Origin of the sequence: Streptococcus pneumoniae (assembly GCA_040719455.1) — a bacterium.
Taxonomy (GTDB): Bacteria; Bacillota; Bacilli; order Lactobacillales; family Streptococcaceae; genus Streptococcus; species Streptococcus pneumoniae_G.
In genome coordinates, this window is record JBFDTN010000001.1 from 2,146,240 (window position 1) to 2,203,910 (window position 57,671).

At 42.4% G+C, this 57,671-nt stretch carries 46 protein-coding genes, 10 tRNA genes, 3 rRNA genes, 1 other RNA gene and 3 pseudogenes (2 of these 63 only partly in view); 52 read left to right on the forward strand and 11 right to left on the reverse strand.

All coding sequences use genetic code 11. The annotated features are described in order from the left end of the window. The 5 genes from AB1I63_10385 to AB1I63_10405 all read left to right on the forward strand — a co-directional run. Positions 1 to 282, forward strand: partial view of a peptide ABC transporter substrate-binding protein gene (locus AB1I63_10385; protein ID MEW4355232.1) — the 3' end only. It extends 1,701 nt beyond the left edge of the window; 282 of the gene's 1,983 nt are visible here — the last part of the coding sequence; its start codon lies off the left edge, out of view; its stop codon occupies positions 280 to 282. Positions 283 to 344: 62 nt separating this feature from the next. Then, positions 345 to 1,838, forward strand: a complete 1,494-nt coding sequence (locus tag AB1I63_10390; protein MEW4355233.1) for an ABC transporter permease — start codon at positions 345 to 347, stop codon at positions 1,836 to 1,838. Continuing rightward, positions 1,838 to 2,764: an oligopeptide ABC transporter permease OppC gene (oppC, locus tag AB1I63_10395; protein MEW4355234.1), complete on the forward strand. Its 927-nt coding sequence runs from the start codon at positions 1,838 to 1,840 to the stop codon at positions 2,762 to 2,764. Before AB1I63_10390 ends, oppC begins: the two co-directional genes overlap by 1 nt. A gap of 8 nt (positions 2,765 to 2,772) precedes the next feature. Further along, the gene (locus AB1I63_10400) at positions 2,773 to 3,840 is read left to right on the forward strand and encodes an ABC transporter ATP-binding protein (protein MEW4355235.1); all 1,068 of its coding nucleotides are present in this window, start codon (positions 2,773 to 2,775) and stop codon (positions 3,838 to 3,840) included. A 10-nt stretch (positions 3,841 to 3,850) separates the two neighbouring features. Continuing rightward, complete coding sequence (locus AB1I63_10405; protein MEW4355236.1) at positions 3,851 to 4,774, forward strand: ATP-binding cassette domain-containing protein; 924 nt, start codon at positions 3,851 to 3,853, stop codon at positions 4,772 to 4,774. Between the two features lie 424 nt (positions 4,775 to 5,198). On the opposite strand, the gene AB1I63_10410 is transcribed toward AB1I63_10405, so the two are convergent. Together AB1I63_10410 and AB1I63_10415 are read right to left on the reverse strand one after the other, a co-directional pair. Further along, entirely contained in the window at positions 5,199 to 6,164 is a 966-nt protein-coding gene (locus AB1I63_10410) for a LacI family DNA-binding transcriptional regulator (protein MEW4355237.1), read from the reverse strand. Next, positions 6,145 to 7,599 (reverse strand): sucrose-6-phosphate hydrolase, encoded by a 1,455-nt coding sequence (locus AB1I63_10415; GenBank protein ID MEW4355238.1) that lies wholly within the window; start codon positions 7,597 to 7,599, stop codon positions 6,145 to 6,147. Before AB1I63_10415 ends, AB1I63_10410 begins: the two co-directional genes overlap by 20 nt. A 198-nt stretch (positions 7,600 to 7,797) precedes the next feature. Between AB1I63_10415 and AB1I63_10420 the strand changes: the two genes are divergently transcribed. From AB1I63_10420 to AB1I63_10445, 6 genes and pseudogenes are all read left to right on the forward strand, one after another. Beyond that, positions 7,798 to 9,681, forward strand: coding sequence for a sucrose-specific PTS transporter subunit IIBC (locus tag AB1I63_10420; protein ID MEW4355239.1), 1,884 nt, complete (start codon positions 7,798 to 7,800; stop codon positions 9,679 to 9,681). Positions 9,682 to 9,805: 124 nt separating this feature from the next. Beyond that, positions 9,806 to 10,711: a fructokinase ScrK gene (gene scrK / locus AB1I63_10425; GenBank protein ID MEW4355240.1), complete on the forward strand. Its 906-nt coding sequence runs from the start codon at positions 9,806 to 9,808 to the stop codon at positions 10,709 to 10,711. A gap of 63 nt (positions 10,712 to 10,774) precedes the next feature. Beyond that, positions 10,775 to 11,163 (forward strand): annotated as a pseudogene (locus AB1I63_10430) (peptide deformylase). 377 nt (positions 11,164 to 11,540) lie between these two features. Beyond that, entirely contained in the window at positions 11,541 to 11,993 is a 453-nt protein-coding gene (locus AB1I63_10435) for a MarR family winged helix-turn-helix transcriptional regulator (protein MEW4355241.1), read from the forward strand. After that, the gene (locus tag AB1I63_10440; GenBank protein ID MEW4355242.1) at positions 11,990 to 13,756 is read left to right on the forward strand and encodes an ABC transporter ATP-binding protein; all 1,767 of its coding nucleotides are present in this window, start codon (positions 11,990 to 11,992) and stop codon (positions 13,754 to 13,756) included. The genes AB1I63_10435 and AB1I63_10440 overlap by 4 nt, the downstream gene beginning before the upstream one ends. Then, positions 13,746 to 15,491 carry an ABC transporter ATP-binding protein gene (locus AB1I63_10445; protein MEW4355243.1) on the forward strand — a complete coding sequence of 582 codons (1,746 nt, stop codon included), beginning with the start codon at positions 13,746 to 13,748 and terminating at the stop codon, positions 15,489 to 15,491. The genes AB1I63_10440 and AB1I63_10445 overlap by 11 nt, the downstream gene beginning before the upstream one ends. Before the next feature lie 53 nt (positions 15,492 to 15,544). Here the strand turns inward: AB1I63_10445 and AB1I63_10450 are convergent. The 3 genes from AB1I63_10450 to recU all read right to left on the reverse strand — a co-directional run bounded on the left by AB1I63_10450 (position 15,545) and on the right by recU (position 19,585). Further along, positions 15,545 to 16,677 (reverse strand): IS3 family transposase gene (locus AB1I63_10450; protein MEW4355244.1). Its coding sequence is split into 2 segments (ribosomal slippage): positions 15,545 to 16,407 and positions 16,407 to 16,677, totalling 1,134 coding nucleotides; the frame shifts between segments, so codons are not numbered across the junction. Positions 16,678 to 16,776: 99 nt separating this feature from the next. Then, positions 16,777 to 18,990 carry a penicillin-binding protein PBP1A gene (gene pbp1a, locus AB1I63_10455; protein MEW4355245.1) on the reverse strand — a complete coding sequence of 738 codons (2,214 nt, stop codon included), beginning with the start codon at positions 18,988 to 18,990 and terminating at the stop codon, positions 16,777 to 16,779. Then, positions 18,983 to 19,585 (reverse strand): Holliday junction resolvase RecU, encoded by a 603-nt coding sequence (recU, locus tag AB1I63_10460; GenBank protein MEW4355246.1) that lies wholly within the window; start codon positions 19,583 to 19,585, stop codon positions 18,983 to 18,985. Before recU ends, pbp1a begins: the two co-directional genes overlap by 8 nt. A 67-nt stretch (positions 19,586 to 19,652) precedes the next feature. Between recU and AB1I63_10465 the strand changes: the two genes are divergently transcribed. The 7 genes from AB1I63_10465 (at position 19,653) to AB1I63_10495 (ending at position 25,621) form a co-directional block, all read left to right on the forward strand. Beyond that, on the forward strand, positions 19,653 to 20,180 hold the full coding sequence (locus AB1I63_10465; GenBank protein MEW4355247.1) for a DUF1273 domain-containing protein: 528 nt from the start codon (positions 19,653 to 19,655) through the stop codon (positions 20,178 to 20,180). 69 nt (positions 20,181 to 20,249) lie between these two features. Next, positions 20,250 to 20,585, forward strand: coding sequence for a cell division regulator GpsB (gene gpsB, locus AB1I63_10470; GenBank protein MEW4355248.1), 336 nt, complete (start codon positions 20,250 to 20,252; stop codon positions 20,583 to 20,585). A 22-nt stretch (positions 20,586 to 20,607) separates the two neighbouring features. Further along, positions 20,608 to 20,973, forward strand: an RNA gene (rnpB, locus tag AB1I63_10475) — RNase P RNA component class B. 117 nt (positions 20,974 to 21,090) lie between these two features. Next, a complete protein-coding gene (locus AB1I63_10480) occupies positions 21,091 to 22,257 on the forward strand; it encodes a class I SAM-dependent RNA methyltransferase (protein ID MEW4355249.1) in 1,167 nt (388 codons plus the stop codon). Positions 22,258 to 22,262: 5 nt separating this feature from the next. Further along, the gene (locus AB1I63_10485) at positions 22,263 to 23,567 is read left to right on the forward strand and encodes a cell division site-positioning protein MapZ family protein (protein MEW4355250.1); all 1,305 of its coding nucleotides are present in this window, start codon (positions 22,263 to 22,265) and stop codon (positions 23,565 to 23,567) included. 302 nt (positions 23,568 to 23,869) lie between these two features. Next, complete coding sequence (locus AB1I63_10490; GenBank protein ID MEW4355251.1) at positions 23,870 to 24,943, forward strand: ABC transporter permease; 1,074 nt, start codon at positions 23,870 to 23,872, stop codon at positions 24,941 to 24,943. 9 nt (positions 24,944 to 24,952) lie between these two features. Further along, entirely contained in the window at positions 24,953 to 25,621 is a 669-nt protein-coding gene (locus tag AB1I63_10495; GenBank protein ID MEW4355252.1) for an ABC transporter ATP-binding protein, read from the forward strand. 227 nt (positions 25,622 to 25,848) lie between these two features. On the opposite strand, the gene AB1I63_10500 is transcribed toward AB1I63_10495, so the two are convergent. Next, entirely contained in the window at positions 25,849 to 26,331 is a 483-nt protein-coding gene (locus tag AB1I63_10500; GenBank protein MEW4355253.1) for an S-ribosylhomocysteine lyase, read from the reverse strand. Between the two features lie 184 nt (positions 26,332 to 26,515). On the opposite strand from AB1I63_10500, the gene AB1I63_10505 reads away from it, so the two are divergent. The 13 genes from AB1I63_10505 (at position 26,516) to AB1I63_10565 (ending at position 41,253) form a co-directional block, all read left to right on the forward strand. Next, entirely contained in the window at positions 26,516 to 28,123 is a 1,608-nt protein-coding gene (locus AB1I63_10505) for a ribonuclease Y (protein MEW4355254.1), read from the forward strand. A gap of 528 nt (positions 28,124 to 28,651) precedes the next feature. Further along, positions 28,652 to 29,275, forward strand: a complete 624-nt coding sequence (gmk, locus tag AB1I63_10510; protein MEW4355255.1) for a guanylate kinase — start codon at positions 28,652 to 28,654, stop codon at positions 29,273 to 29,275. A gap of 16 nt (positions 29,276 to 29,291) precedes the next feature. Then, on the forward strand, positions 29,292 to 29,606 hold the full coding sequence (rpoZ, locus tag AB1I63_10515) for a DNA-directed RNA polymerase subunit omega (protein MEW4355256.1): 315 nt from the start codon (positions 29,292 to 29,294) through the stop codon (positions 29,604 to 29,606). Between the two features lie 116 nt (positions 29,607 to 29,722). Beyond that, the gene (locus AB1I63_10520; GenBank protein ID MEW4355257.1) at positions 29,723 to 32,104 is read left to right on the forward strand and encodes a primosomal protein N'; all 2,382 of its coding nucleotides are present in this window, start codon (positions 29,723 to 29,725) and stop codon (positions 32,102 to 32,104) included. A gap of 16 nt (positions 32,105 to 32,120) precedes the next feature. Then, positions 32,121 to 33,056, forward strand: coding sequence for a methionyl-tRNA formyltransferase (fmt, locus tag AB1I63_10525; protein MEW4355258.1), 936 nt, complete (start codon positions 32,121 to 32,123; stop codon positions 33,054 to 33,056). Further along, positions 33,046 to 34,356 carry a 16S rRNA (cytosine(967)-C(5))-methyltransferase RsmB gene (rsmB, locus tag AB1I63_10530; GenBank protein MEW4355259.1) on the forward strand — a complete coding sequence of 437 codons (1,311 nt, stop codon included), beginning with the start codon at positions 33,046 to 33,048 and terminating at the stop codon, positions 34,354 to 34,356. Before fmt ends, rsmB begins: the two co-directional genes overlap by 11 nt. A gap of 18 nt (positions 34,357 to 34,374) precedes the next feature. After that, complete coding sequence (locus AB1I63_10535; protein ID MEW4355260.1) at positions 34,375 to 35,115, forward strand: Stp1/IreP family PP2C-type Ser/Thr phosphatase; 741 nt, start codon at positions 34,375 to 34,377, stop codon at positions 35,113 to 35,115. After that, a complete protein-coding gene (gene pknB, locus AB1I63_10540) occupies positions 35,112 to 37,013 on the forward strand; it encodes a Stk1 family PASTA domain-containing Ser/Thr kinase (GenBank protein ID MEW4355261.1) in 1,902 nt (633 codons plus the stop codon). The genes AB1I63_10535 and pknB overlap by 4 nt, the downstream gene beginning before the upstream one ends. A gap of 108 nt (positions 37,014 to 37,121) precedes the next feature. Continuing rightward, positions 37,122 to 37,820, forward strand: coding sequence for a cell wall-active antibiotics response protein LiaF (gene liaF, locus AB1I63_10545; protein ID MEW4355262.1), 699 nt, complete (start codon positions 37,122 to 37,124; stop codon positions 37,818 to 37,820). After that, entirely contained in the window at positions 37,817 to 38,842 is a 1,026-nt protein-coding gene (locus tag AB1I63_10550; GenBank protein ID MEW4355263.1) for a sensor histidine kinase, read from the forward strand. The genes liaF and AB1I63_10550 overlap by 4 nt, the downstream gene beginning before the upstream one ends. Continuing rightward, a complete protein-coding gene (locus AB1I63_10555; GenBank protein ID MEW4355264.1) occupies positions 38,814 to 39,446 on the forward strand; it encodes a response regulator transcription factor in 633 nt (210 codons plus the stop codon). Before AB1I63_10550 ends, AB1I63_10555 begins: the two co-directional genes overlap by 29 nt. A 47-nt stretch (positions 39,447 to 39,493) precedes the next feature. Beyond that, positions 39,494 to 40,897 carry a Cof-type HAD-IIB family hydrolase gene (locus AB1I63_10560; protein ID MEW4355265.1) on the forward strand — a complete coding sequence of 468 codons (1,404 nt, stop codon included), beginning with the start codon at positions 39,494 to 39,496 and terminating at the stop codon, positions 40,895 to 40,897. Beyond that, the gene (locus AB1I63_10565; protein MEW4355266.1) at positions 40,894 to 41,253 is read left to right on the forward strand and encodes a S1 RNA-binding domain-containing protein; all 360 of its coding nucleotides are present in this window, start codon (positions 40,894 to 40,896) and stop codon (positions 41,251 to 41,253) included. Before AB1I63_10560 ends, AB1I63_10565 begins: the two co-directional genes overlap by 4 nt. Positions 41,254 to 41,335: 82 nt before the next feature. Here AB1I63_10565 and cysK read toward each other — a convergent pair whose 3' ends face one another. Next, the gene (gene cysK, locus AB1I63_10570; GenBank protein ID MEW4355267.1) at positions 41,336 to 42,268 is read right to left on the reverse strand and encodes a cysteine synthase A; all 933 of its coding nucleotides are present in this window, start codon (positions 42,266 to 42,268) and stop codon (positions 41,336 to 41,338) included. A 106-nt stretch (positions 42,269 to 42,374) separates the two neighbouring features. Beyond that, positions 42,375 to 43,007 (reverse strand): YigZ family protein, encoded by a 633-nt coding sequence (locus AB1I63_10575; GenBank protein MEW4355268.1) that lies wholly within the window; start codon positions 43,005 to 43,007, stop codon positions 42,375 to 42,377. 54 nt (positions 43,008 to 43,061) lie between these two features. On the opposite strand from AB1I63_10575, the gene AB1I63_10580 reads away from it, so the two are divergent. The 4 genes from AB1I63_10580 to AB1I63_10595 all read left to right on the forward strand — a co-directional run bounded on the left by AB1I63_10580 (position 43,062) and on the right by AB1I63_10595 (position 46,641). Continuing rightward, positions 43,062 to 44,363: a DEAD/DEAH box helicase gene (locus tag AB1I63_10580; protein ID MEW4355269.1), complete on the forward strand. Its 1,302-nt coding sequence runs from the start codon at positions 43,062 to 43,064 to the stop codon at positions 44,361 to 44,363. Next, positions 44,360 to 45,028 (forward strand): ComF family protein, encoded by a 669-nt coding sequence (locus AB1I63_10585; protein MEW4355270.1) that lies wholly within the window; start codon positions 44,360 to 44,362, stop codon positions 45,026 to 45,028. Before AB1I63_10580 ends, AB1I63_10585 begins: the two co-directional genes overlap by 4 nt. 78 nt (positions 45,029 to 45,106) lie before the next feature. Then, positions 45,107 to 45,649, forward strand: coding sequence for a ribosome-associated translation inhibitor RaiA (gene raiA / locus AB1I63_10590; protein ID MEW4355271.1), 543 nt, complete (start codon positions 45,107 to 45,109; stop codon positions 45,647 to 45,649). 65 nt (positions 45,650 to 45,714) lie between these two features. Beyond that, positions 45,715 to 46,641: an aldo/keto reductase gene (locus tag AB1I63_10595; protein MEW4355272.1), complete on the forward strand. Its 927-nt coding sequence runs from the start codon at positions 45,715 to 45,717 to the stop codon at positions 46,639 to 46,641. Between the two features lie 372 nt (positions 46,642 to 47,013). Here the strand turns inward: AB1I63_10595 and AB1I63_10600 are convergent. Then, positions 47,014 to 48,146 (reverse strand): IS3 family transposase gene (locus tag AB1I63_10600; protein MEW4355273.1). Its coding sequence is split into 2 segments (ribosomal slippage): positions 47,014 to 47,876 and positions 47,876 to 48,146, totalling 1,134 coding nucleotides; the frame shifts between segments, so codons are not numbered across the junction. A 247-nt stretch (positions 48,147 to 48,393) separates the two neighbouring features. On the opposite strand from AB1I63_10600, the gene AB1I63_10605 reads away from it, so the two are divergent. From AB1I63_10605 to AB1I63_10675, 15 genes are all read left to right on the forward strand, one after another. After that, entirely contained in the window at positions 48,394 to 48,861 is a 468-nt protein-coding gene (locus tag AB1I63_10605) for a sigma-70 family RNA polymerase sigma factor (protein ID MEW4355274.1), read from the forward strand. Positions 48,862 to 48,936: 75 nt separating this feature from the next. Continuing rightward, complete coding sequence (locus tag AB1I63_10610; protein ID MEW4355275.1) at positions 48,937 to 49,086, forward strand: hypothetical protein; 150 nt, start codon at positions 48,937 to 48,939, stop codon at positions 49,084 to 49,086. 264 nt (positions 49,087 to 49,350) lie between these two features. Beyond that, a 16S ribosomal RNA gene (locus AB1I63_10615) occupies positions 49,351 to 50,898 on the forward strand. A gap of 56 nt (positions 50,899 to 50,954) precedes the next feature. Beyond that, a tRNA-Ala gene (locus AB1I63_10620) sits at positions 50,955 to 51,027 on the forward strand. A gap of 130 nt (positions 51,028 to 51,157) precedes the next feature. After that, positions 51,158 to 54,061: ribosomal RNA gene (locus AB1I63_10625) — 23S ribosomal RNA — on the forward strand. Positions 54,062 to 54,154: 93 nt separating this feature from the next. Beyond that, positions 54,155 to 54,270 (forward strand): 5S ribosomal RNA (gene rrf, locus AB1I63_10630). Together the 16S, 23S and 5S rRNA genes with 10 tRNA genes alongside form the textbook arrangement of a ribosomal RNA operon. 5 nt (positions 54,271 to 54,275) lie before the next feature. Continuing rightward, positions 54,276 to 54,348 (forward strand) — tRNA-Val (locus AB1I63_10635). Between the two features lie 2 nt (positions 54,349 to 54,350). Further along, a tRNA-Asp gene (locus AB1I63_10640) sits at positions 54,351 to 54,423 on the forward strand. Between the two features lie 40 nt (positions 54,424 to 54,463). Next, a tRNA-Lys gene (locus AB1I63_10645) sits at positions 54,464 to 54,536 on the forward strand. A gap of 3 nt (positions 54,537 to 54,539) precedes the next feature. After that, a tRNA-Leu gene (locus AB1I63_10650) sits at positions 54,540 to 54,621 on the forward strand. A gap of 12 nt (positions 54,622 to 54,633) precedes the next feature. Next, positions 54,634 to 54,706 (forward strand) — tRNA-Thr (locus AB1I63_10655). Positions 54,707 to 54,726: 20 nt separating this feature from the next. After that, positions 54,727 to 54,798 (forward strand) — tRNA-Gly (locus AB1I63_10660). 6 nt (positions 54,799 to 54,804) lie between these two features. Further along, a tRNA-Leu gene (locus AB1I63_10665) sits at positions 54,805 to 54,890 on the forward strand. Between the two features lie 18 nt (positions 54,891 to 54,908). Next, positions 54,909 to 54,982: transfer RNA gene (locus AB1I63_10670), tRNA-Arg, on the forward strand. A 51-nt stretch (positions 54,983 to 55,033) separates the two neighbouring features. After that, positions 55,034 to 55,107 (forward strand) — tRNA-Pro (locus tag AB1I63_10675). Between the two features lie 74 nt (positions 55,108 to 55,181). Here AB1I63_10675 and AB1I63_10680 read toward each other — a convergent pair. Next, positions 55,182 to 55,514, reverse strand: a pseudogene (locus AB1I63_10680) (transposase). A gap of 70 nt (positions 55,515 to 55,584) precedes the next feature. Between AB1I63_10680 and AB1I63_10685 the strand changes: the two are divergent. Then, a protein-coding gene (locus tag AB1I63_10685; protein ID MEW4355276.1) for an IS3 family transposase occupies positions 55,585 to 56,690 on the forward strand; the annotation gives its coding sequence in 2 pieces (ribosomal slippage) (positions 55,585 to 55,861 and positions 55,861 to 56,690; 1,107 coding nt in all). Positions 56,691 to 56,740: 50 nt separating this feature from the next. Here the strand turns inward: AB1I63_10685 and AB1I63_10690 are convergent. Next, positions 56,741 to 57,295: pseudogene (locus tag AB1I63_10690) on the reverse strand (transposase). Between the two features lie 196 nt (positions 57,296 to 57,491). On the opposite strand from AB1I63_10690, the gene AB1I63_10695 reads away from it, so the two are divergent. Continuing rightward, positions 57,492 to 57,671: the start of an IS30 family transposase gene (locus AB1I63_10695; protein MEW4355277.1), read on the forward strand. The gene runs 780 nt beyond the window's last position; only the first 180 of its 960 coding nucleotides appear in the window; its start codon is at positions 57,492 to 57,494; its stop codon lies off the right edge, out of view.

Genomic DNA, 57,671 nt, shown 5'->3' on the forward strand with positions numbered 1-57,671 from the left:
AAATATGCAGCAGCTCAAGCGTGGTTGACAGATAGCTCACTTGTCATTCCATATCAAGGTGCGCCAGGTGGAGCTCCACAACTATCTCGATTGAAACCATTCTCTGGTGCTTATGGTGAGACTGGTAACAAAGCGAACTCAACTGATTACTTCAAGTACAGACAGCCAAATGGCGGTGTCGTTACGAAGAAAGAATACGACGAAGCGCGTGAGAAATGGCTCAAAGAAAAAGCTGAGTCAAATGCTAAAGCACAAAAAGACCTTGAAAGTCACGTAGAATAAAGCGTTCACTGGAACTTTCTCCTAACCCGAGGAAGTTCTTTTGAAATTGAAGGAAATGATCTATGAAAAAATATATTTTTATGCGTATTTTACGCTCGATCGTGTCGATTGTCTTAGTCACGGCACTGACCTATACCATTATTTATACATTGGTTCCTAGGAAGTTAATTTTTAAGCAAGACCCGAATTATAATAAAATAGCGACAACCGATGATAAACGGGATAACTATGAAAATACCATTTATGAGCGGATGGGCTATATTGATTATTATGATACCAAGGAATTGCAAGAAAAAGCTAGCAAGGATTTCCCATCTGTAACAGTGGATGGAACCGATGAAAACAAAAAAATGTATGAAGATTACATCAAAAAAATCGGTAACGGTTGGAAATTGGGGCAATTCAAAGAAAGCAAGCAATTTTATGCGACGCGTGAAGTACCACCGCTTGAGCGTGTGTTAGATTTCTATGCAAACTTGGTACAAATTGATCATCCAAATGTTATTCAAGATGCTTCAAATCCTGATCTTAAACGGTATATACGTTTGGAAAATGACCCAGCGATTGGCTGGTCTGTGGTTGGCTCTGGAACTCGTCATAAATATTTGCTCTATGTGAATAACAAATTCCCATACATTCATCAAAATTTTGTGACGCTCAATCTTGGAAATTCTTATCCAACCTATGCAAATATCCCTGTCTTGCAAGTCATTACACAAGGGCAAGGGCAAACAAAGGCGTCAGAAGTTCAATTCCCAACAGGGAAGAAAACCTCTTCTGTTAATATCTACTCACGGACCTATAAATCCCCAAGTCAAGCAGACTCTCGTGAGGTAGCTAACTACGGAGATGATCCTTATACAGCAACGGAGAGCAACTACCAATATCCTTCTATGATTGTCAGCTCTGCTATTGCAGGATTGATTGGTCTTACTTTATCCTATATTGTTGCGATTCCACTTGGATCTTACATGGCTCGTTTCAAAAATACATGGTTTGACAGTATGTCAACTGGATTTTTGACCTTCTTAATGGCACTTCCAACCATTGCTTTGGTTTATATTGTTCGCTTGATTGGTTCAAAAGTAGGTATGCCAGACTCCTTCCCTATCTTGGGAGCAGGAAATTGGAAGTCATACGCCTTGCCATCTTTGATTTTAGGTTTGCTCTATGTTCCTGGTACAACCATCTGGATTCGTCGTTACATGATTGACCTTCAATCGCAAGACTTTGTCCGCTTTGCACGGGCAAAAGGCTTGTCTGAGCGTGAAATTTCTAATAAACATATCTTTAAAAATGCGATGGTTCCTGTCGTGAATGGTATCCCAGGAGCTATCATCGGTGTCATCGGAGGAGCGACTCTGACAGAGACTGTCTTTGCCTATCCTGGTATGGGTAAAATGCTTATTGACTCCGTTAAAGCTGCCAACAACTCAATGGTCGTTGGATTGGTGTTTATCTTTACAACAATAGCTATCTTCTCCTTGTTGTTGGGTGATTTGCTCATGGTTGTGATTGACCCACGTATTAAATTAACATCTAAAGGAGGTAAATAATGGCTACGATTGATAAAAGTAAGTTTGCGTTCGTCAAACGAGATGATTTTGCCTCTGAAACCATTGATGCACCAGCCTATTCTTACTGGAAATCGGTGATGCGTCAATTTATGAAGAAAAAATCAACCATTCTGATGTTGGGAATTTTGCTGACCATTGTGGTGATTAGCTTTGTCTATCCGATTTTCTCAGACTTTGATTACAATGATGTCAGCAAGGTCAATGACTTTAGTGCCCGCTATATCAAACCAAATGGACAATATTGGTTTGGAACAGACAGCAACGGTAAATCCTTGTTTGATGGGGTTTGGTTTGGAGCGAGAAATTCGATTTTGATTTCCATTATCGCAACGGTCATCAACATGGTAGTTGGAGTTATTGTTGGTGGTATTTGGGGAGTTTCAAAATCAATCGACCGTATCATGCTTGAGGTTTATAATGTCCTCTCTAATATTCCATCTCTCTTGATTATCATCGTCTTGACCTACTCTATCGGAGCAGGATTCTGGAACTTGATTTTTGCGATGACAGTGACGAGCTGGATTGGGATTGCTTACTCGATTCGGGTGCAAATCCTTCGTTACCGTGACTTGGAGTACAACCTTGCCAGTCAAACCTTGGGAACTCCGACCACAAAAATTGTCATGAAAAATATCTTGCCACAGTTGATTTCTGTCATTGTGACAGTGACTTCTCAAATGTTGCCAAGTTTCATCTCTTATGAGGCTTTCCTATCCTTCTTTGGATTGGGCTTGCCAGTAACAGTGCCAAGTCTTGGACGTTTGATTTCAGACTACTCACAAAACGTGACAACCAATGCGTATTTGTTCTGGATTCCATTGACGACCTTGATTTTGGTTTCCCTTTCCCTTTTCATCGTTGGGCAAAACTTAGCGGATGCTAGTGATCCACGTACACATAGATAGGAGTAAATATGACAAATTCAAAAAATGTAATATTGACTGCTCGCGATATTGTCGTGGAATTTGACGTTCGTGACAGAGTGTTGACCGCTATTCGCGGTGTCTCCCTTGACTTGATTGAGGGCGAAGTCTTAGCCCTTGTAGGTGAGTCAGGGTCTGGGAAGTCTGTATTGACAAAAACCTTTACAGGAATGCTCGAAGACAATGGTCGTGTGGCAAGTGGTAGCATTGACTACCGTGGGCAAGACTTAACAGCTCTTAAAACGCATAAGGACTGGGGACATATTCGTGGAAGCAAGATTGCGACGATTTTCCAAGATCCAATGACGAGTTTGGATCCTATCAAAACCATTGGTAGCCAGATTGTTGAAGTCATTGTCAAGCACCAAGGTAAAAATCCGAAAGAAGCTAAGGAATTGGCGATTGACTATATGGAAAAAGTTGGGATTCCTGAAGCTGCAAAACGTTTTGAAGAATATCCTTTCCAATATTCAGGTGGGATGCGTCAACGGATTGTTATCGCGATTGCCCTTGCCTGCCGTCCAGATATTTTGATCTGTGATGAGCCGACAACGGCTCTTGATGTGACCATTCAAGCGCAGATTATTGACCTTTTGAAATCCTTGCAGCAGGAATATCATTTCACAACTATCTTTATCACGCATGACCTTGGTGTGGTAGCTAGTATTGCAGATAAGGTAGCCGTGATGTATGCAGGTGAAGTTGTAGAATATGGTACGGTAGAAGAAATCTTCTACGATCCTCGTCATCCGTACACTTGGAGTCTGCTTTCTAGTCTTCCACAGTTGGCAGATGAAAAAGGGGAGCTATACTCTATCCCTGGAACACCACCATCGCTTTACACCCCTGTAAAAGGTGATGCTTTTGCCCTTCGTTCAGACTATGCGATGCAGATTGATTTTGAAGAACATCCGCCAGCATTTCAAGTGTCAGATACACACTGGGCGAAGACTTGGTTGCTCCATGAGGATGCACCAAAAGTTCACAAACCATCTGTAATCGAAGATTTGCATGATAAGATTCGCTCAAAAGTTGGCTTTGCCCATATTGAGTCCTAGGAGGAAGGAAATGACTGAAAAATTAGTAGAAGTTAAAGATTTAGAAATTTCCTTCGGTGAAGGAAGTAAGAAGTTTGTAGCGGTTAAAAATGCAAATTTCTTCATCAATAAAGGAGAAACTTTCTCGCTTGTAGGAGAGTCTGGTTCTGGTAAGACAACGATTGGTCGTGCGATTATCGGATTGAATGATACCAGCGGTGGAGATATTCTCTACGAAGGTAAGAAAATCAACGGCAAGAAGTCCAAGGAAGAAGCAGCAGAGTTGATTCGGAAAATCCAAATGATTTTCCAAGACCCAGCAGCGAGTTTGAATGAACGGGCGACGATTGATTACATCATCTCAGAAGGTTTATATAACTTTAACCTCTTTAAAGATGAGGAAGACCGCCAAGCGAAAGTTAAGGAAATCATCACGGAAGTTGGGTTGTTGGCAGAGCATTTGACACGTTATCCACATGAATTTTCAGGTGGTCAACGTCAACGGATCGGGATTGCTCGTGCCTTGGTGATGAAGCCTGACTTTGTCATTGCGGATGAGCCGATTTCGGCTCTGGATGTGTCTGTGCGTGCCCAAGTTCTGAATTTGCTAAAGAAATTCCAAAAAGAACTAGGCTTGACTTATCTCTTTATTGCCCATGATTTGTCTGTGGTCCGCTTTATTTCTGACCGTATTGCGGTTATCTATAAAGGGGTGATTGTAGAAGTAGCTGAAACAGAAGAGCTCTTTAACAATCCAATCCACCCATATACACAATCTCTTCTCTCAGCAGTGCCGATTCCGGATCCTATCTTGGAACGCAAGAAAGTGCTTAAGGTCTATGACCCTAATCAGCATGATTACACGACAGATAAGCCTGAAATGGTAGAAATCCGTCCAGGGCACTTTGTCTGGGGAAACAAGGCAGAAATTGCCAAATACAAACAAGAACTATAAAAATAATCACCCATCAAGGGTGGTTATTTTTATAGTTGTTTTCATGTATGACGTCGTTAATACTATACAAAAATTAAAATTAGCATTTTTGTTACTTTCTTAAGTGAGGATGCAAGTAACCTCCTTCGGAGTTTCATTGCTAAATTTTGAGCTAAAAATCTCAAAATTTCCGTTATTTGTAACAGCGTAACTGTTGCGAATAATTTCACGACTGTGAAAGTAATCTTATACTCATCCATCAAAAATACCTCTTGTTTGAAAGAGTCGGAGAATCTGCTATTTTTGAAATTCAATGTAAAGTTCTGATTGACTTCTACTTAACCTAAATTCTGCCTGCGATTCTAAAACAAAATGAAAGGATTCTATCAATGAAGCAAATAGAAAAGATCTGAACTTAGTCGTTCAGACCTCTTAGAGTATAGAGCTAAATGCTTTTTCCAGGCAAGAGACTGACGGGGAGGAAGTATCCTCGAGTTGCGACTTCTTTGCCTTCGATTTTTTGCAAGAGCAAATCAACGAGTAGGCAAGCGATATCTTTTAGAGGTTGCTTGATGGTTGCCAGCTGCGGATAGTAGGTTTCGATGAAATAAGTTCCATCGTAGCCGATGACTTTTAGATCTTTGGGAATCGCAATATCCAGCTCTTGAGCGACTTTCATGACGAGAATGGCTGTCAAGTCGTCTGATGCAAAAATGGCATCAGGTTTTTCCTGCGTCAAGATAGTCTTGATTTCCATTTCTTTGCGAATAGGGGAGAAATCGCTTGAGATGTTGATGATGGGAGCATTTGGCAAGACAGAGGCAAAGCCGGCATGGCGAAGCCCTGTTGGCGAGTTAGAATTATCATTTCCAGTAATCATGGCGATTTTTTTTGCGCCAGACTTGGCGAGAGTCTCGGCTGCTAGTACACCGCCTAAATAGTTATCTGAGGATACGACAGGGATTGTGGGCGATAGATTTCTATCAAAAGAAATAATCGGTGCTGTGACCCTGTCATAATCGGAAATTCCTAGATTGTGACTACCAGAGATGATGCCATCGACTTGATTGGCTTCTAACATCTCAATATACTCGCGCTCTTTCGTGGAATCATGTTCACTATTGCAGATAATGGTTTTGTAGCCATGCTTGAAGAGTTCATGCTCCAGCTTGTCGATCAATTCTGCATAAAAGACGTGGCGAATATTGGGAAAGATAAGCCCGATGAGCTTGGCAGATTTTCCCTGTAAGCCACGAGCGAGATTGTTGGGTTTGTAGCCCAATTCTCGCATGGCTTCCTTGACTTTTTGGATTGTTTTTTCGGACAAATAGCCCTTTTTATTGATGACACGAGAAACAGTTGTCGGGCTGACCCCTGCTAGCTCTGCAACATCAGTTAGTTTTGCTACCATACTCTAATTCGTAGTAATATCCAGTCGGATTGCCCTCTTTTAGCAGGATTCCTGTTTGTGTCTTATGTGGGAAGATGCGACCAGAAAATACTTTTTCTCCTTTATTGATGAATAATTCAAAGATAGACTTATCAATAAATATATTAACATTTACAGGCTGTTTGTCAATAGGGCAGGAGCGTTTTGTGCCAAAGTCTAGGGCATAGGGCTCTCCAGCTTCACTACGATCAACCGTTACTACCCCATTTTCTGTGTCAAATAGGAGTTTTAAGCCTTTTCCGTCTTGATCTGCAAATAGAACAATTTCTGTCTGACTCATGGCAGGGATGTTGAGCTCTAGCTCGTAGGTGTTATTGGTCTCAGCTTTGTTTGTAAATACCTCTTTCCTACTGCGCAAGTTAGTAATCGCTGCGATAGGGTACTGGTAGAGTTTTCCATCTTTTAAGGTTAATTCCTTAACGAGGGAGAAAGTTCCTTGATGGTCAAAGCGATCGGACGGGTATGTAACATCTGGAAGTCCCAACCAGCTGACTGCTAGAGCTCTGCCATCGGGTGCGTTAAAGGCTTGTGTCGCATAGCATTCAAATCCGTAGTCAAGATTAAGAAGCGGACTTGGGTTGACCATGGTGGCAGATTGTGTGTCAAACGCTTGACCTATCTTATACATGTTTGGATAAATATTGTCATAATCGCAGACTTCTTTGGACAGTCCTTGAGGGCAATATAGGAGAATTGGCTGGTCATTGATAAAGACGAGATTTGGACATTCCATCATATAGGCGGTATTGTCATTGTCAAAGTCTAAATCTCCTACGACTTCCCAGTTGGTATAGTCGTTGTTCACTGCTTTGTAGAGCTTGATGTAGCCTTTTTTCTCTTGATTTTGTCCACCTACGATGGCGTAGTATTGTCCTTTAAATTGAAAGATTTGTGGGTCTCGGAAATGATCAGTCGCTTCTTGGGGTTGCTCAATTAAGACTTTATCAATCTTTTTCAGATTGCCTGCTTTGTCAAGCAAAGCTCCGATTTGGTAAGGATGGCGAGTCCAGTTTTCATCGCGTACATTTCCCGTGTAGAAGAGAAAGAGCTCGTCTCCAAATGCCATAGCAGAGCCTGAGTAGGCTCCGTGGCTGTCAAGAGCGGTATCCGGTAGAACCTTGACGCCCGTTGGGGTGAAGTGGACAAGGTCATCACTTTCTAACTGTACCCATGATTTTAAGCCGTGAGCGGCTCCGAAAGGAAAGTTTTGGTAGAAGACGACCCATTTACCATTAAAGTAAGAAAAGCCATTTGGATCGTTTAAGAGCCCTGTCTCAGGCTCCACATGGTAGCTAGCTCTCCATGGAGATTGGGCAATGTTTTCTTTGATTTGCTGGCATTCTTCTTCTGACCAGTATTCGTAGCGACGATAGCGTTTTTCAGTCGTCCAAGTCACAGTAGTGTCTCCTTTTGATTGTTATTCTCTCTTATATAGTAAACGTTTCACCCTAAAAAATCAACTTTTTTATCGAAAAAAATAAAATTTCTGCAAAACGCTTGACATATTTTAAAATCCTGTTAAAATAATACTTGTAGAAGCGATAAAATCGCTTTCATAAAATTTTCAAAAAATATAGAAAAAGGAGATTTCCAAATGGAAAACAAGGACATTGCAAAAGCCGTCATTGAAGCCTTAGGTGGACGTGAAAATGTCAACAGTGTTGCTCACTGTGCGACTCGTCTACGTGTGATGGTCAAAGACGAGCAAAAAATCGACAAAGAAGCTGTCGAAAACATTGAAAAAGTACAAGGTGCTTTCTTCAACTCAGGTCAGTACCAAATCATTTTTGGTACAGGGACTGTTAACCGTATCTATGATGAAGTAGTAGCGCTTGGTTTGCCAACCTCATCAAAAGATGAAATGAAAGCTGAAGCAGCAAAACAAGGAAATGCCTTCCAACGTGCGATTCGTACCTTTGGTGACGTCTTTGTGCCAATCATTCCAGCGATTGTTGCGACTGGTTTGTTTATGGGCTTCCGTGGCTTGCTTGGAGCTTTAGGGATTACGCTTCCTGAAGATTTGAATGTTTATTCTCAAATCTTGACAGACACAGCCTTCATCGTGCTTCCAGCTCTTGTCGTTTGGTCAACCTTCCGCGTATTTGGTGGAAACCAAACCATTGGTATCGTTCTTGGAATGATGCTCATCTCAGGCTCACTTCCAAATGCTTGGGCAGTAGCTTCAGGTGGCGATGTAACTCCAACAACCTTCTTTGGCTTTATTCCAGTCGTTGGTTTGCAAGGTTCAGTTCTTCCAGCCTTCATCATCGGTATTGTTGGTGCGAAGTTTGAGAAACTTGTTCGTAAGTATGTGCCAGAAGTGCTTGACCTCTTGGTAACGCCATTTGTGACACTCTTTGTCATGTCTATTCTTGGCTTGTTTGTGATTGGTCCAGTCTTCCACGTGGTTGAAAATTACATTCTTGCAGCAACAAATGCTCTTCTTGCTTTGCCATTTGGTCTTCCAGGTCTCTTGATTGGTGGAGTTCACCAAGTTATCGTGGTATCTGGTGTTCACCATATCTTCAACTTGTTGGAATCTCAATTGATTGCACAAACACATGCAAATCCATTTAACGCTATCATCACTGCAGCCATGACAGCACAAGGTGCTGCAACAGTGGCAGTTGGTGTGAAAACTAAAAATGCAAAATTGAAAGCTCTTGCTTTCCCAGCAGCTCTTGCAGCTTTCTTGGGAATTACAGAGCCGGCTATCTTTGGGGTTAACCTACGTTTCCGTAAACCATTCTTCCTTTCATTGATTGCAGGTGCTATCGGTGGTGCAGTAGCCTCTATCCTTGGTCTTGCAGGTACTGGATTTGGAATTACTATTATCCCAGGTACTCTTCTTTACTTGAACGGACAACTCCTTTCTTATATCTTGATGGTTGCCGTATCATTTGTAGCAGGATTCACACTTACATACATGTTTGGATTTGAAGATGAGGAGCCATCTCCTGTAAAAAAGTCTGAAGAAAAAGAAACTGCAAGCTTGGTTGAAGAAGCAACAACAGGTATTCTTGCAGATGAAATGATTCAAACACCAATTATTGGTGAAACAGTAGCACTTGAAAATGTGAATGATCCAGTCTTCTCAAGTGGTGCTATGGGGAAAGGGATTGCTGTAAAACCAACTGAAGGTGTTGTCTATGCACCAGCAGATGCAGAAGTGACTATCGCTTTCCAAACAGGTCATGCTTATGGTTTGAAAACAGCTAACGGTGCTGAAATCTTGATCCACGTCGGAATCGATACTGTTTCTATGAATGGTGAAGGATTTGATCAAAAAGTAGCACAAGGTGCTAAAGTCAAAGCTGGTGATGTGCTTGGAACTTTTGATTCTGCGAAAATCGCTGCAGCAGGTCTTGACGATACAACGATGGTTATTGTAACCAACACAGCAGACTATGCTTCTGTAACACCAGTTGCAAACGGCACTGTCGCTAAGGGTGATGCGATCATCGAAGTGAAAAAATAATAGATGAAAGAAGTGAGATGGGCTATGCCCACTCCTTTCTTTATTATAGTAGGATATGCCAGAAGGCTTGTAGCCTACTTCTCATCTATGCTATAATAGAAAAAAAGAACTAAAGAGGAAAATCATGACAAAATTATATGGAAGTTTAGAAGCTGGGGGGACAAAGTTTGTTTGTGCCGTTGGTGATGAAAATTTTGAATTGGTCGAGAAAACGCAATTTCCAACCACAACACCCTACGAAACCTTGGATAAGACGATTGAGTTTTTCTCACGTTTTGACAATTTAGCAGGGCTTGCGGTAGGTTCATTTGGACCGATTGATATTGATCCCAATTCTAAAACCTATGGTTATATTACAACAACGCCAAAGCCACATTGGTCGAATGTGGATATTGTAGGAGCTTTGCGTAAGGCTTTGAATGTGCCGATTTATTTTACAACAGATGTGAATAGCTCTGCTTATGGCGAAGTCATTGCAAGAAAGCGCAAAGGTTCTCGTGTGGAAAATCTGGTCTATTACACGATTGGAACAGGAATTGGAGCGGGTGCTATTCAGCGTGGTACATTTGTCGGTGGAGTTGGGCATCCAGAAATGGGGCATTATTATGTCGCTAAGCATCCAATGGATGTGGAAAAAGAGTTTAATGGTGTTTGTCCGTTCCACAACGGTTGTTTGGAAGGGCTAGCAGCAGGTCCTAGCTTAGAGGCCAGAACCGGTGTTCGTGGAGAAAATATTGAGTTAAATAGCTCTGTTTGGGATATTCAGGCCTATTATATTGCACAAGCTGCTATTCAGGCAACAGTGACTTTCCGTCCTGATGTGATTGTCTTTGGTGGAGGTGTCATGGCACAGGAGCACATGCTAAATCGTGTTCGTGAGAAATTTACATCTCTCTTAAAAGGCTATCTGCCAGTGCCAGATGTGCAAGAATATATCGTAACTCCAGCCGTTGCAGGAAATGGTTCTGCGACACTTGGAAACTTTGTCCTTGCTAAAGAAGTAGCAGACAAGGTAGTAGCTAAAAAATAGGGAAACTCTCGTGTGAAGGTCTGACTTTCATGCGAGTTTTCTCTAATGGAGAAAGGAGTTAGGATGATTCAAACCATTGTAAAAGATCCCTTCTTTTTGCAGCAAGTCTCAAGAGAAGCTGGATTAGAGGATTTGCCTTTAGCGAAGGATTTAATAGATACTTTAGAAGCCCATAAGGAAACTTGCTTAGGGCTAGCAGCCAATATGATTGGTGCTCAAAAACGAGCGATTATCATTCGTTTAGGGATGTTTCCCTTGGTCTTGTTTAATCCAGTTATCAAGGAGAAAAAGGGTGCTTATCTTTAGTAGGTACAAGAGCAACGACTCGCTATCAAGAAATCGTGGTTGCTTATTGCGACCTCAACTTTCAGAAGCAAGAAATCAAGCTGACAGACTTGCCAGCTCAGATCTGTCAGCATGAGTTGGACCATTTAGAAGGAATTTTAATCTGAAGATTTAGATGTGGAACCAAATCGTGATTTCGTAGTTTTTGCTATTTTTTAATCCTGTTGATGTATCACTGTTTTACAAAGCAGATAAAATGTAACGAGGTTAGGGAATATTCTCCCAACCTCATTTTTTATAATCATTTATTACGTCATTTATTCGTCTTGTTCCAACAGTCTGGGAGATCGTTGGTGGTTGGAAACAAGGATTATAACATAATCCTCAGATAACCTACGTTCTGCCTGCGACTCGCTTCCGCGTACTAAACCAGCATGGAATAAGGATATCTGAGAAATCGTTCTCATGAAAACTTTTTTCTTGACATATTTTCAGAAAATGATAGAATAGTTCCCATGATAACGAAATCAGAAGGGAAGAGAAGATGACAACAGATCCACTTCAAGAATTCAAGCGCTTGGCGCATAAAATGGGTTCAGCAGTTCATTCAGTGGCAAGAAACTCCGATATGGAATTGCTAGGCGGACCGCAAGGGCATGTTTTACACTATCTTGCTAAGCACCAAGATCAGGAAATTTTTATCAAGGATATTGAGCAACATCTCAAGATTTCTAAATCTGTGGCAAGTAATCTCATCAAACGGATGGAAAAGAATGGCTTTATCGTCGTTGAGCCGTCCAAAGTCGATAAGCGTAAGAAAATCGTTCGGATGTCAGATGATGCCAAGGAAAAAAGTCAGAAAATGAGTGATTTTTGGAGCGAATTGCGTAAGCAACTGCTGGTAGGAATTAGAGAGGAAGATCTGGCTGTTTTTTCAAAAGTGGTCCAAGAGCTTTACCAAAATCTGGAGCGAATTGAACAAAAGGAGAAAGAATGAATAAACTATTGAAACGGTTAACTAGCAAAGAGTGGTTGATGATTCTAACGAGCATTGCCTTTGTCTGTTTGACGGTTTGGCTGGAGTTAGAAGTGCCTAGCTACATGTCTGAAATCACGAAGCTCTTGCAATTACCAGATACGACTACCTCAGACCTCTGGTCGCCTGGTCTTAAAATGTTAGGCTTGTCATTAGCCAGCTTTGCGGCATCTGTCATGGTTGGTTTTATGGCATCGCGCCTAGCAGCTAGCTTTACGACTCGATTGCGCAAAGATATTTTCCACCGTGTCTTAGATTATTCAGATGCGGAAGTTAAACGCTTCAGTATCCCTAGTTTGTTGACGAGAACAACCAATGATTTGACTCAAATTCAGCTCCTGTTTACCATGGGCTTACAAGTAGCGACTCGTGGACCGATTATGGCAGTTTGGGCGCTTAGCAAGATTGTCGGCAAGTCTGATTATTGGCTCTGGGCGGTGATTGTAGCTGTCTTGATTAACCTTGTCATGATGATTTCACTTGTGACTTTAGCCTTTCCGAAACAAACATTGGTCCAAAAATTAACGGATAAATTAAATAGTGTAACTCGTGAGAGTTTGACAGGGATTCGTGTCGTACGTGCCTACAATGCGGAAGATTATCAAGATGATAAATTTGCCAGAGCAAATCAAGAATTAACAGGGATTAACCTCTTCGTCAGTCGGATGATGGCGCTGATGCAGCCTGTCATGATGACTATCTCAAGTGGTTTGAGCTTAGCTATTTATTGGATTGGGGCCTTTCTCATCAACGAGGCTGATTTGACTGATAAACTGCCTATTTTTAGTGATATGGTGGTCTTTATGTCCTATGCCATGCAGGTGGTTATGGGATTCATGATGATGAGTGCCTTGTTTATCATTTTGCCTCGTGTCTTGGTCTCAAGCAAGCGAATCAATGAAGTTTTAGATTTGACTTCTTCGATCACGTCACCTCGAGTGTCACAAGCAGAAAAAGAAAATGCACCTCAAATTGTCTTTGATGATGTGACCTTCCGTTATTCGGATACATCAGAAGCTGTCGTTGAACACATTCATTTTACCGCAAAAGCAGGAGATACAGTCGCTTTTATCGGCTCAACGGGTTCTGGTAAATCCACCTTGGTCAACTTGATTCCCCGTTTTTACGATGTGAGCGAGGGACAAATCTTGCTAGATGGTGTTGATGTGAGAGATTATAGCGAAGCGGATTTGCATGCCAAGGTCGGCTATATTCCGCAAAAAGCAGTTTTATTCTCAGGTGATATTCGTAGCAATATTGACTTTGGGGAAAGTAAGGAAAGTCCACTTACAGATGAAGCCATTTGGGAAGCCTTGGATTTGGCACAAGCGAAGAGTTTTGTCGAGGAAAAAGAAGACGGTTTGTCTTCTCACGTTGCCCAGTCTGGAAGCAACTTCTCAGGTGGTCAGCGTCAGCGCCTAGCGATTGCGCGTGCCCTTGCTCGTAAGCCTGAAATCCTGATTTTTGACGATTCCTTCTCAGCCCTTGATTATCGGACGGATCGTACTCTTCGGGAGGAACTTAGTAAGCGTACTGCTGGTATGACCAAGTTGATTGTTGCGCAGCGGATTTCAACCATTATGGATGCAGATCAAATCTTGGTTCTTGATAACGGAAAAGTGGTCGGTCAGGGAACTCATAAAGAATTACTAGCAAGCAATGAAGTCTATCAAGAAATTGCTTACTCACAATTATCGAAGGAGGAATTGGAAAATGGACAATAAAAAATCAACTTTATTTAGCCAGATGAAGCCCTATATCAAAGGTTTCCAAGTTCCTTTTGTCATTGCGGTGATTGGAGCCATTGTCTCAAGCATCATCACGGTGGTTGGTCCTGATAAACTCAGCGAGATTACAGACTTGATTACCCAGGGCTTGATGACAGGAATTGATACCGATAAGGTCTCTGAAATTGCTATGACCCTAGCCATCCTTTATGGAATTGGTGCGGTGGTCAACTATGCGCAAGCCTTTACGATTTCAACGATTGTGCAGCATTTTTCAAAACGCTTGCGGACAGCCATTGCAGAAAAGATTAACAAACTTCCTCTAGGCTATTTTGATAGCCATTCACAAGGCGATACGCTTTCTCGCGTGACCAATGATGTTGATACAGCTAGCCAATCCCTCAACCAAAGTTTAGGCACGGTTCTTTCATCTAGCATTCTCTTGGTTGCAGCGCTCATCATGATGTTTAAAACCAATGTGACCTTGTCCTTTGTGGCAATCGGCTCTGTCTTGTTCGGTTTTGTCTTTGTCGGCATTATCATGGGGCGTGCTAGAGGATTTTTCAAGAGCCAGCAGGCTAATCTGGCGAAGGTCAATGGCTATGTCGAAGAGATGTATTCTGGTCACCAAGTGGTGATGAGTTACCATGCAGGTCGTGAAGTAAAAGAGCAGTTTGGACAGCTCAATCAAGCGCTTTACGGTAGCATGTGGAAATCGCAGTTTATTTCTGGGATTATGATGCCCATGATGATGTTTATCGGAAACTTTGGCTATGTTATGGTGGTCGTGACAGGGGCTGCTTTGACCTTAAATGGGAATGCGACCATGGGAACCATTGTGGCTTTTATGGTCTATGTGCGTATCTTTTCACAACCCCTCTCTCAGATTGCACAGGGCTTGACCGTTTTGCAATCTGCTAGCGCAGCTATGGGGCGTGTCTTTGAGTTCTTGGGCGAAAAAGAAATGGAAGAAGATAGTGCTAAACCGCAGCAGTTATCTGCTGTCAAGGGAGATGTGAGTTTTGAACATGTATCCTTTGGGTATTCGCCTGATAAGACCATTATCCATGACTTCTCCGCAACAGCGAAGGCAGGGCAAAAGATTGCCATTGTAGGTCCTACTGGCGCAGGAAAGACAACCATTGTCAATCTCTTAATGAAATTCTATGAGATCAACCACGGACGGATTTTGATTGATGGTGTTGATACCAAGGCCATGAAACGTTCTGAGGTTCATGATGCCTTCAGTATGGTCTTGCAGGATACCTGGCTCTTTGAAGGAACGATTAAGGAAAATCTGATTTATAATCAGAAAAATATTTCAGATGAGGCGGTTATTCAGGCTGCCAAAGCCGTTGGAGTCCATCACTTTATCATGACCCTGCCAAAAGGCTATGATACCATGTTGGATGATACCGTGACCTTGTCTGTCGGGCAAAAGCAATTGCTGACCATTGCCCGTGCACTCTTGAAAGATTCACCGCTCCTCATTCTTGATGAGGCGACCAGCTCTGTCGATACACGGACGGAAGAACTGATTCAAAAAGCCATGGACAAGCTCATGGAAGGACGCACTTCCTTTGTCATTGCCCACCGCTTATCCACAATTCGTAACGCCGACCTCATTCTCGTCATGAAAGACGGCAATATCATCGAGCAGGGCAACCACGACGCTCTTATGAACCAAAACGGCTTCTACGCAAACTTGTATAATAGCCAGTTCGAAGAGTAAAACAGTCCAGTGGACTGGGCACTGCACCCCAATAATGAGACCTAAGAAAAACACTATTTTGAGACCTGTTTCCTATATTCTATAGGGGATAGGTCTTTTAATTTCCGTTGAATTCTCGTTTCATTATAAAATATGATGTAATTTTTGACAATATCTGTTATACTATCTTTAGTTAGGTTTCTCCAGTTATGGAGATAGAAGGTTTCAGACTTTAGGACGGAATGAAACCATTCAATACAGGCGTTATCTGCGGGTGTTCCTTTTCGGGACATGGAGCGGATAATGCCTTTTTCTGTGCATGTCTGATAATAAGCTTTAGAGGTATAGACTGAACCTTGGTCACTATGTAAGAGTGTTCCTTTCGGTAAATCCAACTGATTTAACGTATCTAAAACAAAGTCTGTGTCCTGACTATCTGAAATTGTATAAGCTACAATCTCTCGGTTATACAAATCCATAATGGACGAGAGATAAAGTTTACAGTTTCCGAAATAGAGATAGGTGATGTCTGTTACCAATCTTTGAAGGGGTTGTTTGGCTTGGAAGTCCCTACTGAGCTTATTTTCAGTGACATAGTAAGGTTTGCCAAGTTTTGGGACCTTCTTTGTTTTGACACGGCAAAGCCAACCATTTTGTTTCATGATACGATAAACCTTTTTGTGATTCACTGTCAAACCATATCTGCTTTTTAAAAGCCGTGTAATGGTTCGATAACCATAAATATAGCCATTTTCAAGGCATAATATCTCAATCTTCTCAGTGACATCATCCATCGTTTTTACCGTTGCTGGCTCAGATTTCCAGCGATAGTAGGTGGATCTTGCCACACCAAAACAAGCCAAAATCATCGGGATTGGATAGTCAGCTTTATAGTCTTCTACAAGCTTGATAAGGGCTATTTTATCGATTTCCTTATCAAGCTGCGATACTTTTTTAGCAGCTTTACCTCTAATCTTAATTGTTCAACCTCAGATAATTCTGTCATCCCTTTACCGTAAGTATATTGTTTTCCGACAGGTTGGTAGAAGCGGTGAAGTTCATTGTTTTGATACCATTTCCACCATGTGTAAATTTGACTATCATTCTTTATCCCTAGGGTTTCCATGATAACCTTGTTGGATTTACCTGCTTTTTTCATTTCGATACAAGCTAGTTTTATGTCTAGTGAATATGCTTTTTTGACCATAAGAAAACACTCCTAATTCTATTATAGTAGAATTCATGGAGTGTTTTTCTTTGGTCTCACTTTATGGGGGCAGGGCCATATTCGACTTCCTTTTGATGTTTATTCTTCATCGCCTTGACGTGGGCGTACGGTTACTTGACTCGTTGAAGTAGTTGTGTCTGCTTCTTTACTATCAGCTGATGTAGCGCTTGTCTTTGACTCTTCTGTTTTTTCAGTTGTTGAACTTGTTTTTGATTCTTCTGTTTTTTCAGATGAGCTAGAGGTCGATGAATTAGTGATTTCCTCTGAGCTACTTGCTTCAGCTTCTTGCGAGTAGCTAGAGTAGGATGTGTAGCCGTAATTATTGGCTTTTGCATTATTGAGAAATACATAAGAACCACTACGGTAAAGACCGGAAGGCATTTCCCAATCGGTGTTTCCACCTGCTGTTAGATAGCTCATCATAGCACGATAAACATCTGTTGCGACGCGTAATCCATTGTCCATTACTGGTGTAAGGCGGTTAGAGTAACCAGTCCACACAGCCATTGAATATTGTGGAGTGTAGCCGACAAAGGATTCATCAGGTGCTACGATAGCCGATAATCTGTAATCTTTAGTCAGTTTTGAGATTTCATCGTCAGAATAGTTGGATGTTCCTGTTTTTCCTGCTTGGAAAACACCTGGGATGCTAGCGCTTGTTCCTGTTCCAGAGTAGAGAACAGTTTTTAGCATATCTGTCATCATATAAGCAGTTGTTTCTTTCATCGCACGAGTTCCAGGATCGGCAAATTCTTTAGAAGTTCCATCACTAAAGACAATCTTGTGAACATACTGTGGCTTGTAGTAAGTACCACCATTTGCAAAGGCTGCATAGGCAGCAGCCATTTTCTCACTGCTTGCACCATATTTACGACTAGATTCCGTCGTATTACTTGAGATAGCGTTAGCATAGAGCATATCTGGGTAGTCAATTCCTAATTTGTTGAGGAATTTCAGAGATTTTTTAAGTCCGACTTCTTCCAGAGTTTTCACAGCTGGGACGTTCCTTGACTCTTGGATGGCATATTGAAGTGTGATGTTGCCAAAGTAGCGGTGATCCCAGTTATAGACTGGAGTAGAAGTGCCTGGGTAGTTATATGGACCGTCGTTTATATACGCAGCTGTTGAGCCATAGACTTCATGTTCTAAGGCTGGTGCGTAATCTGTGATTGGTTTCATGGTTGATCCAAAGTCACGGTTGGTTTCTACGGCTTGGTTTGTACCGAAAGAAACATTGGTTGATTGATTGCGGGCACCTAATTGAGCGATGACTTTTCCGTTTGTAACATCAATAACGGTTGATGCTACCTGCATTTCATCATCAGGATAAGCTACATAATCATAGCTATTGTAAATGTTCCAGAGATGTTCTTGTGCCTCACGATTGACGTTGGTATAGACTTCCATACCAGTCGTGAGGAGGTTGTAACCTGTTTCTTCTTCCACTTGGTTAATCACTTCTTTGAGGTAATTATCCATATAAGCTGGGTAAGATGTTGAGGTTTGTAGAGGCTGGAGACCGTCTGTTACAGGTGTGTTAATAGCCTGTTCGTATTGTTCTGCTGTAATATATTTGAGTTCATACATCTCAGACAAGACAAGGTTACGACGAGTTTGAGCCGCTTCTGGTTGGGTGTAAGGATCGTATTGGTTTGGAGCTTGGGGCATGCCGGCAAGAAGGGCTAGCTGCGGAAGACTAAGATCTTTGAGGTCTTTATTGTAGTAAGCCTGAGCGGCTGTTTGCATCCCGTAGTTTCCGTTTGACATATAGACCTTGTTGATGTAGTAGGTCAAGATCTCTTGCTTGGTTGCTTTACGCTCTAATTGCATGGCTAGCCATGCTTCTTGAGCTTTCCGAGAGATGGTCTGATCAGCTGTCGAAGTCGAGAAGTAGGTCAATTTAATCAACTGCTGGGTGAGGGTTGATCCCCCTTGTAAACCACCTTTTTTCAGGTTGTTAATGAGGGAGCCAAAAATCCGCACAGAATCTAATCCACGGTGATCAAAGAAACGATGGTCTTCAATCGCCACGACGGCATGAACAAGATCAGTCGGAATATCACCAGTTGCGATGTTTACTCGCTTTTCAGCGCCTAAATCGGCAATCAACTGATTGTCACTATCATAAATCTTACTGGATGTCGTGGCAACTAACTTGCTTTCCGATAAGGCAGGAGCCTTAAGCGAATAGTAGAAGAAGAGAAGTCCGCCAGCAACCACTCCAATCACAAATAAGCCTAGTAAGCCAGAAATGGCGAACTTCACAGCTGTGAGTATCGATTGTTTATTCATCATGTTTACCACCTAGTAAATGTTCTTTTATGACTTCAAGATAAGGAATGCTTGGAAAAGCGGCAAGGCTAATGGCATAGCCGTGTTCCTTGATGTAGCTTAGGGGCATGGATTTTCCTCCTTGGTCAATCTTGAAAAATGTTATCAAATAAGAAGCAGGCAAGAGATAGGTTTCTTTCAAACTTGAAAAATGGAGCAGAACGAAACAAATCCCTTTTTGAGATAAAACTTGCTCCATATGCTCGATTTGGTGCGCATGAAAATTTTTCATAGGCATGGAGTTTTTTTGTCTCGTCTCTTTTGCTTCAAAGTCAATGTAGTGTCCTTGATAAACTCCCGAATAGTCAGTCGTAGAGGCTTGACGAAAGTAAGCTTCGACAATCTTAGCCCGACTACGCTTAGGATAATCCACTCGAACGATCTGCACAGGTGTCGGCTTTTTGTGAATCACTGCAAGCCCTCTGCTCAGATAGTATTGATTGGTTTCGTTTATCATTTTTTCAAAAGACATCCCACGATTGGCAAAGTCAACGGTCTTTTTTGGGGAAGACACATGGCTTTTCTGAGGACGAATCTTGTGCGGATAGTTGACCATAGCACTCCTTATTGGTACAATAATATCACTCTATTATACCACAAAATAAAAAGAAAGGGCGAAATAAATGTCTAGTATCTTAATTAGTGGCTATCGTGCCTTTGATTTGGGCTTGTTTGACGAAAAAAGTCCGCAGGTGAAGATTATCAAAAAAGCAATCGAGAGGGATTTAAAGCGTTTTTTAGAAGAGGGAGTCAAATGGCTGATTTTTACAGGAAATCTAGGCTTTGAAGTCTGGTGCTTGGAGATTGCCAAAAACTTGCAGAAAGAGTATAAGTTTCAAATTGCGACTATTTTTACCTTTGAAAATCAAGGAGAAAATTGGAATGAAGACAATCAAGTAAAATTAGCCTTGTTTAAACAAGTGGATTTTGTCAAGTATGCTTATAAAAGATATGAAAATCCCAGTCAATTTCGCGAATACAACCAATTTTTGGTCAATAATACAGACGGTTGCTATCTTTTTTATGATGATGAACATGAAACAAATCTGAAATATTTATACGCCATGATGAAAGAACAAGCAGATTATTTTATCAAAAAATTAACTTTTGATGACCTAAATGACATTGCAGAAAATTTTTCCGAAATTTAAGAGTTTAACCTTGATTTTTGTTCTTGTTTTTTTATATAATGGAAGTATTGAACGAGAATGGAGAGAGAAATGGCAAGTATTATTTTCACAGCGAAGGATATTTTTGATCAAGACTTTAAAGTCGGAGTAAGAGGGTATAATAAGGTTGAAGTAGATGAGTTTTTAGATGATGTGATTAAGGACTACGAGACCTATGCTGCCTTGGTCAAGGAATTGCGTGAAGAAAATGCTCGCTTAAAAGCTGAATTGGCTGAAAAACCAAAAGCAGCGCCAAGTCCGATCGTTCCAACAGTTGATCCTCTTCAAGGAGGAACGACAAGTATGACGAACTTTGACATTTTGAAACGCTTGAATCGTTTGGAAAAAGAAGTCTTTGGCAAACAGATTTTAAATAGCGAATTTTAAAAAATAAAATAAAAAACGTGCAATTTTTGGATAATCGCGTGAGAGTATATCTCTCATGAGGAAAGTCCATGCTAGCACTGGCTGTGATGCCGGTAGTGTTTGTGCTAGGCGAAGACATAAGCCTAGGGACGAGAAATCGTTACGGCGATTGAACGGGCTAAGTCGAAAGATAGGCTCTAGTAAGTCTGAAAGTGCCACAGTGACGTAGTTTTTGTGGAAACGCAAAAAGTGGAACGCGGTAAACCCCTCAAGCTAGCAACCCAAACTTTGGTCGGGGCATGGAATGTGTGGAAGACGAACACAGCATTCTGACTGGAAACAGTAGACAGATGATTATCGAAGGAAGTGAGGACCTAGTCACTTCTGGAACAAAACATGGCTTATAGAAAATTGTGCATAGGTTGGGGGCTGGGACTTGTCTTAGCTTCCCTTTTTATGAAAAGAAGAAAGGGAGAGAAGGAAAAGTAAATTTTCTCCCTTTTATATATGAACGATTGAGGAAATAATGAAAGAAAGATTTGAAATGCTGGCGACAGCTGCAGCTGGTTTAGAGGCTGTCGTTGGACGGGAAATACGAGATCTAGGAATTGACTGTCAAGTCGAAAATGGGCGCGTTCGCTTTTTTGGAAGTGTCAAAGAGATGATTCTGACAAATTTGTGGCTACGAGCAGCTGATCGAATTAAGATCGTAGTGGGAACTTTTCCAGCTAAAACCTTTGAAGAGCTCTTTCAGGGCGTTTTTGCCCTTGATTGGGAAGAATATCTACCACTAGGGGCTCGTTTTCCGATTGCTAAGGCAAAATGTGTCCGTTCAAAACTCCATAATGAACCAAGTGTGCAGGCTATTTCTAAAAAAGCAGTCGTTAAAAAACTGCAAAAGTATTATGCACGCCCAGAAGGTATTCCTTTGATGGAAAATGGTCCAGAATTTAAGATTGAAGTTTCCATCTTAAAAGATGTTGCGACCGTTATGATTGATACGACGGGAACGAGTCTTTTTAAGCGTGGTTATCGGACAGAAAAAGGAGGAGCACCGATTAAGGAGAATATGGCTGCGGCGATTCTTCTTTTGTCTAATTGGTATCCTGATAAGCCCTTGATGGATCCGACTTGTGGATCGGGGACCTTCTGTATTGAGGCTGCGATGATTGGCTTGAACCAAGCGCCAGGGCTGTCTCGAGAATTTTCGTTTGAAGGATGGCCTTGGGTGGATAGAGGACTTCTGTCATCTCTGAGAGCTGAGGCAAAAGCTAGCAAGAAAAGTGATGTAGTCTTAGATATTTCTGGTGCAGATATTGATGCACGTATGGTTGAGATTGCTAGAGCCAATGCACGCGCCGCTGGTGTGGAGGATTTTGTATCCTTTAAGCAAATGCGCTTGCAGGATTGGAAAACAGACAAAATCAATGGGGTCGTGATTTCAAATCCACCGTACGGAGAGCGTCTCTTGGATGATGAAGGCGTGACAAAACTCTATCAAGAAATGGGACAAACCTTTGCCCCTCTAAAAACATGGAGCAAGTTTGTGTTAACGAGCGACGAATTATTTGAAGAAAAGTATGGGCAAAAAGCAGATAAAAAACGTAAACTCTATAATGGAACGCTAAAAGTTGATTTGTATCAATACTTTGGGGAGCGCGTGAAGCGTCAAGACGTAAAAGAGAAAGGATAAGGAAAATGGACGAAAAAGATTTGAAAAAACAAACGGATTCTACGTTGGATTTTGAAAAAGCCAAAGAGATGACAGTTGGACAAGCCATGCGTAAAAATGAAGAGTTTGAAGCAGGGGTGAATCCTACGGACAATGTGTTGGACAAGTATATCAAACAACACGTTGATGAAATTGCAGCTGGAAAATTTGATACCAAGGTTGTTCCGACTGTGCCTGTCAAGGAAGTTGTGGAAACAACAGCGATTTCAGATATGATCCAAACGGTTCGTGAGGAAGTAGCCTCACCAACTCCAGTCATGGATGATTTGGAAGATGACGAGGATGATGAAGTAGCAGTATTGCCTTTCTACAAGCAAAAGAAAGTGATTTATTCAGCAGTAGGAGTGCTACTCGTTGCCTTAATCGGTGGGACTGGTTATTTAGCCTTGAATAAAACGCAAGCTAAGCCAGCTGCTACTACGTCAAGCACCTCATCGTCGAAAGCTCAAGTGTCGTCATCAAGTGAAGAAAAGACAGCTTTGAAAGAGTTTAACGACCTATATGATTCATTCTTTACAGATGCTAATAAATTGGCTTTGAAAAATAGCAGTTTTGGTAATTTGGACCAATTAAAGGCAGCTGTGGAAAAATTGAAAGATACACCTGAGTACACGGCGGCAAAAGCAAAATATGACAGTTTAGTCAAACAAATTTCTGTTGTTCAGGCTGTTAATTCTCAGTTTGAGTCCGCAGCAATTACAGACGGTGTTTTAGATACCAATGCTAAAGCCAAGAGTGATGCTCAATTTAAAGACGAAGATACTGGTAATGCGGATTTGGACAAGGTGATTAAATCAGCGATTAGCCTTGGACGTAGTCAGCAAGTGGCTACTCCAGCACCGCAGACAGAGACAGTAGCGCCTGAAGCAGCGGCGCAAGCTTCTCCGGCTCCAGCTCCTGCACCAGCAACACAAACAGAAGTCGTTCAAAGTCAAGTGCAAGTGGCAGGTGTTCCAGTCAGTCCAATAGCACCTGTTGCCAATATGCAACGTAATCTCAGTCGTGTGCCGTACAACCAAGCGGCGATTGATGATGTCACAAACCCTGCTTGGGTCTTTAATCCAGGAGTTTTAGAGAAGATTTTACAAACGTCGCGTGAGCGTGGCTATATCACAGGAGATAACTATATCATCGAGCGTGTGAATATTGTGAATGGCAATGGTTATTATAATCTTTTCAAACCAGATGGAACTTATCTATTTAGTATTAACTGTAAGACAGGCTATTTTGTTGGAAATGCCAAAGGAAATGCAGATGCATTGGATTACTAATCAAAAAAGGCTAGAAACTTAGTTTCAGCCTTTTTTTGTGTATTCTGAGCAAAATTCTTGCAAATTGTTCTCACAAGAACTAAAATAGTTCTCATGAGAATTAAAAAGATGGGAGAGAGTTATGGGGGACGGTTGAGATAGTGGTGAAATTAAGGATGAATGGTATAGTCATTTAATTTTAATTTATGACGTCGTTAACTCGTCTTGCCTAACCTCAGTTATGTCTGCGACTCGTTGCCTCGTACTAAATAAAAACTAAACAACTATATCAAAAAATTATGATGAATTAGAAATGAGGATATATGTTTTTAGCGATTGAAGAAATGCGCCAGAACAAGCTCCGTTATGGTTTGGTCTTGGGCTTATTGGTATTGATTGCCTACTTGGTCTTTTTCTTGACAGGTTTGGCTTATGGCTTGATGCAGCAGAATCGAACTGCGGTAGATAAATGGCAGGCAGATTATGTCTTGCTCTCATCTGAGGCTAATAAATTGATCAGCGCTTCGCATCTGGATATGAAACTGGCAGATGATGTAAGAGCGGATGAAAAGGCTCTTCTCAAGCAGCAGGCAGGTGCAGCCTGGGTCAAGGAGGAAGCAACTTCTGATGACAAGGAAAAAATCAGCGTATTTGCGGTTGAAAAAGGTTCTTTCTTAGAGCCAAATATTGTCGAAGGGCGTTCATTTGAAAAAGAGCATGAAGTAGTCATTGATAAAACCCTTGGAGAAAAAGAAGGCTTTGAAATCGGAGAAACGGTTCATCTATCGGTCTTTGATGAGCCTGTGACTATTGTCGGTTATACAGAAAATGCAGCCTTTAGTGTGGCACCTGCTGTCTATATGGATTTTAAGGACTTGGATACGACCACCAAGATTCCTGGCCAGGACGATGTGACCTCCATCAGCGCTGTCATTGTTCGTGGTGATGTGACAAGCTATCCTGAGGATGATATGGAAAAATTAGCCGTGGCGGATTTCATTGAGCATTTGCCAGGCTACCAAGCACAAAACCTGACCTTTGCCTTTATGATTGGCTTTTTGGTGGTCATTGCAGCCATTGTGATTGCCATTTTCATCTATGTCTTGACTACGCAGAAGGCACCGATTTTTGGCTTGATGAAGATTCAGGGCTTGTCAAATGGCTTTATTTCAGCTAGTGTTGTGGCACAGACCTTCTTGCTTTCAAGCATCGGCACCCTCCTAGGTTTGTCGCTTACCTACCTGTCTTCTATTGCCCTTCCAAGCGCCGTTCCTTTTGAGAACAACTGGTTCTTCTATGGAGCTGTCAGCCTTGCCTTGGTCTTCTTTGCCCTAATCGGTGCGAGCTTCTCTGTTCGTTCAATCTTCAAAGTCGACCCATTGCAGAATTTGTCCTAGGAGGAAGAAATGAGCACTTTAGTATTTGAAAATATCAGTAAACAGTTTAAGGACGGAGAGGCGACCATTACCGCCCTCAAGCCAACCAATTTCAGTGTTGAAGCAGGCGAATTTGTAGCCATTATCGGCCCGTCTGGCTCTGGGAAAAGTACCTTTTTGACCTTGGCAGGGGGCTTGCAAACCCCATCTGCTGGACGGATTACGATTAACCAAGCGGATTATTCCAACCTGCCTGAAAAGAAACGAGCCCAGCTTCGTTACAAGGACATTGGCTTTATCCTCCAATCTTCTAATCTTATCCCTTTCCTAACGGTGGAAAAGCAATTGGAATTGGTCGATCGTGTTAACAAATCTTCCAATAAGGAAAAGCGAGAAGAGCTGTTAGCAGAGCTTGATGTGGCGCATTTGAAGACCAAGTTTCCAAAGGATTTATCTGGAGGAGAGCGCCAGCGAGTGGCGATTGCCCGTGCCTTATACAATGACCCAGCTCTTATTCTAGCTGATGAGCCGACAGCGAGCCTTGATACCGACCGAGCCTTTGAAGTCGTCGCTCTTCTTGCCAAAGAAAGTAAGGAACGCAACAAGGCTATTATCATGGTGACCCATGACCACCGCATGATTGAGCAGTGCGACAAGGTCTATGAAATGAAAGATGGCGTCTTGACACAGGTTCGATAAGAGAAAAAATCGAGGTTAGGAGAAAAATTCCTAGCCTCGTTTCTTTTATAGATATGTGATTGTCTATTCTGTGAAATATAGGTAAATCAATATTTACAAGTCATGTTGATATGTAAGAAGTAGCAGTAAAAGAATCCAGTAGATGATGTTAAATCGAACTTAGAAATAAAGGAATGAGGAAAATTGATTTCTATGAAATCACGATTTTATCCCACTCCTTCAAGTTTTTAGATGACGTTGCGATTGAAAGGATCATCTGAAATCCCTTGTTCTAAAATCAATTTAGCCCATTCTTTGGCAGAAAAAAGGCTGTGATCTTTGTAGTTTCCACAAGATTCAATCGTAGTCCCTGGCACATCTTCCCAAGTGGTAGCTGTCGCGATTTCTGAAAGCGAATCTTTGATGACTTGGGCGATTTCTGTTGATGTGTGTTGTCCCCACATAATCATGTGAAATCCTGTACGGCAACCAAATGGCGAGCAATCGATCATACCATCAATGCGGGTCCGAATCAATTTAGCGAGTAAATGCTCAATGGTATGAAGCCCTGCTGTCGGGATAGAATCTTCATTTGGCTGCACCAAGCGAATATCAAAATTGGAAATAATATCGCCTTTTGGTCCAGTTTCTTCACCAATCAAGCGAACATAGGGAGCTTTTACGATCGTGTGATCCAACTCAAAACTTTCAACAATAACTTCTTTAGTCATAGCAGTCTCCTTTGTCTTTCTAAGGGAATTATAGCATATTTTTTGAAAAGTTGCAGAAATAAGAAATGGATGGGTCAAGGATGGTAGCGATAACATTTTAAAAATTTGATTTGTGAATTTTTCGTTTTTATGATAAAATAGTTAAGGATTTTTAAATTCATATAACATTTAATGAGGTGAAAGCATGGAAATGATTTTTGCAGTTGTTTTCGCCATCATCATTGGTTTAGCCATTGGATATATCAGTATTGCAGCGAGGATGAAATCCCTCAAAGAAGCTGCAGAACTGACTCTTTTAAATGCTGAACAAGAGGCAACTAATTTACGAGGACAAGCAGAACGTGAGGCGGATTTGATTTTGAAAGAAGTCCGTCATGAGAGTAAGTCCCTTAAAAAAGAAGCACTACTCGAGGCAAAAGAAGAAGCCAGAAAATATCGAGAGGAAGTTGATGCAGAATTTAAGTCTGAACGTCAAGAGTTAAAACAGTTGGAGAGCCGTTTGACAGAACGCGCGACCAGTCTTGACCGTAAAGATGACAATTTAACCAACAAAGAAAAAACACTCGATCAGAGAGAACAAAGTATCTCTGACAAGGCAAAGAACCTTGATGAACGCGAAGATAAACTGTCTGAGCTCGAAGAGCAAAAAACAGCAGAGCTAGAGCGTGTAGCAGCCCTCTCTCAACAAGAGGCCAAGGACATTATTCTGACGCAAACACAAGAAAAGCTGACCAAAGAAATTGCCACACGGATTCGTGAAGCAGAGCAAGAGGTCAAAGAGCGTTCGGATAAGCTTGCAAAGGACATCTTAGTTCAAGCTATGCAGCGAATTGCTGGGGATTATGTGGCAGAGCAGACCAATTCAACGGTGCATTTGCCAGATGATAGCATGAAAGGACGGATTATCGGTCGTGAAGGTCGTAATATCCGTACCTTTGAAAGTTTGACAGGGATTGATGTCATCATTGATGATACGCCAGAAGTGGTGACCTTGTCTGGTTTTGATCCTGTTCGCCGTGAGATTGCGCGGATGACTATGGAGACCTTGTTGAAGGATGGACGGATTCACCCTGCTCGTATCGAAGAGTTGGTAGAGAAAAATCGTCTTGAGATTGATAATCGTATCCGTGAGTATGGTGAGGCAGCAGCCTATGAAATTGGGGCGCCAAATCTTCATCCAGACCTCATGAAGATTATGGGACGCTTGCAGTTCCGTACCTCTTATGGGCAAAATGTTCTCCGTCATTCGATTGAGGTGGCAAAACTCTCTGGTATTATCGCAGGAGAGCTAGGGGAAAATGTGAGTCTTGCTAAGCGAGCTGGTTTCCTTCATGATATTGGAAAAGCCATTGACCGTGAAGTCGAAGGTAGCCACGTTGAGATTGGGACAGAATTGGCTCGTAAGTACAAGGAACATCCGGTAGTGGTGAATACCATTGCTAGCCACCATGGTGATGTCGAGCCAGACAGTGTCATTGCGGTGATTGTCGCTGCTGCAGATGCACTTAGTGCCGCTCGTCCTGGAGCGCGTAGCGAATCCCTTGAAAGCTATATCAAACGTCTCCATGACTTGGAAGAAATAGCCAATAGTTTTGAAGGTGTCAAGACTAGCTTTGCCCTTCAAGCAGGTCGTGAAATTCGGATTATGGTGAACCCAGGTCAGATTAAGGATGATAAGATTACCATTTTAGCCCACAACGTTCGGGAGAAAATTGAAAATAATCTGGACTATCCAGGAAATATCAAAGTCACTGTTATTCGCGAAATGCGGGCAGTAGACTATGCGAAATAATAGAAAGAGAGGTTGAGACTTGGTTCTTGACCTCCTTTTTATACTTAGAACCTGTATTCACAGCTCAGCAACTCTACTCAAGGCTTATTTTTCGCTATTCAGCTTTGCTTTTTTTCGAAATACAGTCAGTATAGTCATTTAGTTTTAATTTATTACATTGTTAACTCGTCTTGCTCTAACAGTCTGGGAGACTGTTGGAGGTTGGAAATAAGGATTATGTCATAATCCTCAGTAGTCCCAGTTATGTCTGCGACTCGTTGTCTCGTACTAAATCAAAACTAAACAACTATATTCCTTCAAAAAAACGCCTTGATTATCGTAAAATAAGCTCCCGATTAGAAGACTTCGATTATGAATACAGGTTCTTAAAGACGATTGTGTAGGGGTCTTATCTAGCTTATACAATCAACTTTTGATGAAATGAGGATTTCTATCTCCTATCCTTTCTTTTCTTGATTCCTCAAAGAAAAAAGAGTTGAAAAGTAGGCATTTTTTTGATAGACTAGAGGGAAAGATTGTGAAGGAGATATAATGGCAGAACGTGGTTTGTTAATCGTCTTTTCAGGCCCTTCAGGGGTTGGAAAAGGAACGGTTCGACGTGAGATTTTTGAAAGTTCCAAAAATCAATTTCAATATTCTGTATCTATGACAACACGTCCTAAGCGTCCTGGTGAAGTGGATGGAGTGGATTATTTCTTTAGGACGCGTGAAGAGTTTGAAGAGTTGATTCGCCAAGGGCAGATGTTAGAGTATGCAGAGTATGTGGGGAACTATTATGGAACTCCCTTGACCTATGTCAATGAAACGCTCGACAAAGGGATTGATGTCTTTCTTGAGATTGAGGTTCAAGGAGCGCTTCAAGTGAAGAAACGTGTTCCAGATGCCGTTTTTATCTTTTTAACACCGCCTGACTTGGAAGAATTGCAAGATCGTTTGGTGGGACGTGGGACAGATAGTCCAGAAGTCATCGCCGAGCGGATTGAAAAAGCTAAAGAAGAAATCGCTCTGATGCGTGAATATGATTATGCGATTGTCAATGACCAAGTACCGTTAGCGGCTGAGCGCGTCAAACGAGTGATTGAAGCTGAGCATTTCCGAGTTGATCGGGTGATTGGTCATTACCAAGATATGCTAAAAGACATAAAAAATTAGAAATTAGGTAAGAGATATGATGTTAAAACCATCCATTGACACTTTGTTAGATAAGGTGCCATCCAAGTATTCATTGGTAATTTTAGAAGCCAAGCGTGCGCATGAATTGGAAGCAGGAGCAAAGCCGACTCAAGAATTCAAATCCATCAAATCAACCTTGCGTGCTTTGGAAGAGATTGAATCAGGCAATGTCGTGATTCATCCAGATCCAGAAGCTAAGCGTGAGGCTGTCCGTCGTCGTGCGGAAGAAGAGCGCCGTCGTAAAGAAGAAGAAGAGCGCAAGATCAAAGAGCAAATTGCGAAAGAAAAAGAAGAAGGCGAGAAAATCTAAGGCTCGCTTTCTCCAAAGAGAAACATCAGAAGGAGTGAGGGGGAACAAAAATGACGGATGTTTGCGTTCTTTCCGCTCTTTTATTGTCTTTTTATTAGATGAGAGGAGGTGAAGAAATGCGAGTTGCAAAGGTGATTGTGGATGTGTCCTTGATGCAAACGGACAAGCCTTATAGTTATCAGATTCCAGCTGAATGGCAGGAGTTGCTTCAAGTGGGCATGAGAGTTCATGTGCCATTTGGAAGAGCGAATCGCTTGATTCAAGGGATTGTGGTCGATTTTGCTGAGGAAGAGGAAGAAGACCTAAAGGTGATTGCGGAGGTACTAGATTTTTCTCCAGTGCTGAATAGAGAGCAATTATGGTTGGCAGATGAGTTGAGAAAGACGGTTTTCTCTTACAAGATTACTTTGTTAAAGGCGATGTTGCCGAGTTTTTTGAATTCTAGTTATGATAAGATTTTGTATCAAACAGAGACACTTCCAAAAGAAATAGCAGAGGAGATTTTCCAAGGTCAAGAAAGCATTCGCTTTTCTTCCCTTGATGTGGCTCTACAAGCGCGCGTGATGAGGCTAGTACGTCAAGGTTTGATTCACATGGAGTATCAGGCTTTGGATCACAAGCACATTAAGACTGAAAAATGGTACCAAGTCGATAGAGAGCGTTTAGTTGCAGCTGTATTTTCGAATCGTGCTAAGAAGCGTCAAGAATTGCAAGACTATCTCTTGGAGCATGGACAAGACGGTATTTTAGCTGAACTTAGAAAAGCCTTTTCTCGAGAGGTGGTGAATCACTTTATCACAGAAGGTTTTCTAAGAGTTGTAGAAAAAGAAGTCGAGCGTTCTAGCGTTTATTTTGAAGATGTTGAAAAGACCAGTCCTCTTATCCTAAATGACGAGCAGAAAGCGGTGGTGACAAGCGTTGTGGATCAGATTGGAAAAGACAGTAAGCCTTTTTTGTTAGAAGGGATTACAGGAAGTGGGAAAACGGAAGTCTATCTTCAAATCATCGAAGAGGCTCTAAAACGTGGCAAGACAGCGATTGTTCTTGTTCCAGAGATTTCTTTGACACCCCAAATGACCAATCGCTTTATCGGACGTTTCGGAAAAAAAGTAGCGATTTTGCACTCAGCTCTCTCTAGTGGTGAGAAATACGATGAGTGGCGGAAGGTCGAAAAGGGAGCTGCCCAGGTTGTAGTTGGTGCTCGCTCAGCTATTTTTGCTCCGCTAAAAGATATTGGAGCCATTATCATTGATGAGGAGCATGAGGCGACCTATAAGCAGGATGCGAATCCACGCTATCATGCTAGAGATGTCGCGATTTTGCGGGCGCAGTACAATCAAGCAGTATTGGTCTTAGGCTCTGCAACGCCGAGTTTGGAAAGTAGAGCGCGAGCAGGAAAAGGAGTTTATCATTTTTTGCAGTTGACCAAGCGAGCGAATCCGATGGCGCGTGTGCCAGCTGTGGAAGTGGTGGATTTCAGAGATTATATCGGTCAGCAAGAGGCGAGTAATTTCACGCCAGCCTTGGTTTCTGCGATTGCTGAGCGTTTAGAAAAAAAGGAGCAGGTGGTGCTCATGCTCAATCGCCGTGGCTATTCATCCTTTGTCATGTGTCGGGAATGTGGGGTTGTGGATGAGTGTCCAAACTGCGATATTTCTTTGACCCTTCACATGGACACCAAGACCATGAATTGTCATTATTGCGGCTTTTTTAAGGAGATTCCCAAAGAATGTCCAAATTGTGCCAGTCCTAGCATTCGTTACTATGGGACAGGGACTCAAAAGGCTTATGATGAGCTTCTTGAGCTGTTCCCAGAGGCTAAAATCTTGCGGATGGATGTGGATACGACCCGCAAAAAAGGCAGTCATGAAGCGATTTTAGAGGCTTTTGGAAATGGGGAAGCAGATATTTTACTGGGGACTCAGATGATCGCAAAAGGTTTGGATTTTCCCAATGTCACCTTAGTGGGGGTCTTAAATGCGGATACAGCTTTAAATTTACCTGATTTTCGCTCTTCAGAGCGTACATTTCAGCTACTAACACAGGTCGCTGGTCGGGCAGGTCGGGCTGAAAAAGAGGGACAGGTCTTGATTCAGACCTACAATCCGCAGCATTATGCCATCTCTTTTGCTAAAAAGCAGGATTATGAAGGCTTTTATGCTTATGAGATGGGGATTCGACGAAATCTTGGCTATCCACCTTACTATTATACGGTCGGCATTACACTTTCTCATAAGAGTGAGGAAGAGGTGGTGAACAAAGCCTATCAGGTCATGGATATTTTACGAAGTGGCTTGTCTGAGAAGATTCAGATTTTAGGTCCGACACCAAAGCCCATTGCAAGGACGCGTAATCTCTATCATTACCAGATTATTGTCAAGTATCGGTTTGAGGATGACTTAGCTACAACCTTGAATCAGGTGTTGGATTTTGGGCAGGAAAAGGGACAGAAAGACTTGCGTTTGATGATTGACCAAGAACCTCAAAGTTTTATGTAAGAAAGGAAAGAGAACGATGACAAAATTGATTTTTATGGGAACGCCTGATTTTTCAGCGACGGTTTTGAAAGGCTTGTTAGCTGATGACCGATATGAGATGTTAGCAGTCGTTACCCAGCCAGACCGTGCGGTGGGTAGAAAAAAAGAAATCCGAATGACGCCAGTCAAAGAAGTAGCCTTGGCGCATGACTTACCTGTTTACCAGCCAGAAAAATTATCCGGCAGTAGCGAATTAGAAGAATTGATGACGCTTAGTGCAGACGGGATTGTCACGGCAGCATTTGGTCAGTTTCTACCAACCAAGCTGTTAAACAGCGTGTCCTTTGCAGTCAATGTCCATGCGTCGCTTCTTCCCAAATACCGCGGTGGAGCACCGATTCACTACGCTCTTATCAATGGAGATAGCGAAGCTGGCGTGACTTTGATGGAAATGGTCAAGGAAATGGACGCGGGCGATATGATTGCAAAAGCTGCTATTGCGATTACAGACGAGGACAATGTCGGCACCTTGTTTGAGAAATTGGCAGTTGTGGGACGTGATTTATTGCTGGAAAATCTCCCTGCCTATATCGCTGGAGAGTTGAAACCAGAAGCGCAAGACCCAAGTCAAGTGACCTTCTCGCCTAATATCAGCCCTGAAGAAGAGCGGCTTGATTGGGCGAAGACCAATCGTCAGGTCTTTAACCAAATTCGTGGCATGTATCCGTGGCCAGTAGCTCATACTCTTTTGAATGGTGAGCGCTTTAAGATTTATGAAGCGAATCTTGCTGAGGGCTCAGGACAACCAGGGGAAATTATTGCGCTTGGCAAGAAAGAATTGCTCATCGCAACAGGTGAAGGCGCAATAGCTCTGAAAACTGTTCAGCCAGCAGGCAAGCCGAAAATGGGGATTGCTGACTTCTTAAATGGATTTGGCCGCAAATTAGCAGTAGGAGATCGCTTTGGTGAGTAAGAAAGAAACAGCGCGTGGTCTGGCTTTAAAGGTCTTAGGACAAGTCTTTGATGAGGAGGCTTATGCTAACCTTGCCCTCAATCAAGCTCTTAAAACCTCTTCCCTATCAGAAAAAGACAAGGGGCTTGTGACCGAGCTGGTCTATGGCACAGTCATGCGGAAAATCACGCTTGAGTGGTATCTAGCACATGTGATTGAAGACCGAGATAAGTTGGATACTTGGGTTTACCATTTGCTCATGATGAGCCTTTATCAGCTGTTATATTTAGATAAAATCCCCAACCATGCCATTGTCAATGAAGCGGTTGAATTGGCTAAGAAAAGCCGAGGGACGGATAAATTTGTCAATGCTATTTTAAGAAAATTGGTGGATCATGAACTGCCGGATATTTCCGCCATCAAACGAAAAAACAAACGCTTGTCCATTCAGTATTCTCTGCCTGTCTGGCTGGTGAAAAAGCTGATGGACGAATACGGAGAAGAGCGAGCAATCAAGATTTTTGAGAGTTTGCTCATCCGCAATAAAGCCAGTGTACGTGTGACTAATCCTCAGGATGTGGAAATCATAAAAGAGGCGACAGGGGCAGAGCGCTCTCTCTTGTCAGATGTCGGTTTGGTCAAGTCGCATGGTCATTTTGCAGGAACAGAATTTTTCAAAGACGGTCGGATTACCATCCAAGATGAGAGTAGCCAGTTGGTGGCACCAACCCTCAACCTTGAAGGGGATGAAGCAGTTCTTGACGCCTGCGCAGCTCCAGGTGGAAAGACCGCTCATATAGCTAGTTACTTGACGACAGGCTTGGTCACGGCTCTTGATTTGTACGACCATAAATTAGCCTTGATTGAGGAGAATGCTACGCGTCTCGGTGTGGCAGATAAAGTCGTCACTAAAAAGCTGGATGCGAGACAAGTCTTTGAAACGTTTGGAAAAGATGCCTTTGACAAGATTTTAGTCGATGCACCTTGCTCAGGAATCGGTCTCTTGCGTCGTAAGCCAGACATCAAGTACAATAAAGAAACAGCTGATTTTACCTCTTTACAAGAAATTCAGCTGTCGATATTAAACAATGTTTGTCAAAGTGTGAGAAAAGGTGGTATAATAACGTATAGTACCTGTACGATTGTATCAGAAGAAAATAGTCAAGTAGTCAAACGTTTTTTGGCAGAACATCCTAATTTTGAGCAGGTTACTTTACAGCATAAACGACAGGATATTGTAAAAGATGGTTGTATCCTCATTACTCCAGAACTCTATGGAAGTGATGGTTTCTTTATCAGCCAATTCAAACGAATCGTCTAATAGGAGGACAGAAACAGTATGGAAATTTCATTGCTAACAGATGTTGGACAGAAACGAACGAATAACCAAGATTATACCAACCAATTTGTCAATCGTGCAGGCATGAGCATGATTATCTTGGCAGATGGGATGGGCGGTCATCGCGCGGGAAATATTGCCAGTGAAATGGCAGTGACAGACCTTGGTGCAGCATGGGTTGACACCAAGATTTCTACGATTAACGAAGTCCGTGAATGGTTTGCCCTTCACATCGAAGAAGAAAATCAAAAAATTCACCAATTTGGTCAAGATGAAGCGTATAAAGGCATGGGAACAACCCTTGAAGCTTTAGCGCTTATCGGCAATCAAGCAATTTATGCTCATATCGGAGACTCTAGGATTGGCTTGATTCGTGGTGAAAACTATACGCAGTTAACGAGTGACCATTCCTTGGTCAATGCCCTTTTAAAAGCAGGACAGTTAACAAAAGAAGAAGCAGAACGTCATCCACAACGCAACATCATCACCCAATCGATCGGACAAAAAGATGAAGTTGAGCCAGATATAGGTATGGTAACCTTGGAAGAAAATGACTACCTTGTGCTAAACAGTGACGGTCTTTCCAACATGATTTCAGATAGCGAGATTTATGATATTGTCACAAGTGACATTACCCTAGCTGAAAAAGCAGAAACCTTGATTCGTTTTGCTAATAATGCAGGTGGATTAGATAATATCACAGTTGCGCTTGTGCATGTAACCGAGGAGGACTTGGCATGATTCAAGTCGGCAAAATTTTTGCTGGACGGTATCGAATCATCAAGCAAATTGGTCGTGGCGGGATGGCAGATGTCTATCTAGCTAAAGACCTGATTTTAGATGGGGAAGAGGTCGCGGTAAAGGTTTTAAGGACCAATTACCAGACCGATCCAGTCGCGGTGACACGGTTTCAGAGAGAAGCTCGTGCCATGGCAGATTTGGATCACCCGCATATCGTTCGGATAACGGACATTGGAGAAGAAGACGGGCAACAGTACCTTGCAATGGAATATGTGGAAGGACTGGATTTGAAACGCCATATCAAAGAGCGGGGTCACTTGTCCAATGAAGAAGCGGTTCGGATTATGGGACAGATTCTGTTAGCCATGCGTTTGGCTCATACCAGAGGGATTGTCCACAGAGATTTAAAACCGCAAAATGTCTTATTAACACGAGATGGCAATGCCAAGGTAACAGACTTTGGGATTGCGGTAGCCTTTGCGGAAACTAGCCTGACCCAGACAAATTCCATGCTGGGTTCGGTGCATTATTTGTCGCCTGAGCAGGCGCGTGGTTCTAAGGCAACGGTGCAAAGTGACATCTATGCCATGGGGATTATCTTCTATGAGATGTTGACAGGGCACATTCCTTATGATGGGGATAGTGCTGTAACGATTGCTTTGCAGCATTTCCAAAAGCCTTTGCCATCGATTATCAGTGAAAATCCTCGTGTTCCACAAGCCTTGGAAAATGTCGTGATTAAGGCAACGGCTAAAAAGTTGACTGACCGTTATCAGTCGGTTGCTGAGATGTATGTGGATTTATCGAGTAGTCTTTCCTATGACCGTCGCAATGAACCAAAGTTAATTTTTGATGATGCTACCAAGGCAGATACGAAGACCTTGCCCAAAGTGCCACAAGTTCCTGTTCAAGAGGTGGTCAAGAAAAAAGCTCCTGTTGAGTCAAATAGTAAGAAAAAAGGGAAAACTCCCCCAGCTCCTGTTGTGAAACCTAAGAAGAAACGCAGAATGCGGACACGCTATAAGGTATTGCTCTTTGCAGTGCTCTTAGTTGTCGCAGCGCTAGGAGCTTTGATTTGGCTGAGTCCATCTAGTACGACAGTGCCAGATGTCAGTGGGAAAACTGTTGCACAGGCTCGCTCAGACATTGAAGAGGCTGGCTTGAAAGTCGGTAGAGAAAAAATAGAAAAGCATGAAGATGTTGCTACTGGTACAGTCATTCGGACAGAGCCTAGAGCTGGAACTCAACGTCGCGAAGGAACCAGTGTAGATTTAGTAGTCTCAGAAGGTCCAGATACCTTTGAGATGGCGGATTATACAGGTGTTAAAAGAGCAGATGCTGTCAATGATTTAGTTCAAAATCATAAGATTTCGAAAGACTTGATTCGGATTGAGGAAGTCGAGACCAATGATTTTGAAGATGGAACTGTCTTTGAACAGACACCAGAAGCAGGAATGGTTTATAGCCGTGGAGATAAACAGCGAATTACCCTCAGGGTTGCAAAAGCTACGGCAAATGCCATTATGCCTAGTTACCTAGGGTCAAATTATGAGCAGTTTGCATTTCAAAATCTCACTCAAATTTTAGGCGTAAAAGAAGCCAATATTGAAAAACGAACGACAGACAATCCAGATGATAATCCTTATGGTTATGAAGTAGGCTCTATTGTCAAGCAAAGTCCAGAGCCGAATCAGTCCTTTAATCTGAAGAATTCTCACATTATTCTTTATGTATATGAACCAAAACCCGAGATTGCTTCGTCCAGTCATGAAGAACCAAATAGCAAAGTAACCTCGGAACATCGAAATACTTCTTCAAGTAGTAGTACTACTACAAGTGAGAGTAGCAGTAGTGAGAGCCAACCCTCTTCTACCATTGCCTCCAGTACAGAACCTTAATAAAAGCAGCTGAGCCACTAGGCTCAGCTCTTTTTGATTGCATTTCCTACCTCAACAGGAGGTTTTTATCTGAAATTTTGATACAATAGAACGAGAAAGGAAAGGGCTATGCGAAAACTACAATTTTTTATTTTGATTGAGGTGATTTTACTCAGTCTTGCCTTAATCACCATTTTATCAGGACATTTCTCGCGTCTGCTCCTATTTTTAGTGCTCTTTTTGCTTCTCATTTATTATTATTTTGGTAAGCAAAGAAATAGTATGCTCCTTGTTGGATCAAGCCTCCTCTTATTCTTCGTGATTATGCTCAATCCATTTGTGATTGCTTCGATTCTATTTGCGATTATCTACGGCATGATTGTGGCTTATCCCTATCTCTATAAGGAAAATAGAGAGATAGATTTGCAGTTTGATGAGCATGTAACATCAAAATCTGAGAAAAATCGCTGGTTGGGAAGTCTGCACCATTTTTCGGACCAGAGTCATTGCTGCTTTGATGATATCAATTTGTGTCGCTTGGCAGGACAGGACACTATTCACTTGGAGCGTGTGATTGTGGCCCAGCACGACAATGTGATTGTTCTTAGAAAAGTTGCGGGCAATACACGGATTATCTTGCCCGTAGATGTGGGAGTGAGTCTCAATGTCAATCATCTGTATGGGGAGTTAACCTTCTTGGATCAGCCGATTTATGATCTTCGCAATGAAAATCTGACTGTAAAAAGTCCAGATTTTGAAACGGCTAATAAAACGGTGAAGATTGTTCTTGCGACCTTTGTAGGCAATGTGGAGGTTATCAGACGATGAAAAAAGGCTATTACATTCTGACTTCCTTCTATATTTTTCTCATTATTGGATTTTTATTATACTATTTATTCCAATTATTTGGTCTGGATTGGGCATTTATCATAGAGGATTTAGAGAGAATTGAGAAATTTTTCTTCTTTATCTGTGTTGTGACACTGGCTTTGACTCTCTTGGTAGTGCTTTTGGTAAAGAGCATGCAGTATTTTGTCTTTCGTCAAGTACAGGAAAATCTGCAAAGCATCCTTGAGGGAAAAAGCCTCAAGCCTTTTGGGGTGAGTGATGTGGATCAATCCTTTCAAATCTTGGGAGATAAGTATCAAATGTTAACCGAAAGTGTGCAAAACTTTGACAATCAAGCCTTGCAGGCAGAAGAGATGATTGTGGAAAAAGAACGTAGGCGGATTGCCAGAGACTTGCACGATACGGTCAGTCAAGAATTATTTGCAGCAAGCATGATTTTATCAGGCGTGAAAGATCAAGCTACTAAAGGAAGTCAGGATAAGCTCTTAGTGCAGCTAGATAGCGTATCAGGCTTACTAGATACTGCTCAAAAAGACTTACGCATCTTGCTTTTACATCTCCGTCCTATGGAACTCGAAGGGCGGACCTTGGTAGCAGGTCTTGAGATGATTTTGAAAGAATTGATGGATAAAAGTGAGATTGAAGTCCATTTTGAACATGAGGTAGGAGAGATTCCGCGGCAAATCGAGGAGCACATTTTCCGCATTGCTCAGGAAATCATCAGCAATACCCTACGACATGCCGAGGCTTTTCGCTTAGATGTTTATCTCTATCAGTTGGATCAAGAATTGCAGTTGAAAATGATCGATGATGGAATTGGGTTTCATCAAGATGAAGCAGATGAGCTGAGCTATGGGTTGAAAAATATAGAGGAGAGGGTGCAGGATATGGCAGGAGAATTGCAGATTTTGACAGCACGAAATGAGGGAGTCTCGATTGCAGTGCGTGTGCCCTTGTGGAAAGGAAGAGAAGATGAAGATTTTATTGGTAGACGATCATGAAATGGTCCGTTTGGGTTTAAAAAGTTATTTGGACATGCAAGACGATGTAGAAGTCATTGGTGAAGCCTCAAATGGTCGTGAAGGGGTGGAGAAAGCCTTAGAATTACGACCAGATGTAGTCGTGATGGATATTGTCATGCCAGAGATGGATGGGATTGAGGCGACTCTTGCGCTTTTGAAAGAATGGACGGAGGCGAAGATTGTCATACTGACGTCTTATCTGGATAATGAAAAAATCTATCCTGTCCTCGATGCTGGTGCTAAAGGCTATCTTTTAAAAACTTCTAGCGCAGATAAGATCCTCTCAGGACTTCAAAAAGTAGCAAATGGGGAGCTTGCGATTGAAACAGAAGTCAAGAAAAAAGTGGAAAATAGACGCCATGAGAAAGCTCTCCATGAGGAATTAACTGCACGAGAGCGTGATATTTTGGGCTTGCTGGCAAAAGGCTATGAAAATCAACGAATTGCACAGGAGCTTTTCATTTCCCTAAAAACCGTCAAAACCCATGTGTCTAATATCCTAGCAAAGCTTGATGTGAGTGATCGTACGCAGGCAGTTGTCTATGCTTTTCAACATCATTTAGTGCCACAAGAAGAATTTTAGTGGTATAATAGAAGAATCAGATTTTTGAGAGAATAGAGGGAGATGTGATGAACGCAAAGCTAAAATACAAAGCAAAGAAAATTAAACTAGTCTTTTTTGATATTGACGATACCTTGAGGGTGAAACAGACAGGCTATATGCCAGAGTCTATTCAGACTGTTTTTCAGCAGTTAAAGGACAAGGGAATTGTTACAGGGATTGCTTCTGGTCGTGCAGGTTTTGGAGTTGTTCCTGAAATCAAGGCCTTGCAACCAGACTTTTTTGTGACCTTAAATGGTGCTCACGTTGAGGATAAGAAAGGTAAAGCCATTTACCAACATAAGCTTGAAGAAGACCTTGTGGAAAATTATATTACGTGGGCTAAGGAAGTTGAGATTGACTATGGATTTATCAACAATGATGAAGCTGCCCTATCGACTCGCAATGAGATGATTAGTGAAGCGATGGATATTATCTATCCAGACTTACCAGTTGATCCAGACTTCTACCAAGACCATGATGTTTATCAACTATTCACATTTGAAGATAAGGGCGACAGCCTAACTTTACCCGAATCTTTATCAGACAAGCTTCGTTTGGTTCGTTGGCATGAGCACTCATCTGATGTGGTTGCTGTTGATGGCTCAAAAGCAGTGGGCGTGGCAAAAGTTGTGGAGCATTTAGGTTTGAAGCCAGAAAATGTTTTGGTCTTTGGGGATGAGCTGAATGATTTGGAGCTCTTTGACTATGCTGGTATGAGTATTGCCATGGGCATATCACACGAGAAAGTTCAGGAAGTGGCTGATTATGTGACAGATACCGTTGAAGAAGATGGAATCTTTAAAGCCTTGGAACTACTAGGATTGGTTGAGAAAGAATTGCATTTTCCACAGCTAGATGTTGAGAAAGAAGAAGGTCCGGTAGCTACTATTCACACCAATCATGGTGATTTGCGTATCAAGCTTTTTCCAGAACAAGCGCCAAAAACAGTCGCAAACTTTATCGCCCTTGCAAAAGATGGCTACTATGACGGTGTGATTTTCCACCGAATCATTGAAGATTTCATGATTCAAGGTGGTGACCCAACTGGTACAGGTATGGGGGGTGAATCCATTTATGGAGAATCGTTTGAAGATGAATTCTCACCAGAGTTGTACAATATCCGCGGAGCACTGTCTATGGCGAATGCTGGTCCAAATACCAATGGTAGTCAATTCTTTATCGTTCAAAATAGCTCTCTTCCTTATTCTAAAAAGGAATTGAGTCGAGGAGGTTGGCCAGAGGAGATTGCGGCAGTTTACGCAAAAGAGGGGGGAACTCCCCATCTTGATCGTCGTCATACCGTCTTTGGTCAGCTCATGGATGAAGCGTCTTACCAGACGCTTGATAGGATTGCCGCAGTTGAGACTGGTGCCATGGATAAGCCTTTAGAGGATGTCGTTATGGAAAGTATTGAAGTGAGTGAAGCATGAAAATTGGTGACAAATTAAAAGGAAAGATTACAGGGATTCAGCCGTATGGAGCTTTCGTTGAGCTGGATAATCAGGTTGTAGGTTTGATCCATATCTCTGAGATTAAGACAGGCTATATTGCTGATATCCATGAGCTTTTGCAGCTGGGTCAAGAAGTGCAGGTGCAGGTCGTTGATTTTGACGAATACACACAAAAAGCGAGTCTTTCTATGCGAACGCTCGAAGAAGAAAAGCATCGCCTGCCTCGCTACCATCGGTTCTCCAATGCCCATCACAAGTATGGCTTTGAGCCTTTAGGAAAGCAATTACCGATTTGGATCAAGGAAAGCATGGACTTTTTAAAAGATCGAGCATAGATATATAAAATAAGGTTGGAACAACTGGTTCCAACCTTATTTTTATCATTGTGGATATTTGAAAGCGAGAAAAATTCCTTCCTTACATTGCTGGGAAATCATAGAGGGCAGTTGATAGGTAACGTTCGCCGTTGTCTGGCGCGATAGCTAGAACTTTTTTCCCCTTGCCTAATTTTTTGGCGACTTCAATAGCCGCAAAGATGGCAGCTGCCGATGAGATACCAACCAAGAAACCTTCTTGTCCACCGATTTCTCTACCTAGTAGCATTGCTTGGTCAGAAGAAACTCGGACAATGCCATCGTAGGCTGCTGTATCTAGGGTATTTGGGATAAAGCCTGCTGAGATTCCTTGGATTTTATGTGCTCCAGGCTTTTCACCAGATAGGATAGCCGATTCATTAGCCTCAACAGCAAAGATTTGAATATCTGGCAATTCATTTTTGAGGGTATGAGAGACTCCAGAGATAGTCCCACCTGTACCAACTCCTGCGACTAAGGCATCTAGTTTTTGACCTTTAAAAGCTTCCAGAATTTCCACGCCTGTTGTTTTTTCATGGATTTCTGGATTGGCAGAATTTTCAAATTGCAGAGGGAGAAAGCCATTTCGCTCAGCTGCAATGGCTTGAGCTTTTGCAATCGCTCCTTTCATACCCTCACTTCCTGGAGTCAGAACCAACTCAGCTCCATAAGCTTGGATAATCTTGCGACGCTCGACGCTCATCGTTTCTGGCATGACAATCACAACCTTGTATCCTTTGGCTGCTCCTATCCAAGAAAGTCCGATACCTGTATTTCCACTCGTTGCCTCCACAATGGTCGCACCAGGCGTTAGTACCCCTTCTTGCTCTGCTTTTTCAATCATGCTCAGGGCAATACGGTCCTTGACCGAAGACCCCGGATTAAAGGCTTCTAATTTCACATAGACATCCGCAGCCCCTTCTGGAACGATACGGTTTAGCTTGACAATGGGTGTTTGCCCAATAAGTTCGGTAATGTTTTGGTAAATAGTACTCATTGCAATCCCTCTTTTCTATCAGAATGATTTCTACTCATTAGTATAGGCGGGAATTGCATATTTGTAAAATATAAAAAAGTTATCGCTGTGATAACTTTTTCTTATCTTATAGGCTGACAGGGACTTCAACCTCTCGTAAACCTTGGTCTATACACGTTACTTTGCCATGGAAAAACTCCACAAGTTGGATTTTGATGTCTTCTTTTCTCTCTTTATCGACATAGATGAGGGAAGAGACTTGATCGGTAAAGTCTGTGTGATATTCTTCTAAGCTCACTTCCTTAAGAAAATTCGGGAATTCTTGGTATTGGCTATAAGACATGGTAATGGCAAGACCAGCTTGCTCTTTGATATCCACCATACCGATCTCTTTTACCGCAAGAGCGACACTTCCAGCATAGGCACGAATCAAGCCTCCTGCTCCGAGCTTAATACCACCGAAATAACGGGTGACTACAACGCAGACATTCGTCAGATTGTGGTTTTCAAGTACCCCCAGCATAGGGACACCAGCCGTTCCACTTGGCTCTCCGTCATCGCTTGTGCGCTTGATTTCACTTTTTTCACCGATAATAAAGGCAGAGCAATTATGGGTTGCTTTGTAATGTTCCTTTTTGATGGCGGTGATAAAATCTCGTGCCTCGTTTTCTGTCGTTACTCGTTTGATGTGACAAATAAAACGTGATTTTTTAATTTCTTCTTGGACTTGACCTTCCTCTTTGATTGTTCTGATTTCCATAGTCTTATTGTACAAAAAATCTCTCTTTTTGCCAAACCCTGCGAATAAATAAGTATGATAGAAAGAAAAGATTGTTTAGGGCGTCTCTTTACCAGTCAAGATTTGCCAGATGATTTGCGAGAGCAAGCCAAGGAACTTCCTAGTATGATAGAAGTCAAGGGAGAGTTGAGGTGTAATCGCTGTGCTAGCCCTGTGGATAAAACAGTGTCACGTTTGCCTGTTGGAGCTTATTATTGCAGAGCTTGTCTACTATTAGGACGAGTGCGAAGCGATGAAGTTCTCTATTATTTCCCACAAGAAGCTTACTCAGTCCAGCAAGTGCTAAAATGGCAGGGACAATTAACCGACTTTCAAAATAAGGTGTCAGAGGGGCTTCTTGCAGCTTGGGAGAAAAAAGAAAATACTTTGGTACATGCTGTGACAGGGGCGGGTAAGACAGAGATGATTTATCCACTGGTTGCGCGTGTGATTGACGGTGGCGGTGCTGTCTGCCTTGCTAGTCCTCGTATTGATGTTTGTTTGGAGCTATATCGCCGTTTAAAAGAGGATTTTCTATGTCCGATTTCGCTCCTTCATGGAGAGTCAGATCCCTATTTTCGCAGTCCTTTAGTGATTGCTACGACGCATCAGCTTCTTAAGTTTTATCGAGCATTTGACTTACTGATAGTAGATGAAGTAGATGCCTTTCCTTATGTAGATAATCCCATGCTTTATCACGCTGTTGAACAGTCTGTTAAAGTTGAAGGTCAGACCGTATTTTTAACGGCAACCTCAACAGACTCCTTAGACCGACAAGTTCAAAAAGGAAAATTGAAGCGTTTAAGTTTGCCACGACGCTTTCATGGCAATCCCTTGATTGTTCCTCAAAAGGTATGGTTATCGGATTTTCAAAAATATCTCTCCAAAAAGAAATTACCTCCTAAATTATACAAAATGATTGAACAGCAGAGACAGATAGGTTTTCCATTACTGATATTTGCCTCAGAAATCAAACGAGGACAAGAATTTGCGGCTGTTTTACAAACCTATTTTCCAACAGAAAAGATAGGTTTTGTCGCCTCAACAACCGAAAATCGCCTTGAATTAGTCGATCAATTTCGAAAGAAAGAGCTTACTATTCTAGTCTCCACGACCATTTTGGAGCGGGGAGTGACCTTTCCTTGTGTAGATGTGTTTGTGCTGGAGGCTAATCATCGCCTGTTTACTCGAAGTGCTTTGGTGCAGATTGCGGGGCGAGTCGGACGGAGCATGGAGAGACCGACCGGTGATTTGTATTTCTTTCAAGACGGGACCAATCAAGCTATTGAGAAAGCTATTTACGAAATCAAACAGATGAATCAGGAGGCAGGCTTATGAGTGATTGCTTACTTTGCCATACTCCTTTAGTTAGTCATTATCGTTTTTTGGATGTATTTCTTTTGAAGAAACCGCAAGTTTTTACCTGTGGGGATTGTATGGCAGAATTTGAAGAGATTAGTGAGAGTCACTGCAAAAGGTGCTTTAAAAAGGGAGAAGATGCTATTTGTCAGGATTGCATAGCATGGGAGAAAAAAGGAGAGATCGTTCAACATCAGGCTTGTTTCCAATATAACCAAGCCATGAAAGAGTATTTTAGCACCTATAAATTTCAAGGAGATTATGCTCTTCATCAAGTCTTTGCCAGCGTTTTTTACCGTGCTCTAAAGGATTATAAAAAAGAATTTACGCTTGTCCCTATTCCAGTGGGTGACACACGTTATCAGAAAAGAGGGTTTAACCAAGTCACCGCCTTTTTAGAGGGTGCTAAATTACCGTATCGCTCACTTCTTGTAAAAGAAGATAGTATTGCCCAATCTAGTAAAACACGAGAAGAGCGATTGCAGACCCAGCAGGTATTTTCTATCAAAGATGATGAAAGGCTTCCAGAGCAAGTGCTCTTGATTGATGACATTTACACCACAGGTGCCACCCTTCATTTAGCAAAGAAATTACTTTTGGAAAATGGAGTGAAAAAGGTATTGACGTTTTCACTTGCAAGATAAGAAAATACTTGCAAAAAAAGAATGAAAGCGTTATAATAGAATAAAGAAAAACAAAATGTTTAGAAAGAAGGTACTCATATGATTAAATATAGTATCCGTGGCGAAAATATCGAAGTAACAGAAGCAATCCGTGACTACGTAGTTTCTAAACTTGAAAAAATTGAGAAATATTTCCAAGAATCACAAGAACTTCATGCGCGTGTGAACTTGAAAGTCTATCGTGAAAAGACCGCTAAGGTTGAGGTGACGATTCCACTTGGATCTATCACACTTCGTGCAGAGGACATTTCTCAAGACATGTATGGGTCTATTGACCTTGTAACTGATAAAATTGAGCGTCAAATCCGCAAAAATAAAACAAAAATTGAGCGTAAAAATCGTAGTAAAGTAGCAACTAGCCAGCTCTTTACAGATGCCCTTGTAGAAGATGCAGACACAGGTAGCGCAAAAGTTGTCCGTTCAAAACAAATTGATTTAAAACCAATGGATTTGGATGAAGCCCTTCTCCAAATGGAATTGCTAGGTCATGATTTCTTCATTTACACAGATGTAGAAGATAACTCTACGCATGTTCTCTATCGCCGTGAAGATGGGGATGTCGGCTTGTTGGAAGTCAAATAAATGCTTATCCCTCAGATGTTCTGGGGGATTTTTATGATGAATGATAAAATAGAAAGATAATGAGCATGAAGTATATTGAATTTGGAGCTGAAAAGCAAGAATTATCCCAAATCATGTTAGGGATGATGCGTATTTCTAAGATGAGTACCAAAGAAGTAGAGAATCTAGTGGAGACAGCCTTATCTGTTGGTATCAACGCTTTTGATTTGGCAGATATTTATGGACGTGGTCAGTGTGAAGAGATTTTAGGGAAAGTATTACAATCTCGAGCTGATCTACGAGAAAAGATGTGGATTCAGTCAAAATGTGGTATTCGCATGGAAGAATTTACCTATTTTGATTTTTCAAAAGAACACATTTTACACTCTGTGGATGGCATTTTAAAACGCTTGAAAATTGAGCAGTTAGACTCTTTACTCTTGCATCGACCAGATGCTTTGATGGAGCCAGATGAGATTGCAGAGGCATTCACCTTGCTACAAGAACAAGGAAAAGTTCGTGATTTTGGAGTCTCCAATCAAAATCCAATGATGATTGAATTGTTAAAAACGAAAGTCAAGCAGCCCTTAGCTACCAATCAATTACAGCTCAGTGCCGCTTTTACACCCGCATTTGATGCAGGATTTCATGTGAATATGGAAGATTCTGCCGCACATATGCGTGATGGTAGTGTCTTCGAATACTGTCGCTTGCAAGACATGGTGATTCAGGCTTGGTCAGTCCTTCAGCATGGATATTTTGAAGGAATCTTTCTAAATTCCGAGAAATACATCACATTAAATACTGTTTTAAATCGATTAGCAAGCCAGTACAGTGTCAGTCCGACAGCCATTGCTTTGGCATGGATTTTGCGTTATCCAGCAAAAATGCAGGCGATTATAGGAACCACCAAAGCAGAACGAGTACGTGACGCAGCAGATGCAACTAAAATCACCTTAACTCGCAAAGAATGGTATGAAATTTATTTAGCAGCAGGTAAGACTTTGCCATAATATAGAGATTTTCGGGAGTGGGACTCAATCGTGATTTCGCAGAAATCGATTTTGTAGTCTTCGCTTTCCAATTTTTAGGCTCAGGTAAGAACAGTTCAGTGGACTAGCCTCGTTTTCGAATTTCCAAGCTCGGGTACTAACAGTCCACTGGACTGTTAATATCCCGCAAGTTGACGCTTTCCCAATTGAGAATTGTGAAAGGTTGGAAATAGGGCTAGCGAAGATAAGTTCGCTAGCTTGTTTTAATAGAATATTGATTCATCAATGTTTTACAAGCCAGACAACTACTGCGTCAAACTGTTCAAACTATAAAAATAAAGAAGTTGGGTACTTTTGGGCACTGCACCCCAATAATGAGACCTAAGAAAAACACTATTTTGAGACCTGTTTCCTATATTCTATAGGGGATAGGTCTTTTAATTTCCGTTGAATTCTCGTTTCATTATAAAATATGATGTAATTTTTGACAATATCTGTTATACTATCTTTAGTTAGGTTTCTCCAGTTATGGAGATAGAAGGTTTCAGACTTTAGGACGGAATGAAACCATTCAATACAGGCGTTATCTGCGGGTGTTCCTTTTCGGGACATGGAGCGGATAATGCCTTTTTCTGTGCATGTCTGATAATAAGCTTTAGAGGTATAGACTGAACCTTGGTCACTATGTAAGAGTGTTCCTTTCGGTAAATCCAACTGATTTAACGTATCTAAAACAAAGTCTGTGTCCTGACTATCTGAAATTGTATAAGCTACAATCTCTCGGTTATACAAATCCATAATGGACGAGAGATAAAGTTTACAGTTTCCGAAATAGAGATAGGTGATGTCTGTTACCAATCTTTGAAGGGGTTGTTTGGCTTGGAAGTCCCTACTGAGCTTATTTTCAGTGACATAGTAAGGTTTGCCAAGTTTTGGGACCTTCTTTGTTTTGACACGGCAAAGCCAACCATTTTGTTTCATGATACGATAAACCTTTTTGTGATTCACTGTCAAACCATATCTGCTTTTTAAAAGCCGTGTAATGGTTCGATAACCATAAATATAGCCATTTTCAAGGCATAATATCTCAATCTTCTCAGTGACATCATCCATCGTTTTTACCGTTGCTGGCTCAGATTTCCAGCGATAGTAGGTGGATCTTGCCACACCAAAACAAGCCAAAATCATCGGGATTGGATAGTCAGCTTTATAGTCTTCTACAAGCTTGATAAGGGCTATTTTATCGATTTCCTTATCAAGCTGCGATACTTTTTTAGCAGCTTTACCTCTAATCTTAATTGTTCAACCTCAGATAATTCTGTCATCCCTTTACCGTAAGTATATTGTTTTCCGACAGGTTGGTAGAAGCGGTGAAGTTCATTGTTTTGATACCATTTCCACCATGTGTAAATTTGACTATCATTCTTTATCCCTAGGGTTTCCATGATAACCTTGTTGGATTTACCTGCTTTTTTCATTTCGATACAAGCTAGTTTTATGTCTAGTGAATATGCTTTTTTGACCATAAGAAAACACTCCTAATTCTATTATAGTAGAATTCATGGAGTGTTTTTCTTTGGTCTCACTTTATGGGGGCAGTATCTTGGCCCAACCTCTTTTTTCTTCTCAAAAGTCACGAATTACGCCGAAACAGGAAATATTATTTCTAATTGTATTCTATTTGGCTGTATGTAATACCAAAATAGCGGATTTGCTCCTATGTGATTTTTTCTCTGCTAGACTATATACAGAGAGGAAAGGAGGAAGAATGTTATGGAGGACTTCGGGAAGGTTTATAGAAAAGTACGAGGTATCGTCATGAGATGTAGAAAGGATTACTATGTCCATCTATGGGAGTTAGATGATTGGGACCAAGAAGGAATGCTAGTCCTGTATCAATTATTGAGTCAACACCCAGACTTGGAAGACAGTAGATTGTATGTGTATTATAAGACCAAGTTCCGCAATCATGTCTTAGATGTGATTCGGAAACAAGAAAGCCAGAAAAGGAGATTAGATAGAATGTCGTATGAAGAAGTAAGTGAAGTAGGACATAGATTACATACAGGAGGCTTACTCCCTGATGAAGCCTATCTACTAAAAGACCAACTCAGCCGTTATCGCTCAGGACTCACCCCAGACTTACAAGAGCAGTACGACCGCTTACTCGCCGATGAACGATTTAAAGGACGCCGCAAACTCTTACGAGACTTACGCACCCATTTAAGAGACTGGGAGTAAAAGCACCCTCACTATAGAGCGTATCTACAATACAAAAACTAAAAAGAACAGGAACATAGAGAAAAAGGAGAAAGTATGAACACATATAAGAGACATAAAGGGAGCTATCTTGGCTATTATTACAAAAGCGGACTTCATTTACGGATGGATTATGAGAGTTATCAAGTCCATGTAGAAAAAATCTTGGAAATAAGTAAAAAAAGTTCAGAAGAGGGAGGGGTATAGAAAATATTTTAAAATAGAGAAAAACACCTTATCAATCAAAAAAGGATTAAAAAAAGTAATAAAAAAATCAAAAAAAACGAAAAAAAGTGTTGACAAAGAAATGGATAGGTGATATACTAAGATAGTTGTCGCGAGAGAGCGACAAAGACCTTTGAAAACTGAACAAGACGAACCAATGTGCAGGGCGACTGAGGAGACTCAGTCAGTCAAACACAAGAAACAATAAATCTGTCAGCGAGACAGAAGTGAGTGAGAGCTCAAACTTTATATGAGAGTTTGATCCTGGCTCAGGACGAACGCTGGCGGCGTGCCTAATACATGCAAGTAGAACGCTGAAGCTTGGTGCTTGCACCGAGCGGAGGAGTTGCGAACGGGTGAGTAACGCGTAGGTAACCTGCCTGGTAGCGGGGGATAACTATTGGAAACGATAGCTAATACCGCATAACAGTGCTTACTGCATGGTAAGCATTTGAAAGATGCAATTGCATCACTACCAGATGGACCTGCGTTGTATTAGCTAGTTGGTGGGGTAACGGCTCACCAAGGCGACGATACATAGCCGACCTGAGAGGGTGATCGGCCACACTGGGACTGAGACACGGCCCAGACTCCTACGGGAGGCAGCAGTAGGGAATCTTCGGCAATGGGGGCAACCCTGACCGAGCAACGCCGCGTGAGTGAAGAAGGTTTTCGGATCGTAAAGCTCTGTTGTAAGAGAAGAATGTTAGTGGGAGTGGAAAATCTGCTAAGTGACGGTATCTTACCAGAAAGGGACGGCTAACTACGTGCCAGCAGCCGCGGTAATACGTAGGTCCCGAGCGTTGTCCGGATTTATTGGGCGTAAAGCGAGCGCAGGCGGTTAGATAAGTCTGAAGTTAAAGGCTGTGGCTTAACCATAGTACGCTTTGGAAACTGTTTAACTTGAGTGCAGAAGGGGAGAGTGGAATTCCATGTGTAGCGGTGAAATGCGTAGATATATGGAGGAACACCGGTGGCGAAAGCGGCTCTCTGGTCTGTAACTGACGCTGAGGCTCGAAAGCGTGGGGAGCGAACAGGATTAGATACCCTGGTAGTCCACGCCGTAAACGATGAGTGCTAGGTGTTGGGTCCTTTCCGGGACTCAGTGCCGCAGCTAACGCATTAAGCACTCCGCCTGGGGAGTACGACCGCAAGGTTGAAACTCAAAGGAATTGACGGGGGCCCGCACAAGCGGTGGAGCATGTGGTTTAATTCGAAGCAACGCGAAGAACCTTACCAGGTCTTGACATCCCAGTGACCGTCCTAGAGATAGGATTTTTCTTCGGAACACTGGTGACAGGTGGTGCATGGTTGTCGTCAGCTCGTGTCGTGAGATGTTGGGTTAAGTCCCGCAACGAGCGCAACCCTTATTGTTAGTTGCCATCATTCAGTTGGGCACTCTAGCGAGACTGCCGGTAATAAACCGGAGGAAGGTGGGGATGACGTCAAATCATCATGCCCCTTATGACCTGGGCTACACACGTGCTACAATGGCTGGTACAACGAGTCGCAAGTCGGTGACGGCAAGCTAATCTCTTAAAGCCAGTCTCAGTTCGGATTGTAGGCTGCAACTCGCCTACATGAAGTCGGAATCGCTAGTAATCGCGGATCAGCACGCCGCGGTGAATACGTTCCCGGGCCTTGTACACACCGCCCGTCACACCACGAGAGTTTGTAACACCCGAAGTCGGTGAGGTAACCGTAAGGAGCCAGCCGCCTAAGGTGGGATAGATGATTGGGGTGAAGTCGTAACAAGGTAGCCGTATCGGAAGGTGCGGCTGGATCACCTCCTTTCTAAGGAAAAAAGGAACTGTATATTGGTCGTCATGTTTAGTTTTGAGAGGTCTTGTGGGGCCTTAGCTCAGCTGGGAGAGCGCCTGCTTTGCACGCAGGAGGTCAGCGGTTCGATCCCGCTAGGCTCCATACAACTCGAGAGAGTTGTAGAGATTTGCACATTGAAAATTGAATATCTATATCAAATAGTAACAAGAAAATAAACCGAAAACGCTGTGAATTAATGAGTTTTCTAATTTGAAAGAATTAGGTTAAATAAGGTTAAGTTAATAAGGGCGCACGGTGGATGCCTTGGCACTAGGAGCCGAAGAAGGACGTGACTAACGACGAAATTCCTTGGGGAGCTGTAAGTAAGCAATGATCCAGGGGTGTCCGAATGGGGGAACCCAACATGTAATGCATGTTATCCATGACTGTTAAGGTCATGAGAAGGAAGACGCAGTGAACTGAAACATCTAAGTAGCTGCAGGAAGAGAAAGCAAAAGCGATTGCCTGAGTAGCGGCGAGCGAAACGGCAGGAGGGCAAACCGAAGAGTTTACTCTTCGGGGTTGTAGGACTGCAATGTGGACTCAGATTTTGTAGAAGAATCTACTGGGAAGTAGAGCCAAAGAGAGTAAGAGCCTCGTATTCGAAACAGAGTCTGTACCTAGCAGAATCCTGAGTACGGCGGGACACGCGAAATCCCGTCGGAATCTGGGAGGACCATCTCCCAACCCTAAATACTCCCTAGTGACCGATAGTGAACCAGTACCGTGAGGGAAAGGTGAAAAGCACCCCGGGAGGGGAGTGAAATAGAACCTGAAACCGTGTGCCTACAACAAGTTCGAGCCCGTTAATGGGTGAGAGCGTGCCTTTTGTAGAATGAACCGGCGAGTTATGATATGATGCGAGGTTAAGTTGAAGAGACGGAGCCGTAGGGAAACCGAGTCTGAATAGGGCGGATTAGTATCATGTTATAGACCCGAAACCATGTGACCTACCCATGAGCAGGTTGAAGGTGCGGTAAAACGCACTGGAGGACCGAACCAGGGCACGTTGAAAAGTGCTTGGATGACTTGTGGGTAGCGGAGAAATTCCAAACGAACTTGGAGATAGCTGGTTCTCTCCGAAATAGCTTTAGGGCTAGCGTCGATGTTAAGTCTCTTGGAGGTAGAGCACTGTTTGGGTGAGGGGTCCATCCCGGATTACCAATCTCAGATAAACTCCGAATGCCAACGAGATATAATCGGCAGTCAGACTGCGAGTGCTAAGATCCGTAGTCGAAAGGGAAACAGCCCAGACCACCAGCTAAGGTCCCAAAATAATTGTTAAGTGGAAAAGGATGTGGGGTTGCACAGACAACTAGGATGTTAGCTTAGAAGCAGCTATTCATTCAAAGAGTGCGTAATAGCTCACTAGTCGAGTGACCCTGCGCCGAAAATGTACCGGGGCTAAAACAATTTACCGAAGCTGTGGATTACCTAATAGGTAATGGTAGGAGAGCGTTCTATGTGTGGTGAAGGTGTACCGTGAGGAGCGCTGGAACGCATAGAAGTGAGAATGCCGGTATGAGTAGCGAAAGATGGGTGAGAATCCCATCCACCGTAAGACTAAGGTTTCCAGGGGAAGGCTCGTCCGCCCTGGGTTAGTCGGGACCTAAGGAGAGACCGAAAGGTGTATCCGATGGCCAACAGGTTGATATTCCTGTACTAGAGTATGAAGTGATGGAGGGACGCAGAAGGCTAACTCAACCAGACGAATGGAAGTGTCTGGCTAAGTAGTGAGGCGTGGTATGAGTCAAATGCTTATACCTATAACGTTGAGCTGTGATGGGGAGCGAAGATTAGTAGCGAAGTGAGTGATGTCACACTGCCAAGAAAAGCTTCTAGCGATGTATCATACTCTACCCGTACCGCAAACCGACACAGGTAGTCGAGGCGAGTAGCCTCAGGTGAGCGAGAGAACTCTCGTTAAGGAACTCGGCAAAATGACCCCGTAACTTCGGGAGAAGGGGTGCTCAGTAATACTGAGCCGCAGTGAATAGGCCCAAGCAACTGTTTATCAAAAACACAGCTCTCTGCTAAATCGTAAGATGATGTATAGGGGGTGACGCCTGCCCGGTGCTGGAAGGTTAAGAGGAGGGTTTAGCGGCAACGCGAAGATCTGAATTGAAGCCCCAGTAAACGGCGGCCGTAACTATAACGGTCCTAAGGTAGCGAAATTCCTTGTCGGGTAAGTTCCGACCCGCACGAAAGGCGTAATGATTTGGGCACTGTCTCAACGAGAGACTCGGTGAAATTTTAGTACCTGTGAAGATGCAGGTTACCCGCGACAGGACGGAAAGACCCCATGGAGCTTTACTGCAGTTTGATATTGAGTGTCTGTGCCACATGTACAGGATAGGTAGGAGCCAAAGAGATCGGGACGCCAGTTTCGAAGGAGGCGCTGTTGGGATACTACCCTTGTGTTATGGCCACTCTAACCCGCATAGTTTATCACTATGGGAGACAGTGTCTGACGGGCAGTTTGACTGGGGCGGTCGCCTCCTAAAAGGTAACGGAGGCGCCCAAAGGTTCCCTCAGATTGGTTGGAAATCAATCGCAGAGTGTAAAGGTATAAGGGAGCTTGACTGCGAGAGCTACAACTCGAGCAGGGACGAAAGTCGGGCTTAGTGATCCGGTGGTTCCGAATGGAAGGGCCATCGCTCAACGGATAAAAGCTACCCTGGGGATAACAGGCTTATCTCCCCCAAGAGTTCACATCGACGGGGAGGTTTGGCACCTCGATGTCGGCTCGTCGCATCCTGGGGCTGTAGTCGGTCCCAAGGGTTGGGCTGTTCGCCCATTAAAGCGGCACGCGAGCTGGGTTCAGAACGTCGTGAGACAGTTCGGTCCCTATCCGTCGCGGGCGTAGGAAATTTGAGAGGATCTGCTCCTAGTACGAGAGGACCAGAGTGGACTTACCGCTGGTGTACCAGTTGTCTCGCCAGAGGCATCGCTGGGTAGCTATGTAGGGAAGGGATAAACGCTGAAAGCATCTAAGTGTGAAACCCACCTCAAGATGAGATTTCCCATAACGTTAAGTTAGTAAGAGCCCTGAGAGAAGATCAGGTAGATAGGTTAGGAGTGGAAGTTGTGTGAGCAATGGAGCGGACTAATACTAATAGCTCGAGGACTTATCCAAAATAAGTAAGATTCAACGAGAACATAGCGTGGTTTAGTTCTTGAGAGGATTTGATAAGATATTCAATTTTGAGTGTGGAAATACTCAGAATAGTTAAGTGACGATAGCCTAGGAGATACACCTGTACCCATGCCGAACACAGCAGTTAAGCCCTAGAACGCCGGAAGTAGTTGGGGGTTGCCCCCTGTGAGATATGGTAGTCGCTTAGCTATAGGGGAGTTTAGCTCAGCTGGGAGAGCATCTGCCTTACAAGCAGAGGGTCAGCGGTTCGATCCCGTTAACTCCCATAGGTCCCGTAGTGTAGCGGTTATCACGTCGCCCTGTCACGGCGAAGATCGCGGGTTCGATTCCCGTCGGGACCGTTCAGGTAATCTGTTAGGTTATTTGAATTAAAATAGAATAGACTCGTTAGCTCAGTTGGTAGAGCATTTGACTTTTAATCAAAGGGTCGCTGGTTCGAGCCCAGCACGGGTCATACGCGGGTTTGGCGGAATTGGCAGACGCACCAGATTTAGGATCTGGCGCTTAACGGCGTGGGGGTTCAAGTCCCTTAACCCGCATAATAGAAATAGGCCGGCTTAGCTCAGTTGGTAGAGCATCTGATTTGTAATCAGAGGGTCGCGTGTTCAAGTCATGTAGCCGGCATTAGAGGAAAAGTAAGGAATGCGAACGTAGTTCAGTGGTAGAACACCACCTTGCCAAGGTGGGGGTCGCGGGTTCGAATCCCGTCGTTCGCTTGAGAGGCCGGGGTGGCGGAACTGGCAGACGCACAGGACTTAAAATCCTGCGATTGGTAACGATCGTACCGGTTCGATTCCGGTCCTCGGCATGAATAGAATAGTAGAGAGCACCCTTAGCTCAACTGGATAGAGTACCTGACTACGAATCAGGCGGTTAGAGGTTCGACTCCTCTAGGGTGCATAGCTCGCTTAATGGAATCATTAGGGGAGATTTATTTTTAGATAGTAGAAACGGGAAGTAGCTCAGCTTGGTAGAGTACTTGGTTTGGGACCAAGGTGTCGCAGGTTCGAATCCTGTCTTCCCGATTTATTTATCAAATTAAAGAGAGAGACTTGTATTCTCTCTTTTTGGCACTTTGTCAACTGTAGTGGGTGAAGTATTACCCCATACGAGAGAGAATCAGGTTGGTTCTCTCTTTTTGTATGTTTAAAGCGATGAGAATTTTTGTTTTAAAATTTTTAAAGTTTCGAAAACCGAACGCTTGTCGTTTGATGTCTTTGATAAGTTTGTTAGTAGCTTCTAGCTTAGCGTTTGAATAAGGTAATTCAAGTGCATTGGTAATGTATTGTCTGTATTTGAGAAAGGTTGTAAAGACTGTTTTGAAAGTAGGATTCACAGTAGGTAAAGAATCCTTTATCAATCCGAAGAAAGCCTCACTATTCTTCTCTTGAAAATGGAACATCAAGAGCTGATAGAGGTCATAATAGTGCCTTTGAATAGGTTACACTAAACTAGACAGAAATTATAAAGTGTTCTATACTAAAGAAAACCAGGAGGAAAATATGTCTAGAAAAACACGTCGCTACTTCACAGATGAATTCAAACAACAAATCGTTGATCTTCACAAGGCAGGTATGAAACGAAACGAGCTTATCAAAGAGTATGAGCTAACTCCCTCAACCTTAGATAAATGGGTTAAACAGGCAAGAACAACCGGTTCCTTCAAAACTGTTGATAACCTAACTGATGAGCAGCGTGAGCTGATTGAACTCAGAAAACGAAATAAAGAGCTTGAAATGCAGGTCGATATCTTAAAGCAAGCGGCAGTGATTATGGCACGAAAAGGAAAATAATCACTGCGAACAAGAAGAATTACAGCATTTCAGCCATGTGTCGGTGCTTGAACATTCCGCGTTCTAGCTATTACTACAAAGCTATGGAGTCTATATCCGAGGCTGGTCTCGAAGAAAAAATCAAACGCATTTTTCTCGAAAGCAAGTCCAGATACGGTGCTAGGAAAATCAAGAAATGTCTAGAAGTACAAGGTATCAACTTGTCTCGTCGTCGGATTTCTCGCATCATGAAGAGACTGAATTTGGTTTCTGTTTACCAGAAGGCTGCCTTCAAACCACATGCTAAAGGGAAAAATGAGGCATCCATTCCAAACCTCCTAGCCAGACAGTTTCACCAAGAGAAGCCCTTGGAAGCTCTTGTGACGGACTTAACTTATGTCCGTGTTGGTAAGCGTTGGGCTTATATCTGCTTGGTCATTGACCTCTTTAATCGCGAAATCATCGGACTGTCAGCTGGTTGGAACAAGACTGCAGAGCTGGTCAAAGAGGCTATTCAAAGTATCCCTTATGCGCTGACTAAGGTCAAGCTCTTCCATTCTGATCGAGGGAAGGAGTTTGATAATCAGCTGATTGATGAGATATTAGAAGCCTTTGGTATCACACGTTCACTCAGTCAAGCCGGTTGTCCCTATGACAATGCCGTAGCCGAGAGTACCTATCATTCTTTCAAACTTGAGTTTATTAACCAAGAAACCTTCCATTCCTTGGAAGAATTAGCTCTAAAAACCAAAGACTACGTTCACTGGTGGAACCACCACCGCATTCATGGCAGTCTCAACTACCAAACGCCTATGACTAAGCGAGTCATCGATTAAGCAAAAAAACACTTCATAAAATTTGTACAGAAAACTGTTGCCTTTTCACTTAGTTCCTCTGATAAGTCTAAGGTCTTTCGAACTACTTCTCTAGGGGTTAATGTTTGCCTAAAGGTTCGAGAATAAAAGAGTTTGTTAGAGAGTTTTCTGCTGTCTTTTTGGAGGATCCTCCAATGATGTTTCATAGAACGATAAGGAAGAGAGCCCTTGTCACAGTTCTTCATAATGGCAATCCGAGTAGCCATCATCGCCCGGCTCAGGTGCTGAATAATATGGAAACGATCCAGAACAATCTTTGCCTTAGGGAATAAGAAATTAATGATAGGAATGTAGTTACCAGCCATATCTACAGTTACGACTTTGACGTTTTCCCTCATCTCTCTCGTGTATTTGAGGAAGTAGTTTTTAATGGTTGTTTGCCGATTATTCTCAAGAATAGTGATAATCTTTTTGGTCTGAAAATCTTGAGCGATAAATGCAAGCTTTCCCTTATTACGTGAGAATTCATCCCAAGAGAGGATTTTAGGTAATTGTGAGAACTGATCCTTGAAGGAGGATATGGGATTTAACTTTGTAAGCAGAAGTGATGGTGATATTTTTATCTTTTATTCCGATAAGATTTGTAGTATTATTAAGTCGTTCCATATGATTCTTTCTAATGAGTAGTTTGGTTGCTTTTCATGATAGATTATATGGGACTTTTTTTCTACCTTGAATTTACAATATAAGTGCACAATAAAAACTCATAAGATTTTTTCTAGTAAAATAAAACTGAACAAACATCTTACGAAAGGAAATCTTATGAGCTACCATCATTTTACCATAGATGAACGAGAAAGTATTCTGATTTATCGTACTAAAGGGATGACCTTTTCTCAAATAGCACGACTATTACATCGGCACCCCTCAAGTATTAGCCGTGAATTAAAACGTCATTCAAAACAAGGCAACTATTCGCCTAGTAGGGCACAAACAGCCTAT

Bases quoted from the DNA above. Each gene is read 5' to 3' on its own strand.
- AB1I63_10390 (MEW4355233.1), top strand. From the start codon at position 345: ATGAAAAAATATATTTTTATGCGTATTTTACGCTCGATCGTGTCGATT.
- oppC (MEW4355234.1), top strand. From the start codon at position 1,838: ATGGCTACGATTGATAAAAGTAAGTTTGCGTTCGTCAAACGAGATGAT.
- AB1I63_10400 (MEW4355235.1), top strand. From the start codon at position 2,773: ATGACAAATTCAAAAAATGTAATATTGACTGCTCGCGATATTGTCGTG.
- AB1I63_10405 (MEW4355236.1), top strand. From the start codon at position 3,851: ATGACTGAAAAATTAGTAGAAGTTAAAGATTTAGAAATTTCCTTCGGT.
- AB1I63_10410 (MEW4355237.1), bottom strand. From the start codon at position 6,164: ATGGTAGCAAAACTAACTGATGTTGCAGAGCTAGCAGGGGTCAGCCCG.
- AB1I63_10420 (MEW4355239.1), top strand. From the start codon at position 7,798: ATGGAAAACAAGGACATTGCAAAAGCCGTCATTGAAGCCTTAGGTGGA.
- scrK (MEW4355240.1), top strand. From the start codon at position 9,806: ATGACAAAATTATATGGAAGTTTAGAAGCTGGGGGGACAAAGTTTGTT.
- AB1I63_10435 (MEW4355241.1), top strand. From the start codon at position 11,541: ATGACAACAGATCCACTTCAAGAATTCAAGCGCTTGGCGCATAAAATG.
- AB1I63_10440 (MEW4355242.1), top strand. From the start codon at position 11,990: ATGAATAAACTATTGAAACGGTTAACTAGCAAAGAGTGGTTGATGATT.
- AB1I63_10445 (MEW4355243.1), top strand. From the start codon at position 13,746: ATGGACAATAAAAAATCAACTTTATTTAGCCAGATGAAGCCCTATATC.
- pbp1a (MEW4355245.1), bottom strand. From the start codon at position 18,990: ATGAATAAACAATCGATACTCACAGCTGTGAAGTTCGCCATTTCTGGC.
- recU (MEW4355246.1), bottom strand. From the start codon at position 19,585: ATGGTCAACTATCCGCACAAGATTCGTCCTCAGAAAAGCCATGTGTCT.
- AB1I63_10465 (MEW4355247.1), top strand. From the start codon at position 19,653: ATGTCTAGTATCTTAATTAGTGGCTATCGTGCCTTTGATTTGGGCTTG.
- gpsB (MEW4355248.1), top strand. From the start codon at position 20,250: ATGGCAAGTATTATTTTCACAGCGAAGGATATTTTTGATCAAGACTTT.
- AB1I63_10480 (MEW4355249.1), top strand. From the start codon at position 21,091: ATGAAAGAAAGATTTGAAATGCTGGCGACAGCTGCAGCTGGTTTAGAG.
- AB1I63_10485 (MEW4355250.1), top strand. From the start codon at position 22,263: ATGGACGAAAAAGATTTGAAAAAACAAACGGATTCTACGTTGGATTTT.
- AB1I63_10490 (MEW4355251.1), top strand. From the start codon at position 23,870: ATGTTTTTAGCGATTGAAGAAATGCGCCAGAACAAGCTCCGTTATGGT.
- AB1I63_10495 (MEW4355252.1), top strand. From the start codon at position 24,953: ATGAGCACTTTAGTATTTGAAAATATCAGTAAACAGTTTAAGGACGGA.
- AB1I63_10500 (MEW4355253.1), bottom strand. From the start codon at position 26,331: ATGACTAAAGAAGTTATTGTTGAAAGTTTTGAGTTGGATCACACGATC.
- AB1I63_10505 (MEW4355254.1), top strand. From the start codon at position 26,516: ATGGAAATGATTTTTGCAGTTGTTTTCGCCATCATCATTGGTTTAGCC.
- rpoZ (MEW4355256.1), top strand. From the start codon at position 29,292: ATGATGTTAAAACCATCCATTGACACTTTGTTAGATAAGGTGCCATCC.
- AB1I63_10520 (MEW4355257.1), top strand. From the start codon at position 29,723: ATGCGAGTTGCAAAGGTGATTGTGGATGTGTCCTTGATGCAAACGGAC.
- fmt (MEW4355258.1), top strand. From the start codon at position 32,121: ATGACAAAATTGATTTTTATGGGAACGCCTGATTTTTCAGCGACGGTT.
- AB1I63_10535 (MEW4355260.1), top strand. From the start codon at position 34,375: ATGGAAATTTCATTGCTAACAGATGTTGGACAGAAACGAACGAATAAC.
- pknB (MEW4355261.1), top strand. From the start codon at position 35,112: ATGATTCAAGTCGGCAAAATTTTTGCTGGACGGTATCGAATCATCAAG.
- liaF (MEW4355262.1), top strand. From the start codon at position 37,122: ATGCGAAAACTACAATTTTTTATTTTGATTGAGGTGATTTTACTCAGT.
- AB1I63_10550 (MEW4355263.1), top strand. From the start codon at position 37,817: ATGAAAAAAGGCTATTACATTCTGACTTCCTTCTATATTTTTCTCATT.
- AB1I63_10555 (MEW4355264.1), top strand. From the start codon at position 38,814: ATGAAGATTTTATTGGTAGACGATCATGAAATGGTCCGTTTGGGTTTA.
- AB1I63_10560 (MEW4355265.1), top strand. From the start codon at position 39,494: ATGAACGCAAAGCTAAAATACAAAGCAAAGAAAATTAAACTAGTCTTT.
- AB1I63_10565 (MEW4355266.1), top strand. From the start codon at position 40,894: ATGAAAATTGGTGACAAATTAAAAGGAAAGATTACAGGGATTCAGCCG.
- cysK (MEW4355267.1), bottom strand. From the start codon at position 42,268: ATGAGTACTATTTACCAAAACATTACCGAACTTATTGGGCAAACACCC.
- AB1I63_10575 (MEW4355268.1), bottom strand. From the start codon at position 43,007: ATGGAAATCAGAACAATCAAAGAGGAAGGTCAAGTCCAAGAAGAAATT.
- AB1I63_10580 (MEW4355269.1), top strand. From the start codon at position 43,062: ATGATAGAAAGAAAAGATTGTTTAGGGCGTCTCTTTACCAGTCAAGAT.
- AB1I63_10585 (MEW4355270.1), top strand. From the start codon at position 44,360: ATGAGTGATTGCTTACTTTGCCATACTCCTTTAGTTAGTCATTATCGT.
- raiA (MEW4355271.1), top strand. From the start codon at position 45,107: ATGATTAAATATAGTATCCGTGGCGAAAATATCGAAGTAACAGAAGCA.
- AB1I63_10595 (MEW4355272.1), top strand. From the start codon at position 45,715: ATGAAGTATATTGAATTTGGAGCTGAAAAGCAAGAATTATCCCAAATC.
- AB1I63_10605 (MEW4355274.1), top strand. From the start codon at position 48,394: ATGGAGGACTTCGGGAAGGTTTATAGAAAAGTACGAGGTATCGTCATG.
- AB1I63_10610 (MEW4355275.1), top strand. From the start codon at position 48,937: ATGAACACATATAAGAGACATAAAGGGAGCTATCTTGGCTATTATTAC.